Source organism: Pelagimonas sp. (assembly GCF_058892305.1).
In genome coordinates, this window is the sequence record NZ_JBZXVN010000006.1 from 1 (window position 1) to 55,473 (window position 55,473).

Genomic DNA, 55,473 nt, shown 5'->3' on the forward strand with positions numbered 1-55,473 from the left:
AGGCAGCGGCGGCCATTCGCCGTGTTGGTCGCGTTCCCAAACCGCCGGCGGGTGCCAAACGCGCCTTTTCATTTACGCTTATATGGTAAGGTGAAACAAACATCTTGCGACGCCCGATTTAACCGACTATTTCTATCAGATACATGCCAGCCCCGCACCCTTTGTCATTCTCGGGTGCCATGCCAGCCGTCCTTCAAAACAAGGCACGCATATGGCTGACACGACCCCCCAAGAAATTCGCTCTGAAGATATTCGACCCAAAGACCTTCGAGAGGCGCAGAATACATCAAACAAACGCCCCCGAGATTTGGCGGACCAGCTTGGCATTTCCGAAGCGCAGCTTGTCGCCGCGCATGTCGGCTTTGGTGCCACGCGGATCGAAGCCCATCCAAATCTGCTCATCCCCGAAGTCGAAGCCTTGGGCAACGTCATGGCCCTCACCCGCAACGACAGTTGCGTGATCGAAAAGGTCGGGCGCTATGTTGATTACCGTCCAGGTGATCACGCCTCGATGATCTTTTCCAAGACCATCGACTTGCGGTTTTTCCCAAGCCATTGGAAACATGCCTTCGCACTTGAGCAACAGACGGATAAGGGCCCTAAGCGGTCCATCCAAATCTTTGACGCCGCGGGCGACGCGGTTCACAAAATCCATCTGAGGCCAGAGTCAAACCACGATGCATGGCCGGGATTTGTTGGGGGGCTGAACCTAAAAGACCCGAGCCAAACAATCGCCGTTTCGCCTCGAAAACCCGTTGAACCCGCCAAGTCAAACCTTGAAAAGCGCGATGTGCTTTTGGCGGAATGGGAGCGCTTGACCGACACCCATCAATTCCTACGGCTTTGTGCCAAGCTTCGCATGAACCGTCTTGGGGCCTATCGCATCGCGGATGCGCCCTTTGTTCGCCAATTGGCCCCGCAGGCCGTCACCACGATGTTGGAAGATGTGCAGGCGGCAGGCATCGAATTCATGTTCTTTGTTGGCAATCAGGGCTGCATCGAAATCCACAGCGGGCCGATTGGCCGACTGGAACAAATGGGCCCATGGCAAAACATCCTAGATCCCGGATTTGACATGCATCTGCGCGAAGATCATGTCGCCGAAGTTTGGGCGGTGACCAAACCAACACGACGCGGCCCTGCCATTTCGGTCGAGGCTTTTGACAATCGCGGCGCGTTAATTTTCCAAGCTTTTGGCGTTGGTTTTGAAGGTCGTGATAGCCGCGCGGAATGGAACAAGATCGTTGCTGACCTCCCCGCACTTGAAGGTGTCTCGGCATGACCGGCAAAAGCGCCTTGGCCGGGGGTGTCGGCGTTTTCGTCGCGCTTTTTGGGGCGGCCATTGCTTGGAGCACAAGCGCTCAGGAACATCAAAAAACCGAGAACCCGCACGCCACCATCCTGTCGGTTGGCGGTACGGTGACTGAAATCGTCTATGCATTGGATCAGGGGCATCGGCTTTTGGCGCGTGACACGACATCGACCTTTCCAGATGCGGCAACCGACTTGCCGGATGTTGGTTATATGCGGGCCTTATCACCCGAAGGCGTTTTGTCGACCGGCGCGACCCTTATCCTTGCGGAAGAGGGCGCGGGACCACAAGAGACCCTAGATGTGATCCGCGCCGCAGATGTAGAATTTGTGTCTGTACCACTGGGGTTTGATACCAAGGCCATCGTCCAAAAAATCACCCTTGTCGGCGATGCCCTTGGAGTGCCTGACAAGGCCAAGGCGTTGTCGGACACCGTGACACAAACCTTGGAAAGCGCCGTCGCAAATTCCCAAGCCCAAACACCAAAACGGGTGATGTTCCTTCTCAATGCAGGTGAGGGCAAATTGATGGTTGCCGGGTCAAACACCGCCGCCGATGCGATCATAAAATTGGCAGGAGGGGTCAACGCAATCAACGGGTTAACGGGCTACAAACCGTTCACCGACGAAGCGGCCGCCGCCGCCGCGCCTGATGTGATCTTGATGATGGCGCGGGGGCACGCAATGACGGCTCAGGACCTGTTTTCGCTCCCGGCACTGGCCATTACTCCCGCGGCGCAGGAGCAGGCATTGGTCACAATGGATGGGCTGAAACTGCTCGGGTTCGGGCCACGTACGGCGCAGGCTATCACCGAGTTGAACCAAGCGCTTTATCAAGATTGACAAGATGAGCGCCGAGATCACCCAAACGCCCCCCCACGCGCCAACCAAAGCCCCCTTCCCCAACCGCGTGAACACCCTGCGCTTGGGGTTGGTTTTGTCTGTGATGGTCGTGTCGGTGCTCAGTTTAGGCACGGGCGCAACGGATATGTCTTTGGTCGATGTCACGTTGAAATGGCTCACCAACCAAGAGCTTAGCCGTGTTGAGCGCGTGGTCTTGTTCGATATACGGCTGCCACGCCTTTTGACGGGGCTCTGTGTTGGTGCGGCATTGGCGACATCGGGGGCCGTCTTGCAAGGGTTGTTTCGCAATCCATTGGCCGAACCGGGCATCGTTGGCGTCAGCGCCGGCGCGAGCCTTGGGGCCATTCTGGCGATTGTCCTTGGATCGCTCCTTCCGGTTTTTCTTCAGGATATTGCGGGCAAGCACCTCATTCCCATCGCCGCTTTTGTCTTTGGCTGGGCAACGACGATCTTGCTTTACAAGGTGAGCACGCGCCATGGGCGCACATCGGTTGCGACCATGCTTTTGGCCGGGATCGCATTGGCCGCTATGGCCGGGGCCGCGACGGGTATTCTGGTTTATATGGCCGATGATAATCAGTTGCGAGACCTGACATTTTGGGGGTTGGGCTCCTTGGCGGGGGCCAGCTGGACCAAACTCTGGGTGGCGGGACCGATCATGGGGCTTGCGGTTTTTGGTGCCGGATTTCTGGGCCGGGGATTAAACGCTCTGGCATTAGGCGAAGCCACCGCCCACCACATTGGGATTGATGTCCAGCGGCTCAAAAACCGCGCAGTTTTAACGGTTGCTGCCGCCACTGGCGCCGCGGTTGCCGTCGCGGGCGGCATTGGGTTTATCGGGATTGTGGTCCCCCATCTCTTGCGATTATTCAGCGGCCCCGATCACCGCCCTCTCTTGCCAAATGCGGCCCTTTTGGGTGCCTCCTTGCTTGTTCTGGCCGATATGATCAGCCGAACCATCATCGCACCGGGCGAACTCCCTATTGGGATCGTAACCGCGATCATTGGGGCTCCGGTCTTTTTGTGGATCCTGCTGCGACAGCGGGGCATTGTGGATTTATGACATGCTGACTGCGACCAACCTCACGGTGTCACTTGGGAAAAAGACCGTTCTGAACCGGCTTAACTTTGCCGCCAAACCGGGGCATCTCACATCAATTGTCGGGCCAAACGGCTCAGGCAAGACCACGCTTTTGCGAAGCCTGACCGGGGATTTGCCCTATTTGGGCACGGTCACCATGAACGGAGTCAACATTCAATCGCTGCGCCCTTGGCAACTTGCGGCGATGCGCGGTGTTCTTCCCCAAGCCAGCGCGCTCGCCTTTCCCTTTAAGGTCCTCGAAGTTGTCGAGATCGGGTTGCATCAAAGCACCTCAGGGCAATGTGATACGATCGCCATGGCGGCCTTGGCTAAGGTTGGGCTATCGTCTTATGCCTCCCAACCTTACCAGAATTTGTCCGGGGGGGAGCAACAACGGGTGCAATTGGCGCGGGTTTTGGCGCAGGTTTGGCAACCCATGGCCAAAGACGGCCCGCGATGGCTTTTCCTAGATGAACCAGTGTCCGCTCTGGATATTGCCCATCAGCTTCAGGTCATGTCATTGGCACGCGACTTTGCGCGCAAAGGCGGCGGCGTTATTGCCGTCATGCATGATCTGAACTTAACCGCGATGTTTTCCGATGAAATCACCTTGATGACCGGTGGTTTTATCCGCGCCTCCGGCCCGGTCGCTGATGTTTTGACAGATCAAAACCTAAGCTCGGCGTATAAATGCGCGCTGTCTGTGGGGCGTGTTCCATCCGGTACGACCCCATTTGTGTTGCCCCAAACCGCCATCGCCTAGAGACAAGAACAAGCGGGAAAACCAGCCCGAGACACCGGGCTGGTTCTGTTTTTAAAACACCCTAAAAGTTGTAGGTCGCGCTCACACGCAGGGAGCGGCCCGGCTCGGTCAGCGGTTCGAAATCCTCATAGTGGGTGTAATCCAGCCCATAGGTTCCGCGTGCCGAATAGTCCGCATCAAACAGGTTGTTGACTTCGGCCCGGATCACCAAGCCATTCGCCTGACGTGGTGTCCAATCCGCATAGACGTTGGCAACCGTGTAGGCGTCAATCGTCGCAGCGTCGCCATCAGCGGCCCATGGATCAAAGGTATCGCTAAGCTCAAAGGCGTGTTCGACATCCCCACCGATGGTTACACCAATGTCGCCAAAGGTATGAGCAGCCTGCAAAGTCAGCGTTCGACCAACCGGAATTATCAGATAATTGCCGGGGTAGGAACTCACCGCATCCCCTTCGCTTTCGCCCCGAATATCCGCATAGGCGAGGTTGGCAAAACCGTCCCCCCAATTATAGCCAAGCGACAGCTCGTACCCTTGTGATGTCACATTAGTGGTTATGGCATGACCACCACGCCAAGAGGCGGCCCGCGCGTTTTCAAGTTCGGTTTTGAAAACCTTGGCCCCATAGGTCCAAGCCCCAATTGTCCCGTTCACGCCAAGAAACACGTTTTGCGCGGTGGCCGGATCAATCTCTTCGCCGTCGTAGTCCCAGCCCGGATTCTGGATATAGGGTTCAGCAAGAACAATGCCGCCCCAAACGTGGGAGTAACCGGCACTTACGGTCACATCATCAGACAGGGCATATTCGCCAGAAACGTTCCACGATAGCCCGCTGTTGTCCGACGTATGTCCGCCAACGCCTTCAAATTGTTGAAAGTCGTAGCGCGCACCAAAGGACAGACGCGTACGGTCAGTCGGTGTTAGACGCGCTTGGGCAAAGATACCGGTGTTGCGCGCTTTTTCATCGGTAGCAAACCCAGCCCGATCATCAAATTCGGACACATCATTGTAGAAATCGATCCCGGCAGTCACCGTACCAGACGACAGGCTAAAGGTGTTCTTGAACACGGCGCTAAAACTATCGGCCCGGCCAAATTGCTTGGACTCATCATAGGACGTGTCCAAATCGGTCACGCTATAGCCCAACATCAATTCCGGATCCCACATGTCCGTGGGGGTGTCGTGGCTAATGCTCACCACGGTGTTTTGCCGGGTCAGATCATAGGTGCGCGTCGCAGGGAAACGCCCGCCGCCATCATCCTGCATATTCGCCCGAAATGGACGGACAGCAGCATCTTGAACTTTTTCATGCGAGACTTCAAAGCGATAGCCGCTCTGGGTGGTATAGCCAAACTTGAGCAACCCGGACTGAAGCATTGTGCTTGATCCGAGAATATCATCGCCCGCCCCGTTGATTTGGTCGTCTCCATCGGCATATTTCAGATAGCCCAGCGCCTCAAACCCGCCTGAGCGGCCAAAAAGGGTCAGGCTCGTCCCAAAGGAGGCACCATTGGAGGTATATTCCAAACGAACACGCCCGCCGAAATTGTCGCCTTCGGTCAATAGATCACGGGCGTCCAAGGTTTCGTAGGCCACGGACCCGGCCAAGGCGTTGGCACCCACATCAGCAGGCGCGACACCCGGATCGACGCGCACAGCTTTGAGCAATCCGGGGTCGATGTAGTTGGTGGCATTGTGGTGGAAAATTTTGTTGTTCTGGCGCGCACCATCCATTGTGACGTTGAGGCTCGGCTCTTCGATCCCATTCACATAGAGCTTTTGGGACACCGCCTGTGATCCGCCAACCGTCACGGTCGGTTCAGATCGAAACACGTCCGCAAGATCCGCCGGGCTACGGCGGCTTAGCTCTTCGGAATCGACGTCTTTGTTATCGAATTCACCACCTTCAAGGTGAATGGTGCCGAGATAGATGGCATTGGTTTCAAAGGGGATAACTTGGGCAAAGGCAGCATTTGCACTGCTCAGGGCGACAATCCCGCACAGGGTCTTGTACATGAACGAGCTCTTTTCAGTTAGGTATCAGGAAAAGGTCGCTGAGCCCTAGAGCGGTCGCTGCCGATGGTCTGCTTAAACACACTCCGATAAACTTGATAATAACCATCGGAATAATTGTTTGCCCTGTGCCCAATCGCGCCATTTGCGCAACAAAACGGTCGCTTACCTTGGTCAAATATGGGGGTTCAATACCTATACATCTGACCTCGCTGCCGACATGCCTCTGCCATAGAGGCGTCGAACGGGTCTCGCTTGTGTGTCATGTACCGGCCACGAAAAATCAAAGTTTCGCAACCGGCCGTCTTTTCCAACCTGTGGCCGGGTTAACCGACATATTCCATGCCCAAACCCAGCCACAAGGCCGCTTGCGTCAAAAATTGAACGACGCGGTCAAAGAAATTGCGCGCCCCGGTTCATTCAAGGCAACCACCCGCGAGGAATCGATCCCGTCCGAACTTCTGGAGACAAAGGTCTCATCAAAAGCGTTGCGCAGATCCAAACGAACCTCAAGGTTTTCAACTTTTCGCGGTGAGTAGGTCGCATACAGGTTCACAACCTCGTAGCCCGCTAGCGAAACATCGGTGTCATCGTTGTCCAACGCAATCTCTGCATTGGCACCAATCCCGAACTCGTCCGAGACATCATACCCGGCCTCTAAGGCAAAGACATGCCCCATCGGGCGGCCCAAATAATATGCCGTGGTTCCCACGACCTCATTGTCGAGTTCGACATCGGCGTAGGTATAGTTGAGCTTGGCAAAGCCTCTGTCGGCTGTGTAGCCTATTGACCCATCAAATCCGCGCGACACCAAATCTGCGGCCCCGCCACGTTGCCCGTTGGACGGCAAGACAGAAGATATATCATTGACAGCCGTGTAAAATAGCGCCCCTTGCGCCGTCCAAACGCCATTGTCAAAACGCACCCCGATGCGGGCATTGTTTGCGCGCGACGCATGGAGATCATCGTAGCTCCAGGGAGTGCCAAAGTTGACCAAAGCGGCCTCGCCCAGCTCATACCCGCCCCAGCTGCTTGCCAGACCGGCGTTCAAAGACCAGACATCAGTCAGAAGATAGTCGATCGCTCCGTTGACGCTTAGGCCGCCATCCTCAAATTCGGACCCGTCGGCCCCCTTGAAAGATTGCCAATCATAGCGCGCGCCATAGGACACCGACAGGCGCTCTGTCAGATCTTGACGCGCTTGAAAGAACATCCCGATATTGCGCAGCTCTTCCTTGCCTGAGGACGCAAACGCCCCTGGGCCACGGCCTTTGCCTTCTGCGGTATCATGGAAAAAATCAAGTCCGGCGGTGAGAGAGCCGTTCCCAAGGAGCCATTCGTTTCTAACGGTCCCGCTAAAACTTGAGTTTACCCCCCAGACACCTGACGCATCAATCTCCTGCTCGTTGTAGCTGACCTGAACAGTTGGCGAAAAGACGTCGGACGGGTTTTCATCTGTGTAGGTGAAGGTATAAGACAAACGGCGCGACAACGCTGGCGTGGCAAGATTGGCGACACCCACAACTTCGGCGAAATCAGGCCGTGTAAACAAGATGCCACCGGGCCCCGCTTGGGCGGACCGTAGGCCGGTGTCTTCGGTTTCAGACGCCGTAAATGCCAGACGCTTGCCCTCATTCGTAGTAAAAGCGAGTTTGACCATATAGTCGCTCAGATCCGCTTCGGTGCCGGCAACTGTCTTCCCACCACCATCAACATAATCGTCACTTTGGTGCTGTGTCCCACTGAGCAGCCACTCAAATCCGCCTTGGCGACCAAAAACAGCAAGTGATCGACGCCAGCCTTCGGAGTTGCTGTCGTATCCAAGAGACAGGCGCCCCCCGAAATTGTCCCCCTCAGCCAAGAGCTCGCGTGCGTCTTTTGTCGTATAGGCAATCGCGCCAGCCAAAGCGCTTGGCCCTGCATCTGCCGGTGCAATACCTTCGCTCACCGCGACGGATTTTAGCATGAACGGATCAAGAAGGACGTTCCCGGTATGGTGAAAGGCCGATTTGTTCTGACGGGCTCCGTCAATTGTAACGCTTAGAAGGCTTTCTTCGATACCGTTTACAAATACCTTTTGTGCGATCGCAGCCCCGCCGCCGGCAGAGACCGAGGATTCACCAACAAAGACGTCTTTCATCGTCGCAGGATTGCGCTCTTCAAGCTCTTCTTCGGTAATGTGGGCATTTCCCAACAGGTCCTGTGCCGCATCGGATTCGATACGGATCACACCAAGGTCCATTGGGGATGTCTCTTGAGCAATTGCCTGCCCGCAGGCAAAAGACGTAGATAGGAGCAAAAGCCCCTTGAGTGAACGATTCATCGTGCTGTCCCATTTTAGCTTTTGCTGGACAGCGCCGACCAGGCGTCAATCTGGCTGTTTTGAATGAGCGTTTTGTAGAATGACAGACCAAAAAGTACAAGGCCTAGGCGCTATATTCCCACGTCACTTTTTGATCATTCTCTTGGAAAACCACCCGCGCGAAGCCTAGGTTAAGAACTTGAAGATAATATGTATTTCGTCAAAAATTGAGGCCCATGCAGCCCGAACTCACAAAGAGATCCCTTACAAACACCCCTTTGAAAACGGGCCTTTGGGAGCCCTTCGTTCAGCCAAATCAATTCCATCTGATTTAACCAAACTTATGCGTTTCTTAGACTTGAACCAAAACCCGATCCTCATGCCGAAGGACCTCGGCATCTGTGTTGAAAATTTCAGCCAGCAGGTCTTGAGACACGATGTCACTTGGGGCACCACAAGGACCCAGACGCCCTTGTGACAGAGTGACCATGTGATCCGCGTAGGCACAGGCATAGTTGATATCATGCAGAACCGTAACAATGGTCCGACCATGATCGCGGGTCAAACCTTGTAGCAACGCCATAAGAGAGCGGCTGGCAGCAATATCAAGATTGTTAAGGGGTTCATCTAACAACACATAGTCCGTATCCTGGGCAAAGGTCATCGCCACCTGCGCGCGCTGGCGTTGCCCGCCAGACAGGCTATCAAGCGCACGATCGGCAAGCGCGACAAGGTCAAAGGCCTCCAATGCGTTCTGAATTTGGGCAAGATCCTGTGCCCCGGGCCGCCCCTTATGATGCGGATAGCGGCCAAATCCGACCAGCTCGCGCACTGTTAGCCGGGGTGCGGCCTCAGAAGACTGTGGTAAAATCGCCAGTTTACGCGCCAAGACATCGCTTTTTGTGGTTGTCACATCGAGTCCATCCACGCTGATCGCCCCGCTCTGTAACGGCAAAAGGCGCGCGATCCCCCCCAACAATGTCGACTTCCCCGCCCCGTTGGCCCCAACCAAGGCCGTGATCCCGCCCTTAGGAATGTCCAACGTCACGTTGTGCAAAATCGGCGTGGGACCGTAGCGGAAAGAGACCTCGGAGATGGAAATCATTTGTTCATTCCTTTTAGCAGCAAGACAAGGAAAACAACGCCGCCCAAGACATCGACAACAACAGACAGCGGAGTTGAGAGCTGTAGCACCCGTTCCATAATCGTTTGCCCGCCCACCAAGGTGATCGCCGAGATTAAGGCAGCAGAGGGCAAAAGTACGCGATGATAGGGGCTTGGGGTGATCAGATGCGCAATCGAAACCACCAACAACCCAAGGAAGGCCACCGGGCCAACCAAAGCCGTCGACACCGAGACAAGAACCGCAATGAGAACAAGCGCTTCGATCTGGCCGCGTCGCGGGTTTTCACCCAGATTTGTCGCCGCGTCATGGCCGAGTGCCAGAACATCCAGACGAAACCGCATCCGCCAACAGGCCAAAAGCGCGATCCCCAATAGGACCGTCGCAATCCCAAGTAGGTCGGTGTCGATTTGAGTGAAACGGGCAAAGCTTGAGACCTGGATGACCGCGAATTCATTGGGATCAATCATTCGCTGCATGAAGCCGGTCAGAGAGCGAAACAATGTTCCGCAGATAATTCCGGTCAGGATCATCCGCATCAAATCATGGCGCGCCTGAAACAACAACGTCCCAAAGAGGATCAAAGACGCGGCCACCAAAGCCGCGACATTCACCAAAAACACCGCAACAGGCGGCAGTTGCACATAGCCCTGCCCGCCAAGCGAAAATACCGCGCCGGTCAAAAGCAAGACAAACAGCGCATCAAACCCCATGATTGACGGCGTCAAAATCCGGTTCTGGGTGATTGTCTGAAATAGAACGGTTGCGGTGCTAACCGACACCGAAACAACCAATAGCGCACCCAGCTTTGCACCGCGAAACGGTAGAACGAACCCCCAATTGCCCCGCGCGCCCAAGGTCATAAACGCCGCGCAACACAGGACCAAGACGCCGATCAAAATCCACATCCGCCTAGCGTGCATGACGCGGCCCCGCATACAGCAGCCAAAGGAAAACGACCGCCCCGATCACGCCAAAGACTGTGCCCACCGGGATTTCGAACGGGTAGCGCAACAGCCGCCCCAATATGTCAGAAACAAGCACCAGCCCCGCCCCCATCAAGGCCACAATGGGTAGGGTCGCGCGCAGGTTATCGCCAAAACGGCGCGAAATGACATTGGGGACAACAAGCCCGACAAAAGGGATCATGCCAACGGTCACAACCGTCAACGCTGTGACGATTGAAACCGCCACCAAGCCCAAAAGCACAACCTGTATGTAGTTCAGACCAAGGTTGACCGACGCCGTGCGCCCGAGCCCAACAATGGCCAGTTGGTCAGCAATCAGATAGGTCAATGCGCCAACCGCCGCCGCAATCCAGAGCAGCTCATAGCGCCCTCGCAAGACACCGGAAAATTCACCCGACATCCAGACGTCGATGTATTGCAGCAGGTCATATTGATAGGCAAAAAACGTCACTGCCGCCCCAAGCAAACCGCCATAGACCATCCCCACCAAAGGGGTGAGCAGCGGCTGGGTTGGCGGCAACCGCCGCACGATGGCCAAGAACCCAAGACTTGCAATGAGTGCCGTGGCCGAGGCCAGTGTCATGCGCAACAAAAGTGGGGCCGCGGGCATCACAACGGTCGCAATCAAGATGCCAAGAGCAGCCCCCTGCCCGGTTCCCGCCGTCATCGGTTCGACAAAGCGATTGCGCAGGATTTGTTGCATGATCGTGCCCGAAATCGCCAGAACGGCGCCGGTTATGATCACGGCAATGGTTCGGGGAAAGCGGCTTTGCACCACCAGACGCAGCGCATCGGGGTCACGCAACACATCGAGGGGTGACATGTCAATCACCCCAACAAATAACGACAGCATGGCGAGCGCCAAGAGGCCCAAAAGCCCAACTGTTCCCGCCATGCCTCTGGTCATAAATCAGCTTCCGGAAAACGCCGCAGAAATCTGATCTAGGGTCTTGGTCATAGACTGGATGCCGCCACCCGCGATATAAAGCGGGCCGCTATCGAGAAAGATCACTGATCCGTTTTTCCAGGCCTTTGTCTGATGGACCAACTCGTTGTCCAAGGTCGCCGCAGCACGTTCACCTTCGCGGCCAATAGCGGCCAGACGATCCACAACGATCAAGATGTCTGGGTTGGCATCACGGATGAACTCAAAACTAATCGCCTCGCCATGGGTGGTTTTTTCCACCTCGGGCACCGCCTCGGAGAGATTCAACGCCGTGTGTAACCATCCAAAGCGGCCACCAGAACCATAGGCCGACACTTTGGGCCCGTTGGTCATAACGATCATAGCAGAGCCTTGATCGGCCACCAACGCTTTGGTGGCTTCCAATTTGGCGTCAAAGGCCTCGCTGAGCGCTTTGGCCTCTGCCTCTTTGCCGAAGATCTTGCCATAGGCATCTAGGCGGGCCAGGCCCTGGCCAATGGTGTCTTCCCAGATCGTCATGTCGACGGTTGGGGCGATCTTGGCCAGGTCTGGGGCCACTTTGGCGGACCGACCACCGGCAATAATAAGGTCCGGAGCCATTGCTGCCACGGCCTCAAAATCGGGCTCAAACAAAGAGCCAACAGAGGCCGCACCGGCCTTGGCCTCATCCAGATACGTTACATAAATCGGCCCCACGACGCCATCGGGGGACACGTCGAGCGCAGCAAGTGTATCGAGCGCAGCCACATCAAAAACGGCAATTTTTTCCGGCGCTAGCGGCACATCGACGATGCCGGTATAGGTCTCGACCGAGACGGTTTCAGCCTGGGCCAAAGTGGCCATCACAGACAGGGACAAGGCGAGCGACTTGAGCATATTTAACTCCTGCTTTGTCGCATGGCTGACCTGAGGGCTGGCTTTGCGTTATAAATTTCAGGGCTTGATTAAGCGCTTGAAAAAGGCGAGTCCAGTATTAACTGACTTTTTCTATCAGATAAGGACCTCCACATGTTTGAGCTAACTGGAACATTCGCCACACCAAACGGTTCCAAATACCTGCAACAGCTTTGCAAACACTTCGCGCACAAGATCGAGGTGAGCCATAGTGACACCGAAGGCACCTGTAACTTTCCAATGGGTCAGGCCCTTCTTAGCGCAGATGACGCGGGCCTGACCGTCCGCTTTGCTTTAAAGGACCAAGACGCCGTGACCCCTGCGCGCAATGTCATCGACAGCCATCTTGAGCGTTTTGCTTTTCGTGAAGATTTCAAACACATGGATTGGAGCCTGTAACCGGCACCGTCCAATATGCCTTGCTGCCTGGGCAAGAGTTCTGATTTGCCCCTTATCGGGCAGGACCCTTAGCACCCGCCCAGCAGCTGGGCAGCAACCGGCAAGTTATTGAGCTGGCAATGACATCCGCTCACACCAAACGGTGGCACACAGGGGAACGACTTTGCTATGGCATTTTCCCAAATGTATCGGCATGGGCATCGCTGTCCAGCAGCTGATCAATAAAGACCGACACAAACTGACCTCGGTTCCCCATACCCGATTTCACATAAATGCGTGAGAGTTGGGCGCGAACAGTGCCATCCGCTGTGTTGCGCAAAGTGGCAATCTCGCCGCAATCAAATCCCTTCAAGGTCAACAAAGCGACCTCCGATTCAGATTTGGTCAATTGCCAAGTCTCGAACCGCTCCAAGACCAATTCAGAAAATGCTTTTCTGGTTTGATCCAAAGTCGTTTCAGCCCGCACCCAGCGCGTCACCGACCGGACCATCTCAAAGGCACCGAACACCACCCCAACAACCAAGGCGAGAACTGCAGTCGCTTCATAGGTTGTATGAGGATCCATTCCGATGGCCTGGTAGTCCGCGACGACATCATCCACAAAGAATAGGGCGCTGGCCGCTTGTAGAATGATAAGAACAGCAAGAATCCAGACACGTAGCCCGATGCCCCGCCCTTTCGATCCAGCAAGCTCTCTCCAAAAACGCCTAGGCATTCCGCCCCCACCAAGCTATTGATTTTTAATGAAACAAGTGCGGACCCATAGTGAAATAAGCAGATGCTTATGCACGCTTCATTGACAGCGAATTTACAGCAACCCTAAGGAATTTCCACACCCAAAGGAATTAAAGGACGTGGAATGGCTGATATCTTGGGCACTTCTGGCAATGACACCCTTGTCGGCACATCAGAGAATGACACCCTGACGTCTTTGGGCGGCGTTGATGTTCTCACCGGAGCGGACGGCGCGGATGAGTACGTTTTGTGGCAAGGCAGCGGCGGTTCAACAGTTTCTATTTGGGATCAGGGGGGCGACGGTGCTGTCGATACCATTTCAGGAGGACGAGGGCTCTATTCTTCAGCGTCCTTCGGGTACCAATCTTGGGCAACCGTCGCGCGCATTGGCGACAATCTCGAAATCACCTTGCCCAGCAAACCGTACCGATTTCGCAAACCAGGTTATGGCCCCTTGAGCATAGAAATCGTCGACCATTATGACGGCTCTCCGGTCGAAATCTTGCAATTTGGAACAACTGAGTATCGTTTGGCTGACAGTTTTTTAGGCTCCCTCGACAATGATATTCTGGCGGGGACCTCTCTTGCCGACAGTATCATGGCGCTGGCTGGGGACGACTTCATCGGGGCAAGCGATGGCAACGACACCGTATTTGCCGGAGACGGCAATGACACGATTTTCACTGGAGACGGCAATAACCTTGTCGATGCCGGTGAAGGTTACAACATGATTTTCGGCGGGGCGGACAATGACAGCATTTCCGCCGGAAACGGTGGCAACCGGATCGATGCAGGCGCAGGCGACAACCACATCACAACCGGCCAAGGCAGCGATACCATCACTGCGGCAGATGGCAATGACCGGATCACAAGCAGCGCCGGCGTCGATCTGATCAACGCTGGAAATGGCAACAACACGGTTGTAAGTGGCGACGGAGACGACACAATTTCAACTGGCACCGGCAACGACCTTTTGGTCGGAGGAAACGGGGGTGACACGTATCTTGTCGCATCGGATGGATCAGGCAGCGACACCATTCGCGACAATGGTGATGCAGCAGTGATCACGACGGGCTGGCTGACCCACAATATGGATGAAGTCACGTTTTCCGAGTATTCAACACTCTATGAGGCTATCCGAAGCCTCAACATCCAACGCTCGGACACCGATCTTGTTTTGACGTATCGAAACAGCTCCACCCCGTTATTGCAGGGGCATGTTCGGGTCGAAAATCATTTTTCAGGCGATCAATATGCCCTTGAACGCGTTGACTTCGGCATTGGTGCGACCGGGATTTTCCATATCTCGATGCTAGAAGGCGATGGTTTTACCTATTCTGTGCATAACGGACCGGATGCCGGTGGAAATGATATTGTCTTGGGAACGCTCGGCAATGATTTGATCTACGGCGGGTTGGGGAATGATCTTATGCTGGGAGGCGGCGGATCTGATCGGTTCATTTTCGAAGATGAAGAGGACGGAGGCACAACAACGGATGTCATCCTCGATTTCAATCCAGAAGACGACATTTTGGATTTTCGCGAAATCAAATCATTGCAATCGCATAATATTTCGATCTCGACAAGCATTCAGGGCCACGCTTTGATTTCCTCGTCTTACGGAGCCATCGAGTTAATTGGCATTGAGGCATCGGACATCGACACCGGAAGTATGGTCTTCAACGGTGCGTCTGACCCAACCGCTCTTGCTGCGGTTGGGCGTTCAGAAACAGGGTCCGAACTGGATGACATTTTCATCGGATCATCGCAATCTGACCGGATTGCAGGGGCCGGTGGCGCGGACACAATTGAAGGGCAAATCGGAAATGACACTCTCCAGGGCGGCGTTGACAGCGACCGCTTGGAAGGCGGTGATGGCGCTGATTTGATGGCCGGTAACGCAGGCAATGATTTCATGCTGGGCGGAGACGGCAGCGACCGCATGTTTGGCGGAGGCGGACGCGACGTTTTGTCAGGCGGCGCGGGTTTTGACCGCTTGGACGGCAGCAACGGCAACGACACGCTTTATGGAAACGCCGGAAATGACACAATAAATGGCGGCACTGGCGACGACTTGATATCCGGAGGCAACCAAAACGACCTTTTGTTGGGCCGGGAGGGTTTTGATCTCCTGCGCGGTGGCAACGGCAATGATCGGATCTATTCAGGCGCGTCGAATGACCTTGTGGCGGGCAATCGCGGCTCTGATACGCTTGAAGGCGGCAGCGGAAATGACGCGATTTTTGGTGGGTCCGGCGCAGACAGAATTATTGGTGGAGCGGGACAAGACACATTGTCCGGCGGAACCGGAAACGATATGTTTGTATTTAGAAATTCATCGGACAGCCCGGCGATGGGGGCAATGGACCGGATTGTGGATTTCACAGCGGGCCAAGACATTCTGGATTTGTCTGCTCTCTCACCCGGATTGACCTATGTGACCGCCCCAACGGGTGCTTTGGGCGAAGTGTGGTTTGATGAAGGACTGGGATTGATGATGGTTAACCTAGGTGGAGAGTCTGGCGCTGACTTCGCGGTGATGTTGGATGGTGTTGAGGTGCTCTCGGCCAGTGATTTCTTGTTCTAAGAATGGATTTGCCAAGATCTGAGGGCGCTCAGTCCGGTCATCGGGGGGGGCCGCGATGTACAGGCTGAGCTGATAGGTTTCAAATCGAGACAAGCGTCGATTAAGCCGATGCAAGCGGCAACCCCCTATATGTCGCAGTCGGTTTAATGATGATTAGAAGTCAGGTTGCGAGGCGTCGATGCTTGCGCCTGATCTCTGCGGTTTCCAGAGTGCAAATTCGCGACACCCGATTAAGTGCACTGACAAAGGTCAAGCGCAGGTCGATCTTAGGAGCCCTCGCAAAGCGGCGCAACAAGCACTCGGGCGCGAATCCAAGGAAAAATGAGGTCGAGGGAACTCTGAGGGAACTCCGAGGGAACCGACACAAAACCATGCCACAGGAAGTCGCTAAAAAACCAATAATGTCATGGGATTGATGGTACCACCTCCCCGGCTCGAACGGGGGACCTCCTGATCCACAATCAGGCGCTCTAACCTACTGAGCTAAGGCGGCACTGGCGGTGGATTTACCCCCAGCCTTATTTGAATGCAAGAGCGAATCCACCAGAAATTTAATATCACACTTTCAGGGGAAAAACGATCTGCCAAGCTTGCTCGACCAGATCGACCCCAAAGCTGTGCACCGGCTTGGAACTCAGGAGCTGCCATCCGTTTTTCGCATATAGGGCACAGGCCGCTTTGTGGCTTGCGTGGGTCCAAAGTTGCATCTGTTCAAAGCCCGCACTTTGGGCGAAATCCATGCAAGCGTTCAACAGGCGTTGCCCAACCCCATGCCCTCGTGCCTCTTGAACCAAATAGAAAAGCCGCAATTTGGCGATCTTATCCGTCACGCGAACACAAAAGACCGACCCAAGTCGCCTTTTCCCTGACCACGCTACAAATGCCCGTTCGCAGGTTTCATCATGTCCTGCTTCAAAATCCGCCAGAATTTGCGCGACCAAGACACCAAAGGAATCGTCAAACCCTTCTGATGCGGCATAGGCCCGGGCATGTTGGTCAACCAACCATTCTGCGTCACCGGGTCCGAGGTGTTTCAATTCTATATCCATATCTCAAACTTACCGCTGTACGCTTGCAACTCAAGCCTCTTGGCTTTACCCCCTGAACCCCGCAGTATGGGCCAAACAGCATTGGATAAGACCATGGGTATCAACACCGAACGCGAGATTGAAGCCAACCTTCAAATTGGCCCGACGGATCAGGGCATGATCCGCTTGTTCATTTTCGCCGGTGACATGGAAATCCCCATGGATTTTGACCCCGAAGAAGCCGACGAAATCATCGAAGAGCTAAAATCGGCAATCGCGACGGCACGCAAAGTCAAAACCTAAATGGTTGCCCGCCACCTGCGTTACCTCTTTGGTTTCATTGTCGCTTTTGCTACGTTTTTTGGTCATTCGGCGTTGTTTGGCAATCTCAAGGCAGATCACCTATAGCTGTTCACAAAACCACTTTAGGCCGGAGGACGCTTTTTAGCTACAGCGCCTCGACCCAGTCGTTTGCGGCCCTAAGACTCTTGGATCACTATCGGTCCATTTCCGAGGCCGTCCTCGTTTGCGCGCTCACCGTCCTTTTTTTGGTCCGTTTCAGCAAAGCCATGACACCGGCGCAAATCGCCAATCTCTTCTGCTGGGTCTTTGCTGGCTTTGCGCTTGCGCCAAAATCCGAAGGCAGTTTGATACCGCTGATACTGTCTAGCGTGGCTGGCTTACTTATCGCGGCGCTTATGATCGCTTGGCGTGAAAAAACCCAAAGCGCCGGTACACCGGTTTAGGCTATAGTTTGGCGGCGATCCCTCCGTGCTCTGGTCGGCACGCCGCGTTGCTACAAAAACCGGCCCTAGTCTCCTGCCCCCAAAAGCCCTGAAAGCCTAGGGTCACGCAGGGATTGCAACCGTCGCGCTGCGTGAAAGGCGAATTTCCGGACAAGCTTATTGCGCCGCGCCCCGGCCAATTTGTCTTCGGGGGACATACGCAAAATTTCCGCATCATAGCCATCGGCGATGATCAGGCCGGTGTCCTCTGGTAACAAATCGACATCAAAATCCTGATCCACAGCCCAAAAATAGCGGTCACACCATTCCAAATAGCCCTGCCATTTGCCGTCGCTCATAAAATCGGCGCGGCTGGATTTGCACTCGACAATCCATAGCTCCCCCTTAGGCCCAAGGGCCATGACATCAACGCGCAAACCACGATCAGGAACAAATTCCTCAATCGTTGCATAGCCAAGGCTGGCCAAATGCCGCGCCACGCCGCGTGCCAAAACCTGACCGGGTTGCATGTTTTCGAATTCTGACAGTCCGCGCGTATCCATGGCAAACAATATGAACATTTCATGAACAAAGACAAGCCAACACCCCAAACCGTATAGCAGATGAGCGGGTAAGAAAGTTTGCCCCTTGACAGGATACCATTTGGCACCCTATCAATAGGATACCAAATGGAATCATATTGAAAGCCAACATGCCCCGCCTTTTGCCCATCCTCATGACTGTCTTCGGTTTGGCCCAAGCGCCGGTCGCGGTACTAGCCGACATCACCCTCATCCCTTCCGAGTCATTTGACTGGGCACAGACACCCCAAGGGGTTGGGTTTGCCCCATTGCGCGGTGATCGGATGCGTGAACCTTATTTTGCAATGGTGCGCCTTCCGGCAGGAGTGCAAAGCCCCGCACATACCAAATCGGCTGCGATGATTGGCTTGATGGTGTCGGGTGAAATGACCCACGTCACCGCCGACCAAGACCCCGTCAGCGCCACGCGCATTGGTCCGGGTGGCTACTATGAAATCCCTGCGAACCTTGCGCATATTTCGTCCTGCGTGCCGGAAGAACCCTGTGTGACTCTGCTCTATCAAGACGGGGCCTTTGACTTTATTCCGGTGACGCCATGAGCGCGCAACTCACCCCCGCGCCCGACCTGCAACCGGTCTTTCGCGCCCTTGCCGATCCGACACGCCGGGACATTTTGCGCCGTTTGTCAGCCCGCGAAATGACCTTGGCTGAGATCACCGCCCATTGTGACATGACCCGCGCCGCTGTGAAAAAACACTTGGTTGTATTGCAAGATGGCAACCTGATCCAAATGCGCCGATCCGGGCGGGAAACCCTATCGTCTTTGAACCCAGACGCGCTCAAACCCGTCGTTAACTGGTTGAATTACTTCGAAACCTTCTGGGACGGCCATCTATCCGCCCTGCATGAGACCCTTTCTGATTTGGAGACCAAAGAATGACACTAACACTTCGCAAAACTGTCTTCCTCCCCGCCTCGCCAACCATCGTTTGGGATCATCTTACCAAGTCCGAGTTGATGGGAAAATGGTTCCATCCCGCCGCTGACGATCTGCGCGAGGGACACCCCTATACGCTTCTCTCTGCGGCCGATGGCGAACGCATGTGCTGGGGCACCGTTGAAAAGGCCACGCCGCACGAACACATGCGCTGGAGCTTTACCGTTGGTCCAATGCAAGGCATGATGTCGACCGTTGATTGGCGTCTGGCCCCGGCCCCCGGCGGCACTGAGCTAACGCTCGAACACTCTGGCCTACCCGACGACGGTGAGGGCTATGGCCTTGTCCTTGCGCTCGACAAGGGCTGGCACGGGTTTCTTGGCCATCTTCACGCCATGGGCGACGATTACACCGCGACCATTCGGACCCCCGCCACACTGGAGGCAGCCCGCAAAGCCATTTTCGACGAGATGGACATTTGGTGGTCAACACGGGTTGAAAAAACGCCAACCGGTGCGACCGTTCGGTTTGGAAATTCGCATGTCAGCTTTGACTTTGGTACCCGTGATGGCACCTATGTCTGGACCTGCACAGAGGCCCATATGATCATTGAAGACGTGGCTGATACCACTGAGTGGCAAGGGACGTCCTTGATTTGGCAAATCCTGCCGGATGGCGACGGGTCCCGCATCACGCTATCACATCTGGGCCTGACGCCCCAGCTTGCCTGCAATGATGTTTGCACCCGAGGCTGGCAGCATTTCTTTGAAAGCTCGCTTTTGGCACATCTTTCTGGGCAAACTGCGTCCCCCGAGGACAAGCAGCCCTTGTCGGCGTGATCCCCCTACCCTATGTCAGGGCTTGGCGGGTTCTATACTACGCGTGAACGGGTCCATTCCGGTGGCCTTAAGCAAATCCGAGGGAGCTGGCTCTGTCGTTGCCGTGGCTTCGTTACCTGGCACCCACCTGTATATACAGGTCCTCGGGAATGCACGACCCACACGGTAGACTTGGTTCCCGCCGCTTTTCCACATAGACAGGCGGCGGCAAGTTGACCTCGCCAAGCACGGTTTTACCTCACTTTTAACCGACCTACCCAACAAAAAACCGGCCCCTTTTGGAACCGGTTTACATGGTTTTCGCTGTCGGAAAACTATTTGCGACCGAGCATCTCCGGACGCTTTTCTTCGGCAACCTTTACGTGCGCGCGTTCGCCGGTCACCCGAGGTTCGCGTTTCCCACCAGACGGGTCTCGCCCCTCCATGCGCATGATAACAATCGCAAATTGCACCCCGGCGAAAACGATGCCGTTAAAAACCCAGAGCATGACAACTGCGACCCAGCCAATATCAGACGCGCCGATCAACGAACCAAGATTGGCAACGTTCATCCAAAGCAACATCCCAACAAACAACGCCGCAAGGCCAAAGCCCGTTATGACCTGTTGTATATAGAGTCTGATCAAACCTGGCATCTAAACGCCCTCCAAGACATTCTGCAAATAGAATACATATTCCCAGCCCAAAAGCAAGCCAAAGCGGTTTGTCGACCTTTGGCCGCCTTGGCCTCGCGATTACGCGCGGCCTTCGCCCTCATTGATCAACCCTTGGACCCAATGCGCCGTGAGATAGGTTGCCGGAATGCCAAGTGGGATTGAGATGAGAAGCGCCGTCAATGATGACATGATCGGCAAGCCCACCGCCTGCCCGAGCAAGAATAGCATAAACAGGTTGATCGCCACGGCAGCGGCAACAAACGGGTACAGGATCAGTTTCAATTTTAGTGTTGTTTGGCGAAGCTGCATCACGCTGCCTCCTCTTGTTCTATGCGCAAAGCCTGCGCAATCACTTGGGCCGTTTCGGACCAATCTATAAAGGATGGCAACACCGGCCCGTCAAAACCGGCGGCGGCAAGTGCGTTTGGCACATCCTCGATCATATGGCCGGCGACTAGCGCAAAAAACGGCAGGCAAATCGCCTGTCCCAATCCTTTGGCCATCGGTTCCAAGAACGGTTCTTCTTCGACAAATCCGGTGCGAATATCGCGAAACTTTAGACGTTCCTGGAGAGCCGCCGCGAAATCATTGGCCGCGTCTGCGCTTCGTTTGGACACCGCGGACCCATGGGCCGCCACCAAAAGTGCGGTTTCATCCGCTTGCCACGCTTTGTCTCGAAGACAGGTCACAAGCCGGGCCTCGACCACATCCAACAACGCCGGGTCCACACCAAATGGGCGCATTGGCGAGAGGCCGTAGTCGGCCAAACGTTTGGGCAAAACACGACCGGTGAAATAGCCCTGTGCCATGAAATAGGGATAGACCAAAGGGCCATCCATGGCGTCTAACACCTCTTCAAACCGCCCCGGAGCCGCCAAAGTGGCACTCCGAATATCCCACCCCGGTAGGAACCCGGCAACCTTTTGCGCCAGATCGGCCAAGGCCTGTTCCTGTGTCTCGGCATCAGAGGGGCTGCCATGGGTTACGATCAGGGCGGTCTTGGTCATTGCGAGGCTCTTTTTCACTGCGTCGCCAAAGGATATAGCCCCCGCGTGTCGCGCATCAACGCCAATTGTCACCTGCGAAACGGCCACAGGCGACACAGGAAGCGATGAGGCCATCGCCGATGTCACAAGAACTGGTGTTTGGGATCGTGACGTTTGCCGCGGAATGGGGTCACGACAACGCCATCGCCAACGTGTTCGTCAATACCGACCTCTTGGTTTGACATATAACACGCCGGATCTTCGGCCCATGGATCACCGGTAACTTGCAGGGCACGTATGCGGGTGTTGCCACCGCAGACGTCCTTGAAAGCACATTCGCCACAGCGCCCTTTGAGCGGACGCGGGCGTTGGCGCAAGGTTGCCAACATCGGATCATCGCCAGTCCACAACTGGGTGAAGGGTGTCGATTTGACGTTACCGATTGTGTAATCGGACCAATAGGTATCGGGGTGAACCCGGCCTAGCGGATCAATGTTCGCCACTCCCAAACCGGAGGAGTTTCCGCCCCAAGCCTCAAGATGCGATTGCACCTGAGCGGCTTGTTCGGCGCTGAAATTCTCTTGGACCCATTTCAGGAAATACACCGCATCCGCGTCGTTATTCCCGGTCACAAGCTCAAGCGGCTTGCCGTTTTGGATCGCATCCCAACCGCGTTGGATCAATGTATCCATCGCCTTGCGGGTGCGTTTGTGTTCGGTATCGTCACCACGGTGCTTGTCACCTCGACCGGCATAGACAAGATGGGAAAGGTAAAACTTATCAACCCCTTCCGCGTCACAGAGATCAAGCATATCGTCCAACATATGGGCGCTGTCTTCGGTGATGGTGAACCGCAGGCCTACTTTGATACCGCGTTTTTTGCATTCGCGAATGCCATGAAGCGCTTCGTCATAAGCGCCTTCTTGGCCGCGGAACCAATCGTTGAAATCTTTGACGCCGTCGATGGAAATCCCGACATAGTCAAAGTTCAGATCGGCCACCTTGGCCACCGCGTCGCCGGTCAGTTTGGTGCCATTGGTCGAGAGCGCCAGATAGCGGAAATCCAATTCCCGCGCACGCTTGGCCAGATCAAAGAAATCAAACCGCGACAAGGGTTCCCCCCCCGACAAGATCAGCGCCGGGATTTTGAAATCATTGAGGTCATCCAAAACCCCCATCGCCTGATCGTGGCTTAACTCTCCGGGGAACTGCACATCGGCCGATGTTGTATAACAGTGGCGGCATTTCAGGTTGCAGCGCCGGGTCATATTCCAGATCACCACCGGTTTCACCCCGCCCGATCCACGGCGCACACGTACCGGTGTCGGGGTCTTAAGCTGTTGCATATATTGGGAAAGGCGGAACATAGCTCAGCGTCCTTTGGTCAGGCGCATCCCGGTCTTTTTCAAGATGCGCGTAGAATAGAGAATATCGTTGGATCGGCAGGCATCGCCCAAAATGGCAATCACCTCGGCGCGATGTGCCTCAACCTCGTCTCGGGTCGACCCATGTAGCATCGCAAAAAGGTTATAGGGCCATTCCGGCAGGGCACGCGGGCGCAAATAGCAATGGCTGACAAAGTCGAGCGCGCCAACCTGTGCCCCCAACTCTTCGGACACGGCATCATCAACGTCCCAAACCGACATGCCATTGGCCACCATGCCCAGCGCATAATGATTGGGCGCAACGGCAATCCGGCGGATAACGCCACTGTCGATCATTGTTTGGATACGCGACACTACCTCAGCTTCTTCGAGGCCAAGCCAGCCCGCCACCTCGGCATAGGGCTGTGCCGTCAAAGGGAGCCCACCTTGGGTAGCGGTGAGGATTTTGCGGTCAATCGTTTCAATTGTCATGCCGAGACCTTGAAGCCAATAAAGAATTCTTTGAGTTTCGGAAAGCGCTTCACCTCGATATCGGTTTCCGCCTCAATCCGGTCCGCCACCTCGTCAATACCGCTCGGTTGGTCACAGGCCAAAACGAACCACATATTCAGGTGATGGGCACGTTCATAATTATGCGCCACCTCCTTGTGGGCATTGACCAAAGTCATGACCTCTTCGAATCGTTCCTCCGGCACCGCCATGGCACATAGGCAAAACGCCCCGCCCATCGCAGCGGCGTCGATAAACGGCCCGAACCTGGTGATCGCTCCGATTTCACGCAGATGGGCCAGACGTTTCAGAACATCGTCTTCGTCGGTGCCCAGCGCCTCGCCGACCTCGGCAAAGGGGCGATTGGACAGTGGAAAACCGTCTTGCAATTGGTTGATCAATTGCCGGTCAATGTCATCCAGCGCGTCGGGGGCTAAGGGTTTGCGGCGCATCAGGCAGCCCTTTCTCGTCGATCTTGCAACACCGCACCGGTCTGTTTGAAACAACGGACGGAGAAGAGCGGTTGATGCTCGATGCCCGCCAGCTCAGGCAAGGCAGATGCAGATTTCAGAATGGCCTGTGCTTCGCCTCGCGACCGTGCGTGGATCATTGAATAAAGGCTGTAATCCCAGACACCTGGAACCGTAACACGTTCATAGCACAGGGTCACACCGGGATGTTTGGCAAGGGCCTCGCCGGCGGCGATCATGCGGTCTTGGGGGACTTTCCAAACCACCATGGCGTTAGACGACCACCCAACGGAACGGTGCCGAACAATGACACCAATGCGGGTTAGCAATCCGGCACGGTAGAGGATGTCCAACCGGGTGATGACGGCGTCTTCTGTACGATTCAGTTTTTGGGCAAGTGCCGCAAAGGGCTGCGCCACCAGCGGCAGGCCTTGCGACATGGCGTGCAATAACGGGCGATCGCTTTCTTGGAATACAGACATATCTGCGTCACCTCGACGTGGCGTGGTTTCGCGGGCACCAGAAAGGCGGAAACCAAGGTCGATATTGAACGGACGACGCAAGCGTAGGTCCAAGACCGCAAGCCCGGTATCGGCGCGAATGGCGTCTAGGCTATCTTTAAGCACGGTGACATTCGGAGCTGTGGCAACAAACCATAGGTTCCAAGCATTCTCACGCAAATATGAGTGATTGACCCCGGCCTCATTACCGACCCGTGCCGCGACTTCGGTCAGCCGCTCTTCGGGAATGGACATGGCCGCCAAGGTCGACGCGCCGGCGGTGTTAGGCCGAACAGTGCCGCCAACACGCGCGATGCGACCCGCCGATTGCAAAGCCTCAAGGCGGCTAAGAATGTCGGATTCGCTGAGTCCCATCGCCTTTCCGATGTCGACAAAAGGTTGGGAGATCAGCGGGAAATCACGCTGAAACTCATCCAGCAATCGTTGGTCAATTGGATCAAGACGAGAGATCATGACGACGCTCTCCTTTTGGGAAACAAGATTGAAAGGGAGCGGGGTTGTCGCCAAAAGGTTGGTGAGATCGGCATCTTTTTTGACAAATGAACCCCATGAAATCAGCCATAAGCCACCACCTTTGCGTTGAGCTTTGCGTCATGTTTCACCTCTTTGGCCAGCTGGTGGGCCGCCATGGGGTTTAGGGTCACCACATGACCGATGACAAAAAGCAAAGGCGCGTCTAGATCGCTGGCGGCTACGGTTTCGGCAATATGGCCTAGGTCCGAGAACAGCTGCTTCTGACGCGGGGTGGTTGCGGCTGAAACCGCCATGACTGGCAGGGACGATGCCATGCCATGGCGGATCAGCTTGGACGTGATGTCTGCGATATTCATCGCGCCCATATAAACGACCAAGGTCGTGTCTTCGTTGGACAGGCTCGCCCAATCCAAATTCAAGGGGGCATCCTTGGCGCGATGCCCGGTGACATAGCGCACTCCGGTTGCCAGCCCACGATGGGTTAGCGGAACAGCGGTCGCCGCAGCCGCCCCCTGCGCCGAGGTGATCCCCGGCATATATTCAAAAGCAACACCGGCTTTGCGCAACGCGGCGGCCTCTTCGCTACCGCGTCCAAAAATCAAAGGGTCTCCGCCCTTAAGTCGCGCAACACGCATGCCGCGCCGCGCCAAATCTATCAGCAGGGTATTGGTTTCCTCTTGTGTCAGCTTGTGATCGCCGGGGGCCTTGCCCACGTCGATCCGCAAAACATCCTCGGGCACCCAACCCATGATCTCAGGCGACACCAACCGATCAAAAACCACGACATCGGCGCTTTGCATGGCCCGCAGCGCACCGCGTGTCAGCAATTCGGGATCCCCCGGCCCTGCCCCAATTAGCAAGACCTGTCCGGTTTTGGCTCCTGTTGTGTCTTTTATCATGGCTCACTCTCTTGCGGAGATGGCTGGCAATTGGTTGCGCCCGTCGAGGGATTCTTTCCCCGTCCAAGTTGTGTTCAAACCTGCCCAGATCGTGATCGCCCCTCCTTGACTTTGGTCAAAGCACTTTTGCCACTCCTCCCTGAGGGTGACATCAGACGCTTTTTGCCGCCCCTAGGCGCGCCCATCGGTACGAGTCTTATGCACGCATTCCTTTTCCCCTCTCCGCTTCCTCCTTTTGATCAAGGAAACGACCTATGACCCAGTCTCATTGGAAACGCCTGTTCTCTGCGGGCTATAGGGTCTTCTTTTTACTCGCAGGGCTTTGCGCCATCTGGGTCATTCTTGTCTGGGAAATTTGGCAGGCCAGTTTTGGTGAAATAACTCTCCCCACGGCCCAGCCCCCGCACCTTTGGCACGCTCATGAAATGATCTTTGGCTATGGTGCTGCCGCGATTGCCGGGTTCCTTCTCACTGCCGCCCCGAGTTGGACCAAATCCGGGCCTGAGCCGACCAGCTTTTTTGCCGTCACATCCGGCCTTTGGCTCGCCGGTCGTCTCGCTATCTGGTGGTCAGGGAGCTTGCCTTTGACCTTGGTTGCCATCATTGATTTGCTGTTTTTGCCTATCCTTGCGGGCCGCATTCTTCAAACCCTGCTCAAACGCCCCAAGCCACAACAGCTGATCTTGTTGGTTGCCATTCTGGTCTTTTGGTCGGGCAACGTTTTGGTGCATCTGGAATGGGCTGGCCTAACACAAGATACCGCCGATCAGGGGATGCGCGGAGGTTTGGCGGCGCTTTGCGCGTTGATTGTGATCTTGGGCGGCCGTGTCACCCCGGCTTTTACCCGCAATGCCATGTTGCGCGTGGGGCGCGAGGACAACCTACCATCGAACCCAACACCTCTGGCTGTTGCCTCAATCGCGCCCGCTCTTTTGGTTCCGCTCGCTTTGCTCACCGGCGCGCCCATTTGGGTCATGGGCTTTGTTGCGCTTGTCGCTGGCTGCGCCGCTCTTTTGCGTGTCGCGCTCTGGCGCGGAGTTTGGACCCTGCGCCAACCGATTTTGTGGACCTTGCATCTTTCCTACGCACTCAATGCCCTTGGCTTTGTGATGCTCGGCCTGGCGGCGTTTGACATTGGGAGCGAGATTGCTGCGCTGCATGTCCTTGGTATTGGCGGCGTCGGCGGCATGACATTGTCGGTGATGTCGCGTGCAGCATTGGGGCATTCGGGTCGCGACTTGATTGCACCCAAGCCCGTTGCCGTCGCCTATATTCTGGTGCCTCTTGCCGCCCTTATCCGTGTGGCGGCCACGATTTGGCCCGACCTTTATATGGCTGGCATCCTGATCTCAGGCGCTTTGTGGATTGTGGCCTTTGCGCTTTACACAATCGCGCTTTGGCCGATTTTCTGGGGTGAACGGATCAAAAAACAACCCGTTTCCGCCTAGATAAGGCACTTCTTGGTCGGTCTTCGGGGCGTCTCAGTCCAAAAAAAACGGCCCCCGCAAGGAGGGCCGTTTTATCATTCTTAGGACCGCGGTTTAACCGAAGACGGCCTTGTCTTGACGCCAAACTGCAACCACAGAAGACCGTGGCTTGCCTGCCCCATCTGGCCAAGATCCGCCGGGGTGCTGAACACCGACAAAGGCAACGGTTTTGTCAGCCGACCAGCAAAGACCAGTGACTTCGGCACCATTTGGAACGGTCATAAAGCGTATGATTTCACCGCTTTCCGGGTCGCCAACCAGCATCTGGTTGTTGCCCATTCCGGCAAAGTCACCTTCGTTCTTGTAGTTGCCGTCGGTCTGGATCCACAAAAGACCATCGGACGAGAACGCCATACCATCGGGCGAGTTGAACATGTTGCCTTCGTTAACGTTGTCCGAGCCACCATATTCGTTGTCATACACGGTTGGATTGCCCGCCATGACATAGAGGTCCCAGCCAAACTTATCAGAAGCATGGTTTTCATCGGCGGGGGTCCAGCGCACGATTTGACCGTATTTGTTGGTCTCGCGCGGGTTCACTGCGTTGACCGACGTGTCATCGCCACCGGCATTCGGCTTAACACCGCGGTTTTTGTTGTTGGTCAGGGCGCAATAGGCTTCGACCTTGAGCGGGTTTGACGCAACCCATTCCGGGCGATCCATCGTTGTACCGCCGACCTTGGACGCCGCCATGCGGGTGAAGCACAAGATTTCCGCGGCATCCATTCCGGTGGTTTCAGGCGTCAAAGCCAACCATTCACCGCTCTGATCATCGTTGAACTTGGCGACATACAAAACGCCATCATCCAGCAACCCGTCGGTGGGTGCACCCTTTTCCCATGTGGCATTGGACACATATTTATAAAGGTATTCGCCACGTTCATCATCGCCCATATAGACAACAACGCGGCCATCTTTGGCATGAACCATTTCAGCGTTTTCATGTTTGAAACGGCCCAGCGCGGTGCGCTTTACCGGAACCGATGTTGGGGCCGCTGGGTTGATTTCCGTAATGAACCCATGACGATGCGGCTCATTTGGCTCTTTGCTGATGTCATAGCGTTCATCAAACTTTTCATAGGCATAACGGCCGTCGCCGCCGATACCATAGCGCTTGTAGCCTTCGCCTTCCGGCATCTCACCGGTTGCGCCGAAATAACCGTTAAAGTTCTCTTCGCAAGTGAGATATGTGTCCCACAGCGTCTTGCCTGAGCCACAGTTGTTCATGGTGCCTTTGACCATCATGCCCGACGGATCGGCTTTGGTCTGAACCAAGGTGTGACCGGCCAAGGGGCCTGCGATTTTCATTTCGGTTTCGTGGGTGATGCGACGGTTGTACTCGCTGTCCAGCACCACTTCGAAGCCGTTGCCGGTGTCGGCCACTTCCATCACGGTCACACCCTGAAGGTTCTTAAGCAGAACAACTTCTTCGGTTGTGCGAGGGGTGCCTTCGGATTCGACGGGTAGGTTGATCTTGGGGTTCACATATTCGGAGTTCACCGCGATCAGCTGTTTGCCGTTCACTTCGAACAACTCCATGCCATCGGTGTTTTCACCAAACACCTTGTCCGACATGTCAACCGACACGCCGGTTTCGGCGCTATAGGCATCTTTGGCATCAGACCAAAGCGCATCACCCCAACGGACCAGAACTTTGTGCTCAAAACCCTCTGGAACATGGATGTCATAGTCGGTCGCAATGCCAACCGGCTTGAAACCAAACTTGGCATGACCATCGGCACGCGCCGCCGTGGTAGAGGAAAACAAACCTGTGCCAAACACAGCCGCGCCCGAGCCAAATGCCAAAGCGCCACCAAGGAAACCACGGCGCGAAACTGCGCGATCAACGACTGCGTCAAATTGGTTTGCATCAGGGCGCGGGTCGCGCTGTTCGTCAAAATCGTCCCATGACAGGTCTACCAAATTCTTATCGCTCATCTCTACAGTTCCTTGCTCACTATCATTTGCTAGGTCTGCGTCGGCATCCATACCGGCCACAGATTTGATCAGCGCGGGTGTGCCAAGCAAATGTATAGCTGACATGACGGTTTCCTAACGAATTTACGACAACGCCACCCGCCCTCGCCCCTTTACCTGCGCTTCGTGCCTGTCATATACCCAACATCAATATCCACGCGGAGAGACGCCATGCAGCTTTTTGTCGGCTTGGGAAACCCGGGCACCAAATACGCGAAAAACCGACATAATATCGGCTTTATGGCCTTGGACCAGATCGCTTCGGACCACGGGTTTTCACCATGGAAATCCAAGTTTCAAGGCCAAATTTGTGAAGGGCGTCTTGGCGGGGACAAGATTCTACTGCTCAAGCCCGAAACCTTTATGAACCTCTCTGGCCAATCAGTTGGCGAGGCCATGCGGTTTTACAAAATGGAAGTTGGCGACGTCACGGTCTTCCATGATGAGCTTGACCTTGCGCCGGGCAAATGCCGGGTCAAAATGGGCGGTGGACATGCGGGGCACAATGGATTGCGCTCTATTCACGGGCATATTGGCGAAGCTTATCAAAGGGTTCGACTTGGTATTGGTCACCCCGGTCGCAAGGATTTGGTCTCGGCCTATGTGCTACATGACTTTCCCAAAGCCGACGACGACTGGCTGAACAACTTGCTTTGGGGCATAAGTGATGGCGTGCCATCCTTGGCCGATGGCGACAAGGGACGGTTTCAAAACGCCGTTGCGCTGAAAACCAACCCACCGCGGTCCTCCAATAACAAGCCCGAGAAAGCCAAGACCAGCGACGCGCCACAAGCTGCAGAAAAATCCGCAACAAAACCAGAGCCAGATTCACGATCCGCCCTGCAAAAGCTCGCTGACAAGTTCCGTTAGGAAAACCACCTTTGGGCTTGCCCAAATTCATTTGGGCGCGCACCCTACGCGCCGGAGGTGATTTATGCTGAAAAAGATACTGCGCGGCTTGGTCGTGTTGGCGGTGATCCTAGCGGGTTTGGCGGTTTGGAAACGCGAAGACCTGATCCGTCTCAATTCCGTGAACACCCTGTTCTCCGAAGAGAAAATCGTTCACAATTTCAGTCATATGGGCGACCTTTTCCACAATCGCCCAATTCCCATCACATCCGATCCGATCCCGCTTCCAACCGGCGATCCTATGCCCCTTCCTAGCGATTGGGACACATGGCTCGCACGCCGTTCGATCACCGGTATCCTTGTCGTTCACGACGGTGCCATCCGCCATGAAAGCTATCACAGGGGCACCGATGCTAGCGATCCGCGGATTAGCTGGTCGGTGGCTAAATCCTATCTCTCGGCGCTGTTTGGCGTTGTTTTGGCCAATGGCGACATTGCAAGTCTTGATGATCCTGTGACCAAATATGCGCCCTCCCTGCGGGGGAGCGCCTATGACAATGCCAGCATTCTCAATGTCTTACAGATGTCATCAGGTGTCACCTTCGACGAAGACTACCTCGATTTTTGGAGCGACATCAACAAGATGGGGCGCATCTTGGCTCTTGGGGGATCAATGGATGGCTTTGTTGCCGGGTTAACCGAAACCTTTGTCGAACCCGGAGAACAATGGAAATACGTGTCGATCGACACCCATGTGCTTGGCATGGTTCTGCGCGGTGCGACGGGCCGCAACGTGCCGGATTTATTGGGGGAATACGTTCTTTCGCCGCTCGGAACTTATGGTACGCCGCATTATGTCACCGATGGCGATGGGGTATCCTTTGTCCTTGGGGGCCTCAACCTGACCACCCGTGATTATGCCCGCATGGGCGAGATGTTTCGCAACGATGGCCTATTTCAAGGTCAACAAATCATTCCCAAAGACTGGGTCGAGATCAGCACGAAACCGTCGGCCAAAACCGAGCCAGGCAAGATGCAATATGGCTATCAATGGTGGATGCCCGCCGATGCAAAACCCGGTGAATTTTTGGCCCGTGGGGTCTATGGCCAATATGTCTATGTCGACAAAACCGCCGATGTGGTGATCGCTGTGAACGCTGCGGATCGCGCCTTTCGCGAGGCTGGGGCAAATGACGACAGCATCACTATGTTTCGCCGATTGGCGGCACAGCTCAAGGAGACCGGATCATGATGAAACGCCCTGCGATCAATGTGTTAGACGGTATGCTTGAGGAATGCTCCCGCGACCCGCTCACCGGATTTTTCCGCGATGGTCATTGCAATACCTGCGCCGAAGACGCCGGCAGCCATACGGTGTGTGCGGTGATGACAGCGGAATTCCTCGCCTATTCCGCCTATGTGGGCAACGATCTATCAACGCCGCGACCTGAGTTCAATTTTGCCGGGCTCAAACCCGGTGATCATTGGTGCCTTTGCGCAGCGCGTTTCCTTCAGGCCCATGACGAGGGCTGTGCGCCCAAGGTTAATCTGGCTGCCACACACAAGGATGCCTTGGAGATTGTGCCGCTCAAGGTGTTGCGTGAACACAGCCTTACAAACAACTAAGGGCGGCACCTACGCGCCGCCCCCGGTCTTAGGTTTGGTCTGACAAACGGACAACTCCATTCATCAAACCCTCGGTGCCGTTGTGCACGGTCAACTGGTCGACCTTGCTTGCGATGTTTTCAAGCGCCTCAAGCTCTTTGAGGCGCAGCATCACAGGATTTTCAGCCATCACCCTGGCGGTGTTCAAAAGCGAACGGGTTGCGTTCGTTTCTTCACGACGCCGGATGACGTTGGCCTCGGCTTCTTTTTGCGTCGCAACCACCTTGTTCAAGATGTCGCGCATCTCACCGGGCAGGATCACATCTTTCAATGCGATATCGCCCACTTCGATGCCGATCTCGGCCATTTCGCCACGCACTTTGGCGGCGGCTTCGGCATCGACACTCACCTTGTCGGCCAACATCTGATCCAATGTTAGCGCGCCAAGGGTTTTACGAAACGCAAGCTGCAAGGCCCGGTGCAAAGCTTCGGGAAAGTCCCCAACCGTCGACACCGCTCGCAGAGGGTCCGTGACCCGGAAATCCGCGCTCAGGTTGATGCGCAAAGTCACCCGGTCTTTGGTCAGGATCTCTTGACCTGTCACCTCTTTGGCCTGCCAACGGGTATCCACCATCTTGACCAGATGTTTACGCCCCAACTGCCAGAACCAGTAGGTTCCGGAGGTCAGCACCTTTTGATGCACCCCGTCAATCGACCAAAGACCGACGCGCCCAAGGGCCACTTCGACACAGCTCATATCCCGCATCAATACCCGGCCACGCTCGGTTTGACCCAACCGACGGACCAAGTCTTGAGGCACGTCATGCGTGCCGGACAAGGCAAGGGTCTCGACCTGCCAGTCTCCGGCATCGCGCCACAAAAGCAACCGCTTGTCAGGCGAAAGAAGGTCCCAAATCCGACCATTGCGGCTCAGAACCGCGATCTCATTCGCGCCGGTTTCAACGGTCACCACATGAGGATCAGCCAGATCAGGCCGCGTGCGCATCAAGGCATCGGCGTATTGCGACGTGAAAACGGGAGTTGTCAGGTCAAATACAATCACCTCGGCCTTGCGCGCGCTTAGCCGGTGTTCACCAGGGCCAAGCATGGCGTCAAAGCGACCATTCAACAGGACAAGCGCCCGTTGTGTTTCGGTCAGGGTGAGGCGCTGCTTACCTTGCAGCTTATCAATCAACATTTTCATCATACTCTCCAATACGTCTTCATGCGCGCAAAACGCTTTTTCTCCTTTTGGTGTTTGGGGTTGCGCCGGGATTGGCGGCAGGTGTGACGCCCCGGCACGATTGCCAAAGCGTGAAATGAGTGGGTCCGAAACCACCCCATTGCCAAGGCAAGCGGCGGAGGATGGGGCGAGCGGTGCCGCGGCCCATTGGTGCGCCCTGCCCCATTGAGGCGTGGCGGGCCAACAGGTGGCGGCACGTCTCCCGATCCCCGGCCAATGGCCTGAGCGGAGTTGGGTCGGGCGCAGGTCGTGACCTTTGCCGCGATCCACCCCCGCGAGGATGGTTTCGGAACCCGATGTGTTGGACCGCTTAACGCGGGCCGGCGTGATAGGCCGGTGCTCACTTAAGAGCTTTGAGAAACGGCAGGAGTCGAACCTGCGACACCCAAATTATGAGTTTGGTGCTCTATCCAGACTGAGCTACGTTTGGACATGTTGACGGGAGTCGAACCCATGACCTGCGGAACCTAGCCCCGCTGCTCTACCTGACTGAGCTACAACACACTGTGCAACCCCACTGTCTCAGCCTTGGCATACGGGAATGGCAGAGCCAACCGCACCGGGTGAGCAACAACTCAGCCCGCAAAGGTCTGATCCATCAGGACCACGAGGGGGAAATAATCCGCAAGAGATGAGTCGTTCAACCGGTTGGTTGAATGTCGCACAGGGGCGTTGCGCCTGCGCAACATTATTACTCACTCGCGCAACAAATGAAAAAGGCGCTCCGAACCGAAGCGCCTTTTGCCAATTTCCAAAGCGGTTGCGCTTTGCAAAAATATCAGTCCGCTGTGCGGCCTTCTGTGTCGGACATATCAAAGCCAAGGTGTTTGGCGACGGTAAAGATGTCTTTGTCGCCGCGCCCACACATATTCATGATGATGATATGATCTTTGGGAAGCTCTGGCGCGATCTTGGCGACATGGGCCAAGGCATGGCTTGGTTCAAGCGCCGGGATGATGCCTTCTGTTTCACAAGATAGCTGGAACGCGGCCAAGGCCTCTTTGTCGGTGATGGCGACGTATTCCGCTCGGCCAATATCATTTAACCAAGCATGTTCAGGACCGATACCGGGATAGTCGAGCCCGGCCGAAATTGAGAACCCTTCGAGGATTTGGCCATCGTCATCCTGCAATAGATAGGTGCGGTTGCCGTGCAAAACACCGGGGCGACCACCAGTTAGCGACGCGCAATGCTCCATCTTGTCATTCACCCCCTTGCCACCGGCTTCGACGCCAATGATGTTGACGTCTTTGTCGTCAAGGAAAGGGAAGAACAGGCCCATCGCGTTGGACCCGCCGCCAATGGCGGCGATGATCGTATCGGGCAAACGGCCTTCGGCTTCCATGATCTGCTCTTTGGCTTCTTTGCCAATGATCGATTGGAAATCGCGAACCATGGCCGGATAGGGATGCGGGCCAGCAACGGTGCCAATGCAGTAAAACGTGTCGGCGACGTTGGTCACCCAATCGCGCAGGGCATCGTTCATCGCGTCCTTGAGGGTTCCGCGACCGGAGGTCACCGGGATAACCTCGGCCCCCAAAAGGCGCATGCGGAACACATTGGGAGACTGACGCTCAACGTCATGCGCGCCCATATAAACAACACATTTGAGACCGAACTTGGCACAAACGGTGGCCGTAGCAACGCCGTGTTGACCGGCACCGGTTTCGGCGATGATCCGGGTTTTGCCCATGCGTCGGGCCAGAATGATCTGCCCCAACACGTTGTTGATCTTGTGCGCGCCGGTGTGGTTTAGCTCATCGCGCTTGAGGTAAATCTTGGCCCCACCAAGGCGTTCGCTTAGGCGTTCTGCATGATAGAGGGGCGATGGGCGGCCAACATAGTGCTTCCACAAAAAATCCATCTCGTCCCAGAATGACTGGTCTGTTTTGGCCTTCTCGTATTCCTCTTCCAGCGACAGGATCAGCGGCATCAAAGTCTCGGAGACAAAACGCCCCCCATGGATCCCAAACCGCCCCTTTTCATCAGGGCCAGTCATGAAGCTGTTGATGAGGTCTTCCATCGCGTTTCTCCCGTGCGGTCTTGGCTTTCAATAGGGCAATTGGGGCGCAAAAGGCCAGAGGCAAATCATTTTGCGATGCCTGCCGCCCGTTCCAGAGCCGGATAACGTGCACCCAGTGTCAGAGCGCGCATGACAAAGGACACCATCAAACCCGCCCAAAGCCCGTGATTGCCCCAGATTGGCACCATCACAGCGACGGCGATGAAAAACGCAACGGCGGAGATCACCATCATATTGCGCATGTCCCGTGTGCGGGTTGTCCCAATGAAAATCCCATCCAGCATCCAACTTGGCAAGCCAATGATCGGGGTCATTGCGATCCATATTAGGTAGATGCGCGCCGTGGATTGGACCTCTGGGTCTTTGGAGATCATGTCGATGATAGCCCCACCAAAAAGCCAGAACCCAATGGCAAAACCAAAGTTGCAGATAAATCCCCAAAGTGTGCTCAACCACGCGGCACGGCGCAATCGGGCGACCGCCCCTGCCCCAAACGCCTGACCAACAAGGGCTTCTGCCGCGAAAGCAAAGCCGTCAAGCGCAAAGGCCATGATCTGGATGAACTGCATAAGCACTTGATTGGCCGCCAATTGGACGGTGCCAAAACCGGCGCTAAAGTAGAAAATGAAAGACAGGAAGATCGCTTCGAGCATCAAAGATCGTGCAAGGATATCGGTGTTGACCACAGCCATTTTACGCAACGCGGCCATGTCGAAAACCCGCGGCCAATCGCGAGCCGCCGCGTGACGCAACGCATTACGACAGAGCCAGAGCCCAAACGCCAAGCCGCTCCATTCGGCGATCACGCTAGCACCGGCAACTCCCTGAACACCCCAGCCCATGCCGGTGACAAAGATCAGATCCCCAACCACGTTCAACACCGTGACCAACACCTGCATCGCCAAAACCGCGCGCGACCGTTCACGCGCAATCAGCCAGCCCAAAATGCCGTATATGCCGATTGCCGCCGGGGCGGACCAAATGCGGATATTCATGTAGCTACGCGAGAGTGTTTCGACGTGATCGTCGACCGGGGACATTCCAAAGGCGAGACCAAGTATCGGTTGCAACAAACCAATTATCACCAATCCACCGGCCCCGCCGATCATCAGCGAGCGCACCAACAAGGCCACCACTTCGCCACGATCCCCCGCGCCTTCGGCCTGTGCGGTCATACCGGCGGTGCCCATGCGCAAGAACCCAAAGACCCAGTAGATCGCCGACAAAACCACCGAGCCAATCCCAACGGCGGCGATGGGTTCAGCATGCGGGATTTGACCGACCACCGCCGTATCGACAACACCGATCAAAGGCACCGCAACATTGGCGAGCATGATCGGAATCGCGATCTTTAGAATGCGGCTATGGGTGATTTCATCGCTGCTCATCTCGGCAATCGCTTGTGTCTAGGGACAGTGGGGCGCTGCCCCGCCCGCCTTGGGCGGACTCCCCGGGATATATTGGGAAACAAGAAACCGCGACGGCACTGTGTCGTCGACAGGATCAGGATTTGGGGCGCGGCATCAGAAAGTGCGCTGTGGCTTGGGCCATTGGGCGGTCGCGATTGTCTTGCCAGGCTTCGGCCTGAACCGAGGCATAGCGCCGCCCCGACCGGGTCACCCGCGCCCGTGCATAGGCATCGCGGGGAAGCCCAGAGCGCAAATAGTCAACGGTGAAGTCGATGGTTTTGGGCAGGCGCGGCAGGTCGCCATGGGTCAAGGCATCGGGGTCAAGTGTGCCGTTTTCGATGTCTTCCCAAAGGTATGACCAGCTGAGCGTGATAATCGCCGCCGTTTCCAGAAACGCCGCCGTGACGCCACCGTGCAGGGCTGGCAAAAACGGGTTGCCGATGAGCTTTTCATCAAAGGGCAAAACCGCGGTGAGTTCGTCGCCGTGACGTTCAAACGTAATCCCGAGGTAGCGAATGTAGGGCACCCCTTCGACGAGCGCAGCAAGTGCGGCATCGCGACGTTGTTTGACGATCTGGACGGGTTCTGGGGGTTTGCGCACCATTATTTCGCCTCCACAGTAAAGGCCCCGGCCGCCGTCGCGACGGGATTGTCGAAATCGGCGTCGAAAGCCTTGGCGCGTACAAAAGCGACGTTGCGGGTGATGTGATAGCATTCCGCATGGGCGGTAATTGCCTGACCGGGGGTTGCCGCCCGCATGTAATCAATCCGTAGGTTGATGGTTGCGGTGCCCGCAGGGCTATCAGGGTGGCTCATTACGGCGGCACCGGAACATGTGTCCATCAAGGTCGACACCGCCCCACCATGAATCACACCGGTTTTAGGATCACCTATCAAGGCCTCATCATAGGGCATGGTGATCTCAGCCAGCCCATCACCAATCTGCTTGATATGCATCCCCAACGCCTTGGCATGCGGGATGATTTCAATAAACTGTTTGGCGATTTTCGCCTTGTCTGCGGTCATGGCGTGCTCCTTTGCCTTAGTTATGGGCACCAAGCGCAACAGCCGCAAGCTGTTTGGCTACCGCCAAGGAGCGTTGCGTCAGCAAAGGTTGTCAGAGCGATTTTCGGGGCTTAGGTTGCAGGCAAGGGAGTTTGCCATGGAAGATGCCCGTCTTAGCTTCAAAGACATGTGTGAGCGGTTCGATGTGACACCGCGCACGTTGCGTTACTATGAGTATATCGAGCTTTTGTCGCCTGAGCGGCAAGGCAGATCGCGATTTTATGGGGGCAAGGAAATCGCCCGCATGACGCTGATTCTGCGGGGGCGCAAGTTTGGGTTTCAGCTCGAAGACATTCGGCAATGGCTTTTGATCTACGAAAAGGAGGGCAACGAAGCCCAGATGCGCGCGTGGATCGACATGGCCGACAGGCAAATGCGCGAGTTGGCCGAACAGCGTAAACAGCTAGACGAAGCCATGAATGAATTGCAAACTCTTCGCGACGATGTGGCGTCGGACTTGGGAATCTGACAACTCAACACCTTTTCCATTTTCTCCTTTGCATAGAGCGGCCTAACCCAATGGATAGGCCGTTAACCCTTTGTTGGTATTTGTGATTCATACGTTAACCAAGGCCCTTTAAAACAAAGTTACAAAACCCGGACCTTTACGTTGCCTGATCTTACGTCAACCTGAAAGTGACGCGGCGTATGAGTTACGTCAACGGTTTTTCCCATTGTATGAAGGGAACAGATTTAGCACCTCAAGGGCATGTTAGCCACCGAGGATGATCTGATGAGCGAAGACAGAGTAATGACGATTAGGGAGATGTGCGACGCGTTTGAGGTGACACCACGCACTTTGCGCTTTTACGAACAGAAAGAATTGCTGTTCCCGATCCGCGAAGGCCAAAAGCGCCTCTTTACCAAACGTGACCGTGCCCGGTTGAAACTGATCCTGCGAGGCAAGCGTTTTGGCTTTTCCCTCGAAGAGATCCGTCAGCTGCTTGATCTGTACGATGTTGAGGACCAGCAGCAATCGCAGCTGGAACAGACTTATGAGATCGCCCGGCAACGTCTGGCTGATATGGTTCGTCAACGCGATGAACTTAACGCCGCCATTGAAGAGCTGAAAGAACAGATGGTTTGGGGCGAAAAAATGCTCGCCTCGGCACAAAACAGGAAAAGCGCGGCCGGGTAGCACTCGGCCAGTCACTCTAGGGAGAGAGAGATGCCTTCATACACGGCCCCCACCAAGGACCAGCAGTTTGTTCTGCATGACGTTCTCAACGTCAACGATGCGAAAATTCCCGGCTACGAAGATCTGGACCGCGACACCACAGGTGCCATCCTGGAAGAGTCCGCCAAGATCGCCGAGCAGGTTATGTTTCCCTTGAACGAGGTGGGTGACAAACAGGGGTGTAAACTCGAAAACGGTGTGGTGCGCACGCCCGAAGGGTTTAAAGCCGCGTTTGACGAAGTGCGTCACGGTGGTTGGACCGCTCTGGATTGTGATCCGGAGTATGGCGGCCAGGGTCTCCCCTATCTTATCGCCACGGCTGTTGGCGAACAATTCTCCGCCGCCAATATGGCGTTCAACATGTATGCGGGTCTAACGCACGGCGCATATTCGGCGATCCACGCCCATGGTAGCGATGAGCAGAAAGCCACCTACCTGCCGAAAATGGTCACTTGTGACTGGACCGGCACCATGAACCTCACCGAGCCACATTGCGGCACCGATCTGGGCCTGATGCGCACCAAAGCCGTGCCACAGGACGACGGCAGCTACAAAGTCAGCGGTCAGAAAATCTTTATTTCCGCTGGTGATCACGACCTTGCCGACAACACTATTCACCTTGTTCTGGCGAAAACCCCCGGTGCCCCCGAAGGTATCAAGGGCGTATCACTGTTCATTGTGCCCAAGTTCATCGTCAAAGAAGACGGCTCTCTTGGGGATCGCAATAGTGTGTCGGTCGGCAAAATCGAAAAGAAAATGGGCATCAACGGCAATGCCACCTGTGTTCTGGACTATGATGAGGCCACCGGCTTCCTCCTTGGTGATCTGAACAAAGGCATGCGCGCCATGTTCACAATGATGAACGAAGCGCGTTTAGGTGTTGGCCTTCAGGGGTTTGCCCAAGCCGAAGTGGCCTATCAAAACGCCGTTGAATACGCCAAAGACCGCCTTCAGGGGCGCGACGTAACCGGTGCGAAGAACCCAGAAGGTCCGGCCGATCCGCTGATCGTTCACCCTGACATCCGTCGCAACCTGATGGATCAGAAAAGCTTTATCGAAGGTGGTCGGGCGTTCATCTATTGGGGGGCTCAGATGCTTGATATGGGGCATCGCAACGGTGACAAAGAAACCGAAGGGCTTGTGTCTTTGCTGACGCCTGTCATCAAAGGGTATCTCTCAGACAAAGGCTTTGACTATGCCGTGACCGCCCAGCAAGTCTATGGCGGCCATGGCTATATCGAAGAATTTGGCATGTCCCAGTTCGCCCGCGATGCGCGTATCGCAATGATTTACGAAGGTGCCAATGGCGTTCAGGCGCTTGATTTGGTTGGCCGTAAACTTGCCACAGATGGCGGCAAACATGTCATGGCGTTCTTTGATCTGGTCAAAACCTTCTGCAAAGAAAACGGTGACGACGAGGCCATGGCCGATTTCGTCGGGCCACTCAAAGACGCCTCCAAAGACCTTCAGGCCGCTGGCATGTACTTCATGCAAAACGGCATGAAGAACCCCAACAATGCGCTCGCTGGGTCCTATGATTTTATGCACATGTTTGGTCTTGTCTGCCTTGGTCTGATGTGGGGCCGTATGGCCAAGGCCGCGACGTCAAAACTCGCCGAAGGCACTGACGACGCAGCGTTCTACGAGACGAAACTGGCAACCGCGCGCTACTATATGGCACGTCAGCTCCCCATGACCGGAACGCATTTGCGCCGGATCGAAAGCGGTGCTGACACTGTGATGGCGCTGGACGCCGACCAGTTCTGATATCTGTGATGGCGGGGCCGCCCCGCCACGCATCACTACCGGATTTGGGAGGAACCGGCATGCGCATCGCGTTGAACTATGTGTTGAACAACGGCAAAGGCCGTGCCGTTCATTCACAGCTGTTGCGCCTACCGTCCCTCCCCTTTTCCATGCATGTTAACGGCCCAAACGCCCCCCGTTTTGTATCGAAAAGTATCTGACATGCCCAAACGCTTTCGCCTCACCCGTCGTTTTAATGCCGCTATGACCGAAGATGGATACCGCAATCTGAAACGGTTCGCGCAAGAGGCCGGGCTAGATGAAGGCGAAGCGTTGTCGTTCCTATTCGAAAACTTTGACAGCGTCACCGATACCGAGGTGCTGTCTCTCAAACTCCGCCAATTCAATTCCGAGCTTGAAGCTCGTAAAAAGTAAGAAAGAGATCCACCTATGAGTTGGATGACAGACGAACACCAAATGTTGGCAGAGATGACGCAAAAGTTCATCGAAACCGAGTGGTCTCCTCTTTTTGGCAAATGGCGCAAACAGGGTCAGATGGACCGCGAGATTTGGCAACAGGCCGGTGAGTTGGGTCTTCTTGGCCCCTCGATCCCCGAAGAATACGGTGGCGCCGGCGGTGATTTCGGCCACGAAGCCGTCATTTTGATGGAAGCCAACCGGGCGAATTTGGCCAGTTGGGGCGTGGGCATCCATTCCGGCATCGTCGCCCACTATGTTCTGGCCTATGGCACCGAAGATCAAAAGCAGCGATGGCTTCCGAAATTGGTCACGGGCGAGATGGTCGGCGCACTAGCGATGACCGAACCCTCAACAGGCTCGGATGTGCAGGCGATCAAAACCAAAGCCGTCAAAGACGGAAATGCCTATAAATTGTCGGGGCAAAAGACGTTTATCACCAATGGTCAGCACGCCAATCTCATCATTGTCGCCGCAAAGACTGATCCAGCCCAAGGGTCCAAGGGTGTGTCCTTGATGGTGGTTGAAACCGACGGGTCACACGGGTTTCAACGTGGCCGGAATTTAGAGAAAATCGGCTGTCACGCGGCGGATACATCCGAGCTGTTCTTTGACAATGTAGAAATCGCACCAGAAAACCTCTTGGGTGGTGAAGAAAACCAAGGGTTCTATCAACTGATGCAACAGCTCCCTCAAGAGCGGATGGTTATTGCCTGCATGTCCATGGGGGCCATGGAGGGGGCGGTTGAACGCACCATCGCCTATTGCAAAGAGCGCGAGGCCTTTGGCGGGCCGCTCACCCAGTTTCAAAACACCCGCTTTAAACTTGCGGAATGCGTGACCAAAACCAAGGTTTGCCGCGCCTTTCTTGACGAGTGTATGGCCGAATTGATCGCCGGAACCTTGACTGTCGATAAGGCGGCGATGGCCAAATACTGGCTCACGGATGCTCAAGGAGAGGTGTTAGACGAATGCCTGCAATTGCATGGCGGCTATGGTTACATGCAAGAATATGCCGTTGGAGAAATGTGGGCCGATGCCCGTGTGCAACGGATCTATGGCGGTACGAATGAGATCATGAAGGAACTGATTGCGAGGGCCCTGTGAGACTTGAAGCAATAGGCTTTGCGGACAGGATTGGACTGGGGGTTTCACACCCCCAGACCCCTGTGGAGTTTGTTTGGCAAGATGAAACAAAACCGCATATCGAACCCGGCAGCTGGGCAGCAATCGGTCCACTCTGCCGCCGCGCCCGACCGCCAAGTGGACCGCAGGCGGGGCATCAGAGTTTCACCTCGCACGTTGCTCAGCTCTCCAGCCTACAACGCAGGAACGTTGTAGCAACATTAGGCTTAACAAACCCTGAATTTGGCTACTCTTCATCTTGCCAAAAAGACTCTGCAGGGGTGCGGGGATGCAAAATCACCGCCTCTGTCGGCGAAACAAGCGACAACGTAGGAAACGTGTCATGACCATGAAACTCTATTGTTTTGGTGAAAGCGGGAACGCTTACAAAGCCGCTCTTGCGCTTCAACTCTCAGGGTTGGATTGGGAACCGGTCAAAGTTGATTTCTTCAATGGTGAGACCCGCACGCCGGATTACCGCGAAAATGTCAATGAAATGGGCGAGGCCCCAGCCCTTGTCGATGGAGAAACGCGGGTGACCCAATCCGGGGTTATCCAGATGTATGTCACCGAGAAAAGTGGTAAGTTTGGTGGCGAGACCCCCGAAGAGGCGCGCGAAGTCATGCGTTGGATGTTCTGGGACAATCACAAGCTGTCCTCCCAAGCTGGAATGACGCGTTTCCTGATGAACTTCCTCCCCGAGGACAAGCGCCCTGCCCCCGTGATCGGGTTTATGCAAGGCCGCCTAAACGCCGCGTACAAAGTGCTCAATGATCACCTGCAAGAGCGGGATTGGATCGTTGGAAACGGTGTGACCAACGCCGATCTAAGCTGTTGCGGCTACCTGTTTTACCCAGAACCGTTCGGGTTTATCCGCGCGGACTGGCCCGAAATTGATCGTTGGCTTTCGAAAATCGAAGGGCTCGACGGTTGGAAACACCCCTATGATTTGATGCCCGGCTCCCCCGCGGACCGAGCTTGACCAAGGAAGACAAGAATGACCGAAGCCTATATCTATGACGCCGCCCGCACCCCGCGTGGCAAGGGCCGCAAGGATGGCAGCCTCCACGAGGTAACGAGCCTGCGCCTGTCTGCGCAAATGCTGAACGCCATGAAAGAGCGCAACAATCTGGAAGGCCATGCCGTAGAAGATGTGATCTGGGGCAACGTCACCCAGGTTATGGAACAAGGCGGATGCTTGGCACGCTCTGCGGTTTTGGCCTCTGACCTTGACCAATCGATTCCGGGCCTGGCGATCAACCGGTTCTGCGCCTCGGGCATGGAAGCCGTGAACCTCGCCGCCAATCAGGTCAAAGGTGGCGCAGGGGATGCCTATATCGCCGGTGGTGTCGAAATGATGGGCCGCGTCGCGATGGGGGCTGATGGCGCAGCGATTGCGGTGGACCCGAGCCTCGCCATGGACAGCTATTTTGTCCCGCAGGGCATTTCGGCCGATATTATCGCAACCGAGTATGGCTTTAGCCGCGAAGACGCCGACGCACTGGCGGTTGAATCGCAAAAACGTGCCGCCGCGGCCTGGGCAGACAATCGCTTTGCCAACTCTGTTGTGCCCGTCATCGACCAGAACGGCCTGACCATTCTGGACCGCGATGAATACATGCGCCCCGGCACCGGTGTTGACGATCTGGCGAAACTTAAGGCGTCATTCAAGGACATGGGCGAAGTTATGCCCGGTTTCGACAAGATCGCCTTGATGAAATACCCTCATCTTGAGCGCATCAACCACATCCACCATGCGGGCAACAGTTCGGGCATTGTTGATGGCTCCGCCGCCGTTTTGATCGGCAACAAAGAGTTCGGAGAAAAGCACGGCTTGAAGCCACGGGCCCGCATCCGCGCCACCGCCAAGATCGGGACCGACCCGACAATCATGTTGACCGGCCCGGTTCCTGTGACCCAAAAGATTTTGGCCGATCATGGCATGACCATCAACGACATCGATCTGTTCGAAGTCAACGAAGCCTTTGCGTCGGTTGTTCTGCGCTTCATGCAGGCCTTTGACGTGGATGATAGCAAGGTCAACGTAAATGGTGGGTCGATCGCCATGGGTCACCCTCTTGGGGCCACCGGAGCGATCATCATCGGAACCCTATTGGATGAGCTGGAGCGCAGCGGCAAAGGCGTTGGCCTTGCCACTTTGTGCATCGCCTCCGGCATGGGCGCAGCCACCATCATCGAACGCGTGTAAGGGTTACCATGCAGCATACATCCGCCATAAAACTGTATCAAAGCCGCCTCGATCCGCTGACACGAGCGATTGCGGAGGGCGATGTTGCAGGCTTTGTGGCGGGGCTGCACCTTCCTCACGTCTTGCGGACCGTAGATACTCAGATCCGCTTCGAAACCGAGGCGGACCTTTTCAAAGGTATTACACATTACATTCACGCGCTTCGTGCGCGGGGTGTCACCCGTTTGGACAGAGTTTGCGAAAGCGCCGTTTACAAAAGCGATACGGAAATTGAGGGATATAACTCGAACCATGCCTTTGCTGGCAAGGAGCCGGCAATCCTACCGTTTCTGGCCCGAATGCGGTTGGAATTTCGTGATGGCGAATGGCGTATCAGCGAAACCGATATGGCGGTCTTAAGGGACCAATGGGCTGTTCTTCCTCACATCCCTGGACAGGTTCAGCCGTTGCCTGATGCGCCAGACAACGAACACGACTTTCATCTTGCCTGCTTTCAGGTCTTGTTGAACTGGATGTCACAGGCCGCGCTTTGCAAGGATTTCAACGCTTGGTCAAGGGCTTGCGCCTTGCCCTTAACCGTGACCGGAAAGTCCGGTGAAATGTCCTTCGTCACCGAAGAGGAGCTCCGGCGAGAGTTCGAATATTACATGGCCTCTTTTGACGTCCACAACGTGACCGAAGTGATCCGAAAACCGCTAGACGTTCGTATGGAGGGGGAGACCCGTATGGTCGGCTTGTGCCGAACCTATGTTCTTAGCCACGCAAATCTGGTGGTGAAACCCTATGACTCCACCATCACTTTTGAACGTTTAAGGGATGGATTCTGGCAGTTGGTACGGATGGACAATATCATTGGCCATCGCGACTGGACCACCGGCGGAGCCACAACATGACCCAGATTGCGGCCATAGACATCTATCAAGACAACCTTGATAAAGTCAGCCAAGCCGTTTGGTCGCGGGATTGGGCAGGGTTGGTTGACCAGTTCGGGTTTCCGATCGTGATCCGTACGCTAGACACTGGGTCGCATATCACTTTGCCGTCGCAACTGACCCAAACAGCCAAGGCACTCCGAGACAGCCTCGAATTGGCAGGTGCCCAAGCCTATCACCGGGTATGTCTATCAGCGCAATTCGACAACACGGAACAGACCATAATTTCAGGCCGGCACCGCACCATCGCCTTGCGCGGTGGAAGCTATGTTATGCCTCCTTTCGAGAGCGATATGCGACTGGAACTCAGAGCTGGGCATTGGTTGGCCAGCAGCCTGTTTGCGCGCGTTAACAATCGCAATTTAACCGTCATTAGTCCTGACCTAGCCAAACTTTCACCCGAAGAATTGAACAGCGACAGGTTTAAAAATGCCAAAGATTGACATCGCCTCCGTTCCCACACGCACGGGTTCCTCTTATCCCGGCAAGCTTGCCGAGCAAATGGCAGGCCGTAGCCAACAAGGTCTCGGCGACGCCGGTGGGTTGACCCAATTCGGGGCGAATTTGGTGCGTTTAGCCCCCAAAGCCGCCTCGTCATTGCGCCATTGGCATGAGAAGCAGGATGAGTTCCTGATTGTGACCGAAGGGACGCTCACTTTGATCGACGACAATGGCGAAACGCCCTTGCAGGTCGGCGATTGCTGCGCCTTTCCCGCCGGTGATGCGAATGGCCATCACATCGTCAATTTTTCGGATCAAGACGGGGCTTTCCTTGTTGTTGGTACGCGAACCCCAACCGAAACGGGCTGGTACTCCGACATCGACATGATGGTCACCGCCGAAAACGGGGAGATGAGTTTTACCCGCAAAGACGGCAGCGCAATGGAGGACACATGACCTTTGATGATGCGCAATTTGACGCCTTTCTGGCCGACATCACCGATCCCTTTCTCACCCGCGACATCACGCGTTGGAATGCCCGGATTCGGTTGCCGTTTTCACTGATCACCCAAACCGGACCTGTTACGTTGCACACCCGCGACGAGGTTTCGAAAAACTTTGGCTATTACCTCGTGGCGATGGACGCCATGCAAGCCGATCTGATTGTGCGCGAAAAGGCGGGGTTTGAGCCCTGCCAAGACGGGACCGTCATCGCCACATATCACAGCCATTTCCTGAGGCACGGGACCCGCCTTCGCGCGCCCTACACCGCCTCAGCCCTCCTCCACCCCGACGACGGCCTATGGCGCATGTCGTCGATCTTGAACGCGCTGGGACACCATCATTGGACCGGCAAACACCCAAATCCATCGGGAGAAGAAAAACAGTGACCGATTTCACTATGGAAAAAGGCGCCGATGGCGTCGCCGTCATCACATGGGACGTCAAAGACAAGTCTATGAACGTTCTAAGCCTGGAGGCGCTCGAAGCACTGAATGCGCAGGTCGATGATGCGCTCGCGGATGACGCCGTTAAAGGTATCGTCATTACATCCGGCAAAGATAGCTTTGCGGGCGGCATGGACCTTAACGTTATTGCCAAGATGAAAGAAATGGCTGGTGACAACCCAGCTCAGGGCTTGTTTGACGGCATCATGCACATGCATGAGGTGCTGCGCAAAATCGAACGCGCCGGGATGGACCCAAAAACCAACAAAGGTGGCAAACCGATTGCCGCCGCCCTGCCCGGCACCGCGCTTGGCATTGGTTTGGAAATCCCGCTGTCGACGCACCGCATTTTTGCCGCCGACAATCCCAAGGCCAAAATCGGCCTGCCCGAGGTGATGGTCGGTATCTTCCCTGGTGCCGGTGGCACAACCCGTCTGGCGCGCAAGTTGGGTGCGATGGGGGCTTCTCCCTTCCTGCTCGAAGGCAAGCTGTCTGAGCCCAAGAAAGCCAAGGCCGCGGGACTGATTGACGAAGTTGTCGAAGATCCTTTGGCCGCCGCCAAAGAATGGGTTCTGAACGCCAAAGACGCCGACATTCTGAAACCATGGGATGCCAAGGGCTACAAAATGCCCGGTGGTGCCCCTTATCACCCCGCTGGTTTCATGACCTTTGTCGGTGCGTCGGCCATGGTCAACGGCAAGACCCAAGGTGTTTATCCGGCTGCCAAGGCGATGCTCTCGGCCGTTTACGAAGGTGCCATGGTGCCGTTTGACACGGCCCTGAAGATCGAAGCGCGTTGGTTCGTCAACGTGTTGATGAACCCTAGCTCGGGCAACATGATCCGCTCGCTGTTCATCAACAAAGAGGCATTGGACAAAGGCGCGGTTCGCCCAGCCAATGTTCCGGATCAATCCGTCAAAAAAGTCGGAGTTTTGGGCGCGGGCATGATGGGCGCTGGCATTTCTTTGGTCTCTGCTCAGGCCGGTATGGAAGTTGTCTTGATCGACACGTCGCAAGAAGCGGCGGATCGCGGCAAGGCCTATTCCGAAAGCTACGCTGACAAAGGCATCAAACGCGGCAAATCCACCCCCGAAAAGAAAGAGGCTCTGTTGGCGCGCATCACCGCGACCACCGACCTTGAGGCGCTCAAAGGTTGCGATCTAATCATCGAGGCCGTTTTTGAAGACATGAGTGTCAAAGCAGAGATGACGAAAAAGGTTGAGGCCATCATCGACGAAGACTGCATCTTTGCCACCAATACCTCGACATTGCCGATCTCGGATCTGGCCAAAGCATCGGTCCGCTCTGACCAATTTATCGGCATTCACTTCTTCTCCCCTGTCGAGAAAATGATGCTGGTCGAGATCATCAAAGGCAAGGAAACAGGTGATCGCGCTGTGGCCAAGTCACTCGACTACGTGCGCCAAATCCGCAAGACACCTATCGTTGTGAACGATGCGCGCTTCTTCTACGCCAACCGCTGCATCATTCCATATATCAACGAAGGCATCCGGATGGTCACCGAGGGCGTGGCCCCCGCTTTGATCGAAAACGCGGCCAAAATGGTCGGTATGCCACTTGGCCCGTTGCAGCTAACCGACGAGACCTCAATAGATCTCGGTGTGAAAATCGCCAAGGCCACCAAAGCCGCTATGGGCGATGATTATGATGATGCCTGCGATGAGATCCTGTTTTGGATGGCGGACGAAGGGCGTTTGGGGCGCAAAGCCAACGCCGGTTTCTACGCCTATGACGAAAAAGGTAAACGTCAGGGGCTTTGGGCCGATCTCGCAGACAAATACGCCCCTGCCGAAGATCAGCCCGACTTGATCGAGGTTCAGCATCGTCTCTTGTTTGCGCAGGTTCTAGAAGCCGTGCGCGCGCTAGAAGAGAATGTTCTGATGGATATTCGCGAGGGTGATGTTGGTGCGATCTTGGGCTGGGGGTTTGCCCCTTGGTCCGGAGGCCCGCTGAGCTGGCTTGATATGATCGGGTCAGAATATGCCGCCGAACGCTGTGATCAGCTTCAAGCAGCCTATGGCGCGCGGTTCGCTTGCCCCGAGTTGCTGCGCGAAATGGCACAAAAAGGTCAAAGCTTCTACGGACGTTTTGGCGACACATCCCAAGCCGCCTAATAAAAAACCAGCTTTTTTGAAAGCAAACAATGCAAGAGGCCGGTCAGCAATGACTGGCCTCTCCTTGTTTTATTTGACTTTTTCAACCCAAAAGCCGACTTCGTTCGAATTGAAAACAACCGGCCGGACTCAAACCCTTTGTTAAGACAGGATGCTTATTCCTGAGTGTCATCAGATGTGCCGCTCCATCGGCGCACATGATGCCGAAAGGGAAGCAGTATCAATATGTCAGATATACATTTCCATGCCTTGGGAACCGCCCGAGCCCGCTCTGGGGAAGACCCTTTGGTCCCCTTCCTCCTCTGCGCCCGGAAAAATCCGGTGACAGTGTCCGCTCGAGATGTGCGGCGTTTGGACTCTCACCGGCTGCAACTTTTGTTGGTTGCAGAGCGTCAATGGCTCACCGACGGGGCTAACTTCAAGGTTACAGACATGTCCCCCTCCTTCAGAGAAGGTCTCCAAAGGCTGGGTTTGGACTCCGACTATTTCGACAAGGAGAATCCGCAATGACCACAAAAGTGCTGGCGATAGACGACTCGCGCACCATCCGAAACTTGCTGCGGGTCTCGCTGGAAAGTGCCGGGTTTGAGTTCCACTCGGCCTGCGATGGTCAGGAAGGTGTTGAGGTCTTTCCAGACGTCGATCCAGACGTCGTTATTACTGATATCAACATGCCCAAAATGGACGGCTTTGGAGTTATCAACAGCCTACGAAGTGGCCCCAATCGGACAAACGTTCCAATTTTGGTGCTCACAACAGAGAGCTCTGACGACTTGAAAGCTAGGGCACGTGGGGCGGGCGCAACTGGCTGGATTGTAAAACCCTTCGATGACACCTCCTTGGTGTCAGTACTGCAGCGGCTGACGGGACACGTAAGCTAATGTCAATGAACTCAATTCGCGATACCTTCTTTGAAGAATGCGAGGAGCTTTTAGAAGCACTCGTAGAGGGGCTTTCCCAGATGGAGGAAACCAGCGATGACATGGAAGTCATCAATGCGGTTTTCCGTTCTGTACATTCGATCAAGGGCGGCGCAGGAGCCTTCGCCCTCGACAGACTCGTTAACTTTGCGCATACGTTCGAAACGGTCATGGACAAAGTCCGTGACCGAGAACTTGCTATCGACGAAAAGTTGATGGCACTGTTCCACCGATCGGGCGATCAACTCTCTGACCTTGTTGCATCCGCACGTGACGGTACTGATCTCGATCCGACTGCCGAAAGTGCCATTATTAAAGAGCTGGAAGGGTATCTCGGGGCCGAAACAGCCACCGAGGAATTTAGCTTCTCAGCGGTAACACTAGATTTCGACGGACCAGCTGCTATCGAACTACCGGATATTCCGTTGGAAGAGATCGCAACGACCGAAGAGCAAGCCGATGTCGATTCCGTCTTCAAAATACATTTCAAACCCGAACGTACATTGTACGAAAATGGCCATGAACCATTACTTCTGTTTGATGCATTGGCGGAGTTGGGTTCTCTCACCGTCGAGGCAGACTTAAATCGGCTCCCCAGTTTTGATGCCTTCGATCCAAATGATGCCGTCATCTCATGGGAAATGGAACTGGTCACAAATAAGGATGAGCAGGCTCTCCTAGAAGTATTTGAATTCGTCGAAGGGCTTTGCGATCTAAAAATCTCTAAAGAAAAGGCTCTGGTATCGCTCCCAAAGCCTGAAGCGCTGCCCAGCAAATTGGAGGAAGTGCCTCCAAAAGTGATCTCTAGTGCTTCTACCGAAGAAGCTCCAATAGAGAAGGCACCGGCAATCGAATCGCCCAAACCGAAGGCGACCGAAGAGCAAAAAGCTCCGCCAGCCCCGGCACCCGCACCAAGTGGAGCAGCGCAAAAGGAATCTCGGGGTCCTAAACCGACTCTGCGGGTGGACTTGGATCGGGTCGACCGCCTGATCAATACAGTTGGTGAATTGATTATTAATCAGGCGATGATTTCCCAACGGATTGAAGAGCTAGATTTACCCACTGTCGCTCATTTGACCAACGAACTGGAGGCCTACAAACTTCTTGCACGCGATATCCAAGAAGGTGTCATGGCAATTCGGGCCCAACCAGTTAAACCGCTCTTTCAACGTATGTCACGTATTGTACGAGAAGCATCAGACGCCACTCACAAGAAGGCCAAGCTTGTCACGGTTGGGGACTCCACCGAAGTCGACAAGACAGTGATTGAGCGGTTAGCTGATCCTCTTACACATATGATCAGGAACGCCGTAGATCACGGGCTTGAAAACTCTGAAATCCGTGAAGCTGCTGGAAAAGATCCAATTGGGACAATCCGATTGTCCGCGGCGCATAGATCAGGAAGCGTATTCATAGAAATCTCAGACGACGGCGCTGGTCTAAACCGCGAACGTATTCTGGCTAAAGCCATAGAAAAGAACCTAGTGGCTTCAGATGTAGAACTCTCCGAACCAGAGATCGACAATTTACTGTTCCTTCCAGGTTTCTCAACTGCCGGCCAGGTTTCGAACCTGTCAGGACGCGGAGTGGGGATGGACGTTGTGAAAAACGCCGTTCAGGCGCTCGGTGGTCGCGTCTCCATTTCATCCACACCTGGTAGAGGAACAACCTTTACTATTGTTCTTCCTTTGACTTTGGCTGTCATGGATGGGTTTGTGATATCGGTGGGAGATCAAACAATGGTCATTCCAATTTCTTCAATTTTGGAAACAATTCGCCCTAACGCAAAAGACATTCACATCGTTGGTACAGACAGCCAAGTGGTGAGCGTCAGAGGAGCATATGTCCCAATTGTAGATGTAGCCCAAAGCCTAGGGCAGAAAGAACAAAAGGACAAAAAGTCAAACGGTATACTCCTGTTAGTCGCCACCGAGTCTCAAGACCTAACCGCTCTGCGCGTATCCTCAATACACGATCAGCGCCAAGTTGTTATAAAAAGCCTCGAGAGCAATTATACAGCTATTCCCGGCGTATCAGCCGCAACAATTTTGGGAGACGGGAAAATTGCACTAATTCTCGACCCGGAAGAGCTAATAAAACTAGATCACTCCAACCCATTGGACCCATTTGCCCAAAACACTAGAATGGAGCGTCACCATGCCTGAGGCCGCTGAAGCACTTGCCGATTCCCAGTTCGAGTTCATTACCTTCTCCGCAGGTGGTCAAAACTACTGTTTAGAAATCACTCAAATTAGAGAAATTCGACGATGGACTCCGGTCACCGCTCTCCCCCACACCCCTGATGACGTTCTAGGTGTAATGAACCTCCGTGGAGCTGTTATTCCAATTTTTGATCTTTCCGCACGGTTTGGGTTGGGAGCTACTCCTGGAAATGAACGCAATGTTGTCATCGTTGCCGCAGTAAATGGAACCACAATTGGCCTGTTAGTGGAGTCGGTCTCTGAAATATTGTCTGTTGAAAAAAGTGAAATTCAAGAAACACCTGACATTAAATCTGAAGCAACCAAACACAGTATACGTGGAATGATTTCCGTTAACGACACAATGGTGCGTGTGGTAAACTTGGATGCAGTGCTGGAAACATCAACGGGAACATCCCAATGAACAACTCCGCAGCCAATGAAGCGTTGATCGAAGTTCCCTTTAGCGATGAAGACTTTTCTCATTTGGCCAAATTGGCCAGAAAAAAATTCGGTCTAAATTTGGCAGATAGTAAAAAGCCATTGGTATACTCTCGCCTTTCAAAACGGTTAAGAGCCAGAAAAGTTTCGAACTTTCCCGACTACATGTCTCTACTCTCAAGGTCTACAGAGAAAAACGAGATGTTTGAGCTGATTTCTGCGTTGACGACAAACGTGACCAGCTTTTTCCGTGAAACTCATCACTTTGAACTCCTTCAAGAATCGCTAACCAATGAACTTATTCAAAAAGCAAAATCAGGGAACAAAGTTAGAATCTGGTCCGCAGGTTGTTCCGCAGGTCCGGAACCTTACTCAATCGCAATGACGATATTGGACACATTCCCCGATGCGAGCGACTATGATATAAAAATATTGGCAACTGACATAGACCCAAAAATCGTTGCCAAGGCACGACACGGGCAATATCACGCTGACGAGGTATCTGGTATACCACCAAATTTTTCTGAGAAATGGATAAGAACGAGCAAGAATGGTGAAAACAGAGTAGTGTCGAACCAAGTAAAGAACCTAATAACCTTCAATGAACTAAACTTAGTTGCGAACTGGCCTTTCCATGGACCTTTTGACATTATTTTTTGCAGAAACGTTGCAATTTACTTTGACCAACAAACGCAGCAAAATCTGTGGAATAGGTTTTGCAGTTTATTAACATCCAGCGGAATACTATTCATTGGACACTCTGAAAGAGTAACAGGTCCAGCGATTAGTCACCTGGAGGGCATTGGGATAACTAGTTACCGCAAGGGTAGCCAACGTGTCGAAAGTACACAAAACAGGAGTGAATGATGGGCTTGAAGGAATCTCTTAGAGTAATGGTTGTTGATGATATGGCCACAAGTCGCGGCCTAATCACTCAGGCTTTGGATGATATAGGTGTAAAAAACTATGTTACTGAGAACGACGGAAAGAAAGCCCTGGACCGACTTTCTTCTACTCCGGTTCACTTAGTACTGTCTGATTACAACATGCCAGGTCTAGATGGGCTTGGGTTATTAAAGGCCGTCCGGTCCCACCCGCCGACTCAGAAAATTGGGTTTATTTTGGTCACGGGCCGCCCGACGCCCGAAATTGTCAATGAAGCAAAGAAACTCGGGTTAAACAATATGATCAAGAAACCATTTACAGCCACGTCAATGAAGCAATGTATTGAAAGTGTTGTAGGTCGACTATGAACACTAATCCCAGTTGTGAATTATCTCTCAATATAGCGACGGTACGCGTTGCAACAGAGCTTTTTGGTCTACGCGAGAGGCTTGAAAGAGTGGAACATGGTTTAGAGGTCGTTTTCTTGGACGCTGAAAACATTCCAAACAGCCAAACTATCGAAATGTTGCAAGAATTGGATGTATTGCAACAATCCGTTGGTGCGTTAGCGAACTATTTAAACCAAATTTCTGGTTCAGATGATTCAGAAGGTAGTATTTCTATAGCCGATGCTGTAGACATGGTGCCGTTACGTGAAATGGCTGATCGGCTAAATGGCCGACCCAGACAATCAAAAAAAACCGGAATTGCAGAACTGTTTTAGGTACACTTCCACCAAACATTACTGCATCCAGATAAGTCAAATCTGGAACAGTTACTATACCAATGCAGGTTCGAGGGGCGATCTGTGACAACAAAAACGATAATCGTCGCAGCCAAAAACGCGTCGCAAAGATCCCACATCTCAGAAATTGTTGAAAGGATAGACGGCTTTAAAGTAATCGGGCGAACGGGGGACTTGATGAATACATACAATCAAGTGGAATCATACATTCCAACCGCGGTACTTATTTCAGACTCTCTTTCAGATTTACCAGAGTTTGAAGTAATGCGAGCTCTTTTTTCAACACTGGACGTTCGATGGTTGGTCTTAACAGCCCCCAATAAAACCCATCGGGAAGGGAAATCTATTACTCCGGGGTCAGACCTTTTTTCCGTCGCTGGAAATGCGACGTCAACGGTCATAGAAGGGCAATTGCGCAGCTTAACAAGATCACGGCCATGCAGGAGTCAAACCACCACCCGTGAACAGGTAGAACTTGAACTTTCCCGGGGGCACAAAGGGCTACGGCGGCCCGAAACGACAGCCTCTCGGAAAAGTATCCGAAAAGAAAACCCAGGGGTCCTCCCACCAATATCACGTCAGGTGGACCCAATCATTTTGATTGGGGCCAGCACAGGTGGTGTAGACGCACTTCTTAAAATTCTTTCATTTTTTCCATCAAACTGCCCCCCGACAATGATTGTTCAGCATACCGGCTTTGGGTTCGGTGCCAGTTTGGCTGAACTTTTGAACCGACAAAGTGCTCCCAATGTTAGCCTGCTTCAAGGGCCAACTCTATTGAAGCGCGGCAGTGTTTTAATTGGGGCTGGAAACAAAGCGCACATGGTGCTCGAAAAAGGCTCGGCGCTGATGGCGAATCTACAACCAGGAGAGCAAGTCACCGGGCACTTACCTTCGGTAGATGTTTTATTCAAATCCTTTACAGAATTGGCCTCACGAATTTCTGCAGCGGTTTTGACTGGGATGGGTAAAGATGGAGCGCGAGGATTGTTGGAGTTACAACAAAGCGGGGCTACGACATACGCGCAAGATGAAGCGAGTTCCGTCGTGTATGGAATGCCACGCGCCGCCGTAGAAATTGGAGCAGCTCAGTATACTTTACCGATAAATCAAATAGGGCCAGCTCTTTTGAAAGGTAATATTCGGCAGGACACCAAAATTGGAAGGGTGATCACATGAATTTTCAACGCGAAAAGCTAGTGAACGTCATTCAGGGGGATTTCACAATATCCGAAGATTCCGAAGCAGTTTTAACAACTGTTCTAGGATCCTGTATAGCGGTGTGCCTGTCTGACACGGCCCGTGGCATAGGTGGGATGAATCACTTTCTTTTACCCAACCGAGAAGGCGTTGACGGGGAAAACGTACGATATGGAGCATATGCGATGGAGCTTCTTATTAACGGATTGCTGAAACAGGGAGCAGACAGAGACAAGCTGCAAGCAAAATTCTTTGGTGGCGGTAATATGATTGGAACTCTGCGCAATATCGGAAAAGACAACGCTGAGTTTGCGCGCCAA

Annotated in this window: 59 protein-coding genes and 3 tRNA genes (1 of these 62 only partly in view); 36 read left to right on the top strand and 26 right to left on the bottom strand. The window is 54.5% G+C overall.

The annotated features are described in order from the left end of the window. The first annotated feature begins 211 nt into the window (after nt 1-211). Genes AC5EFR_RS02480 through AC5EFR_RS02495 form a run of 4 tightly spaced genes read left to right on the top strand, consistent with a single transcriptional unit; the run spans nt 212 to nt 4,019 of the window. Entirely contained in the window at nt 212-1,282 is a 1,071-nt protein-coding gene (locus AC5EFR_RS02480) for a hemin-degrading factor (protein WP_493574384.1), read from the top strand. Further along, on the top strand, nt 1,279-2,154 hold the full coding sequence (locus AC5EFR_RS02485) for a heme/hemin ABC transporter substrate-binding protein (protein ID WP_493574385.1): 876 nt from the start codon (nt 1,279-1,281) through the stop codon (nt 2,152-2,154). Before AC5EFR_RS02480 ends, AC5EFR_RS02485 begins: the two co-directional genes overlap by 4 nt. Before the next feature lie 4 nt (nt 2,155-2,158). Beyond that, entirely contained in the window at nt 2,159-3,238 is a 1,080-nt protein-coding gene (locus tag AC5EFR_RS02490; protein ID WP_493574386.1) for a FecCD family ABC transporter permease, read from the top strand. 1 nt (nt 3,239) lies between these two features. After that, nucleotides 3,240-4,019, top strand: a complete 780-nt coding sequence (locus tag AC5EFR_RS02495; protein WP_493574387.1) for a heme ABC transporter ATP-binding protein — start codon at nt 3,240-3,242, stop codon at nt 4,017-4,019. 61 nt (nt 4,020-4,080) lie between these two features. Here AC5EFR_RS02495 and AC5EFR_RS02500 read toward each other — a convergent pair whose 3' ends face one another. The 6 genes from AC5EFR_RS02500 to AC5EFR_RS02525 form a co-directional block, all read right to left on the bottom strand. After that, complete coding sequence (locus tag AC5EFR_RS02500; RefSeq protein ID WP_493574388.1) at nt 4,081-6,033, bottom strand: TonB-dependent receptor domain-containing protein; 1,953 nt, start codon at nt 6,031-6,033, stop codon at nt 4,081-4,083. Between the two features lie 370 nt (nt 6,034-6,403). After that, on the bottom strand, nt 6,404-8,353 hold the full coding sequence (locus AC5EFR_RS02505; protein ID WP_493574389.1) for a TonB-dependent receptor domain-containing protein: 1,950 nt from the start codon (nt 8,351-8,353) through the stop codon (nt 6,404-6,406). Between the two features lie 331 nt (nt 8,354-8,684). Next, nucleotides 8,685-9,437 carry an iron ABC transporter ATP-binding protein gene (locus AC5EFR_RS02510; protein WP_493574390.1) on the bottom strand — a complete coding sequence of 251 codons (753 nt, stop codon included), beginning with the start codon at nt 9,435-9,437 and terminating at the stop codon, nt 8,685-8,687. After that, nucleotides 9,434-10,378, bottom strand: a complete 945-nt coding sequence (locus tag AC5EFR_RS02515; protein WP_493574391.1) for an iron chelate uptake ABC transporter family permease subunit — start codon at nt 10,376-10,378, stop codon at nt 9,434-9,436. The genes AC5EFR_RS02510 and AC5EFR_RS02515 overlap by 4 nt, the downstream gene beginning before the upstream one ends. Beyond that, nucleotides 10,368-11,318 carry an ABC transporter permease gene (locus tag AC5EFR_RS02520; protein WP_493574392.1) on the bottom strand — a complete coding sequence of 317 codons (951 nt, stop codon included), beginning with the start codon at nt 11,316-11,318 and terminating at the stop codon, nt 10,368-10,370. The genes AC5EFR_RS02515 and AC5EFR_RS02520 overlap by 11 nt, the downstream gene beginning before the upstream one ends. 15 nt (nt 11,319-11,333) lie before the next feature. Next, entirely contained in the window at nt 11,334-12,224 is an 891-nt protein-coding gene (locus AC5EFR_RS02525) for a siderophore ABC transporter substrate-binding protein (RefSeq protein ID WP_493574393.1), read from the bottom strand. Nucleotides 12,225-12,356: 132 nt separating this feature from the next. Between AC5EFR_RS02525 and AC5EFR_RS02530 the strand changes: the two genes are divergently transcribed. Continuing rightward, the gene (locus AC5EFR_RS02530; protein WP_493574394.1) at nt 12,357-12,641 is read left to right on the top strand and encodes a DUF2218 domain-containing protein; all 285 of its coding nucleotides are present in this window, start codon (nt 12,357-12,359) and stop codon (nt 12,639-12,641) included. A gap of 166 nt (nt 12,642-12,807) precedes the next feature. Here the strand turns inward: AC5EFR_RS02530 and AC5EFR_RS02535 are convergent, their stop codons facing one another. Further along, nucleotides 12,808-13,356 (bottom strand): helix-turn-helix transcriptional regulator, encoded by a 549-nt coding sequence (locus tag AC5EFR_RS02535; RefSeq protein WP_493574395.1) that lies wholly within the window; start codon nt 13,354-13,356, stop codon nt 12,808-12,810. A 144-nt stretch (nt 13,357-13,500) separates the two neighbouring features. Between AC5EFR_RS02535 and AC5EFR_RS02540 the strand changes: the two genes are divergently transcribed. Next, nucleotides 13,501-15,963, top strand: a complete 2,463-nt coding sequence (locus AC5EFR_RS02540) for a calcium-binding protein (RefSeq protein ID WP_493574396.1) — start codon at nt 13,501-13,503, stop codon at nt 15,961-15,963. Nucleotides 15,964-16,379: 416 nt separating this feature from the next. Here AC5EFR_RS02540 and AC5EFR_RS02545 read toward each other — a convergent pair. Together AC5EFR_RS02545 and AC5EFR_RS02550 are read right to left on the bottom strand one after the other, a co-directional pair. Next, a tRNA-His gene (locus AC5EFR_RS02545) sits at nt 16,380-16,456 on the bottom strand. A gap of 64 nt (nt 16,457-16,520) precedes the next feature. Next, nucleotides 16,521-17,012 (bottom strand): GNAT family N-acetyltransferase, encoded by a 492-nt coding sequence (locus AC5EFR_RS02550; RefSeq protein ID WP_493574397.1) that lies wholly within the window; start codon nt 17,010-17,012, stop codon nt 16,521-16,523. A 93-nt stretch (nt 17,013-17,105) separates the two neighbouring features. Here AC5EFR_RS02550 and AC5EFR_RS02555 point away from each other — a divergent pair, with 93 nt between their 5' ends. After that, nucleotides 17,106-17,294, top strand: a complete 189-nt coding sequence (locus AC5EFR_RS02555) for a DUF6324 family protein (RefSeq protein ID WP_493574494.1) — start codon at nt 17,106-17,108, stop codon at nt 17,292-17,294. A 266-nt stretch (nt 17,295-17,560) separates the two neighbouring features. Beyond that, on the top strand, nt 17,561-17,737 hold the full coding sequence (locus tag AC5EFR_RS02560; protein ID WP_493574398.1) for a hypothetical protein: 177 nt from the start codon (nt 17,561-17,563) through the stop codon (nt 17,735-17,737). Nucleotides 17,738-17,802: 65 nt separating this feature from the next. On the opposite strand, the gene AC5EFR_RS02565 is transcribed toward AC5EFR_RS02560, so the two are convergent. After that, the gene (locus AC5EFR_RS02565) at nt 17,803-18,279 is read right to left on the bottom strand and encodes an MmcB family DNA repair protein (RefSeq protein ID WP_493574399.1); all 477 of its coding nucleotides are present in this window, start codon (nt 18,277-18,279) and stop codon (nt 17,803-17,805) included. Nucleotides 18,280-18,452: 173 nt separating this feature from the next. Between AC5EFR_RS02565 and AC5EFR_RS02570 the strand changes: the two genes are divergently transcribed. The 3 genes from AC5EFR_RS02570 to AC5EFR_RS02580 are packed head-to-tail and all read left to right on the top strand — an operon-like array spanning nt 18,453 to nt 20,034. Beyond that, entirely contained in the window at nt 18,453-18,857 is a 405-nt protein-coding gene (locus AC5EFR_RS02570; RefSeq protein WP_493574400.1) for a cupin domain-containing protein, read from the top strand. Further along, a complete protein-coding gene (locus AC5EFR_RS02575; RefSeq protein WP_493574401.1) occupies nt 18,854-19,198 on the top strand; it encodes an ArsR/SmtB family transcription factor in 345 nt (114 codons plus the stop codon). Before AC5EFR_RS02570 ends, AC5EFR_RS02575 begins: the two co-directional genes overlap by 4 nt. Beyond that, nucleotides 19,195-20,034, top strand: a complete 840-nt coding sequence (locus tag AC5EFR_RS02580; protein WP_493574402.1) for an SRPBCC family protein — start codon at nt 19,195-19,197, stop codon at nt 20,032-20,034. The genes AC5EFR_RS02575 and AC5EFR_RS02580 overlap by 4 nt, the downstream gene beginning before the upstream one ends. Nucleotides 20,035-20,348: 314 nt before the next feature. Here the strand turns inward: AC5EFR_RS02580 and AC5EFR_RS02585 are convergent, their stop codons facing one another. The 8 genes from AC5EFR_RS02585 to cobA all read right to left on the bottom strand — a co-directional run bounded on the left by AC5EFR_RS02585 (nt 20,349) and on the right by cobA (nt 25,914). Further along, nucleotides 20,349-20,669: a hypothetical protein gene (locus AC5EFR_RS02585; RefSeq protein ID WP_493574403.1), complete on the bottom strand. Its 321-nt coding sequence runs from the start codon at nt 20,667-20,669 to the stop codon at nt 20,349-20,351. A gap of 99 nt (nt 20,670-20,768) precedes the next feature. Next, the gene (locus tag AC5EFR_RS02590; RefSeq protein WP_493574404.1) at nt 20,769-20,999 is read right to left on the bottom strand and encodes a hypothetical protein; all 231 of its coding nucleotides are present in this window, start codon (nt 20,997-20,999) and stop codon (nt 20,769-20,771) included. Continuing rightward, entirely contained in the window at nt 20,999-21,697 is a 699-nt protein-coding gene (locus AC5EFR_RS02595; RefSeq protein ID WP_493574405.1) for a CbiX/SirB N-terminal domain-containing protein, read from the bottom strand. Before AC5EFR_RS02595 ends, AC5EFR_RS02590 begins: the two co-directional genes overlap by 1 nt. Before the next feature lie 122 nt (nt 21,698-21,819). After that, entirely contained in the window at nt 21,820-23,043 is a 1,224-nt protein-coding gene (gene nirJ / locus AC5EFR_RS02600) for a heme d1 biosynthesis radical SAM protein NirJ (protein WP_493574406.1), read from the bottom strand. Nucleotides 23,044-23,046: 3 nt separating this feature from the next. Then, complete coding sequence (ahbB, locus tag AC5EFR_RS02605) at nt 23,047-23,532, bottom strand: siroheme decarboxylase subunit beta (RefSeq protein WP_493574407.1); 486 nt, start codon at nt 23,530-23,532, stop codon at nt 23,047-23,049. After that, nucleotides 23,529-24,002 (bottom strand): Lrp/AsnC family transcriptional regulator, encoded by a 474-nt coding sequence (locus tag AC5EFR_RS02610; protein WP_493574408.1) that lies wholly within the window; start codon nt 24,000-24,002, stop codon nt 23,529-23,531. The genes ahbB (AC5EFR_RS02605) and AC5EFR_RS02610 overlap by 4 nt, the downstream gene beginning before the upstream one ends. Beyond that, nucleotides 24,002-24,994 carry a siroheme decarboxylase subunit beta gene (gene ahbB, locus AC5EFR_RS02615; RefSeq protein ID WP_493574409.1) on the bottom strand — a complete coding sequence of 331 codons (993 nt, stop codon included), beginning with the start codon at nt 24,992-24,994 and terminating at the stop codon, nt 24,002-24,004. The genes AC5EFR_RS02610 and ahbB (AC5EFR_RS02615) overlap by 1 nt, the downstream gene beginning before the upstream one ends. A gap of 101 nt (nt 24,995-25,095) precedes the next feature. Beyond that, nucleotides 25,096-25,914, bottom strand: coding sequence for a uroporphyrinogen-III C-methyltransferase (gene cobA / locus AC5EFR_RS02620; RefSeq protein ID WP_493574410.1), 819 nt, complete (start codon nt 25,912-25,914; stop codon nt 25,096-25,098). A gap of 254 nt (nt 25,915-26,168) precedes the next feature. On the opposite strand from cobA, the gene AC5EFR_RS02625 reads away from it, so the two are divergent. Next, on the top strand, nt 26,169-27,362 hold the full coding sequence (locus AC5EFR_RS02625) for an NnrS family protein (protein WP_493574411.1): 1,194 nt from the start codon (nt 26,169-26,171) through the stop codon (nt 27,360-27,362). A 93-nt stretch (nt 27,363-27,455) separates the two neighbouring features. Here AC5EFR_RS02625 and AC5EFR_RS02630 read toward each other — a convergent pair whose 3' ends face one another. Then, entirely contained in the window at nt 27,456-29,339 is a 1,884-nt protein-coding gene (locus AC5EFR_RS02630) for a PhoX family protein (RefSeq protein ID WP_493574495.1), read from the bottom strand. A 210-nt stretch (nt 29,340-29,549) separates the two neighbouring features. On the opposite strand from AC5EFR_RS02630, the gene pth reads away from it, so the two are divergent. From pth to AC5EFR_RS02645, 3 genes are all read left to right on the top strand, one after another. Then, a complete protein-coding gene (gene pth, locus AC5EFR_RS02635; RefSeq protein ID WP_493574412.1) occupies nt 29,550-30,248 on the top strand; it encodes an aminoacyl-tRNA hydrolase in 699 nt (232 codons plus the stop codon). Between the two features lie 64 nt (nt 30,249-30,312). Then, entirely contained in the window at nt 30,313-31,479 is a 1,167-nt protein-coding gene (locus AC5EFR_RS02640; protein ID WP_493574413.1) for a serine hydrolase domain-containing protein, read from the top strand. Further along, a complete protein-coding gene (locus tag AC5EFR_RS02645; protein WP_493574414.1) occupies nt 31,476-31,853 on the top strand; it encodes a DUF2237 family protein in 378 nt (125 codons plus the stop codon). Before AC5EFR_RS02640 ends, AC5EFR_RS02645 begins: the two co-directional genes overlap by 4 nt. 28 nt (nt 31,854-31,881) lie before the next feature. Here the strand turns inward: AC5EFR_RS02645 and AC5EFR_RS02650 are convergent, their stop codons facing one another. The 7 genes from AC5EFR_RS02650 to AC5EFR_RS02680 form a co-directional block, all read right to left on the bottom strand. Then, on the bottom strand, nt 31,882-33,036 hold the full coding sequence (locus AC5EFR_RS02650) for a slipin family protein (RefSeq protein ID WP_493574415.1): 1,155 nt from the start codon (nt 33,034-33,036) through the stop codon (nt 31,882-31,884). Nucleotides 33,037-33,430: 394 nt separating this feature from the next. Further along, nucleotides 33,431-33,503 (bottom strand) — tRNA-Ile (locus AC5EFR_RS02655). Next, a tRNA-Leu gene (locus AC5EFR_RS02660) sits at nt 33,503-33,579 on the bottom strand. Before AC5EFR_RS02660 ends, AC5EFR_RS02655 begins: the two co-directional genes overlap by 1 nt. A 274-nt stretch (nt 33,580-33,853) precedes the next feature. Further along, nucleotides 33,854-35,098, bottom strand: a complete 1,245-nt coding sequence (gene trpB, locus AC5EFR_RS02665) for a tryptophan synthase subunit beta (protein WP_493574416.1) — start codon at nt 35,096-35,098, stop codon at nt 33,854-33,856. 65 nt (nt 35,099-35,163) lie between these two features. Then, on the bottom strand, nt 35,164-36,486 hold the full coding sequence (locus tag AC5EFR_RS02670; protein WP_493574417.1) for an MATE family efflux transporter: 1,323 nt from the start codon (nt 36,484-36,486) through the stop codon (nt 35,164-35,166). 115 nt (nt 36,487-36,601) lie between these two features. Next, nucleotides 36,602-37,111 (bottom strand): PaaI family thioesterase, encoded by a 510-nt coding sequence (locus AC5EFR_RS02675; RefSeq protein ID WP_493574418.1) that lies wholly within the window; start codon nt 37,109-37,111, stop codon nt 36,602-36,604. Then, nucleotides 37,111-37,533 carry a PaaI family thioesterase gene (locus AC5EFR_RS02680; protein ID WP_493574419.1) on the bottom strand — a complete coding sequence of 141 codons (423 nt, stop codon included), beginning with the start codon at nt 37,531-37,533 and terminating at the stop codon, nt 37,111-37,113. The genes AC5EFR_RS02675 and AC5EFR_RS02680 overlap by 1 nt, the downstream gene beginning before the upstream one ends. Nucleotides 37,534-37,669: 136 nt before the next feature. Here AC5EFR_RS02680 and AC5EFR_RS02685 point away from each other — a divergent pair, with 136 nt between their 5' ends. From AC5EFR_RS02685 to AC5EFR_RS02785, 21 genes are all read left to right on the top strand, one after another. Next, nucleotides 37,670-38,041: a MerR family transcriptional regulator gene (locus tag AC5EFR_RS02685; protein WP_493574420.1), complete on the top strand. Its 372-nt coding sequence runs from the start codon at nt 37,670-37,672 to the stop codon at nt 38,039-38,041. 264 nt (nt 38,042-38,305) lie between these two features. Continuing rightward, nucleotides 38,306-38,710, top strand: a complete 405-nt coding sequence (locus tag AC5EFR_RS02690) for a MerR family transcriptional regulator (protein WP_493574421.1) — start codon at nt 38,306-38,308, stop codon at nt 38,708-38,710. Nucleotides 38,711-38,740: 30 nt separating this feature from the next. Continuing rightward, nucleotides 38,741-40,516, top strand: a complete 1,776-nt coding sequence (locus AC5EFR_RS02695) for an acyl-CoA dehydrogenase C-terminal domain-containing protein (RefSeq protein WP_493574422.1) — start codon at nt 38,741-38,743, stop codon at nt 40,514-40,516. 201 nt (nt 40,517-40,717) lie between these two features. After that, nucleotides 40,718-40,930, top strand: coding sequence for a hypothetical protein (locus tag AC5EFR_RS02700; protein WP_299930025.1), 213 nt, complete (start codon nt 40,718-40,720; stop codon nt 40,928-40,930). Nucleotides 40,931-40,945: 15 nt separating this feature from the next. Next, the gene (locus AC5EFR_RS02705) at nt 40,946-42,079 is read left to right on the top strand and encodes an acyl-CoA dehydrogenase family protein (protein ID WP_493574423.1); all 1,134 of its coding nucleotides are present in this window, start codon (nt 40,946-40,948) and stop codon (nt 42,077-42,079) included. Nucleotides 42,080-42,440: 361 nt separating this feature from the next. After that, on the top strand, nt 42,441-43,079 hold the full coding sequence (locus tag AC5EFR_RS02710) for a glutathione S-transferase family protein (RefSeq protein WP_493574424.1): 639 nt from the start codon (nt 42,441-42,443) through the stop codon (nt 43,077-43,079). A 15-nt stretch (nt 43,080-43,094) separates the two neighbouring features. Continuing rightward, a complete protein-coding gene (locus AC5EFR_RS02715; protein ID WP_299930018.1) occupies nt 43,095-44,306 on the top strand; it encodes an acetyl-CoA C-acetyltransferase in 1,212 nt (403 codons plus the stop codon). A gap of 8 nt (nt 44,307-44,314) precedes the next feature. Continuing rightward, complete coding sequence (locus AC5EFR_RS02720) at nt 44,315-45,199, top strand: hypothetical protein (RefSeq protein WP_493574425.1); 885 nt, start codon at nt 44,315-44,317, stop codon at nt 45,197-45,199. Next, nucleotides 45,196-45,681: a hypothetical protein gene (locus AC5EFR_RS02725; RefSeq protein WP_493574426.1), complete on the top strand. Its 486-nt coding sequence runs from the start codon at nt 45,196-45,198 to the stop codon at nt 45,679-45,681. The genes AC5EFR_RS02720 and AC5EFR_RS02725 overlap by 4 nt, the downstream gene beginning before the upstream one ends. After that, complete coding sequence (locus tag AC5EFR_RS02730; RefSeq protein WP_493574427.1) at nt 45,668-46,135, top strand: cupin domain-containing protein; 468 nt, start codon at nt 45,668-45,670, stop codon at nt 46,133-46,135. Before AC5EFR_RS02725 ends, AC5EFR_RS02730 begins: the two co-directional genes overlap by 14 nt. Then, nucleotides 46,132-46,569, top strand: coding sequence for a hypothetical protein (locus tag AC5EFR_RS02735; RefSeq protein WP_493574428.1), 438 nt, complete (start codon nt 46,132-46,134; stop codon nt 46,567-46,569). The genes AC5EFR_RS02730 and AC5EFR_RS02735 overlap by 4 nt, the downstream gene beginning before the upstream one ends. Beyond that, a complete protein-coding gene (locus AC5EFR_RS02740; protein WP_493574429.1) occupies nt 46,566-48,761 on the top strand; it encodes a 3-hydroxyacyl-CoA dehydrogenase NAD-binding domain-containing protein in 2,196 nt (731 codons plus the stop codon). The genes AC5EFR_RS02735 and AC5EFR_RS02740 overlap by 4 nt, the downstream gene beginning before the upstream one ends. Nucleotides 48,762-48,986: 225 nt before the next feature. Continuing rightward, a complete protein-coding gene (locus AC5EFR_RS02745; RefSeq protein ID WP_493574430.1) occupies nt 48,987-49,271 on the top strand; it encodes an STAS domain-containing protein in 285 nt (94 codons plus the stop codon). Continuing rightward, a complete protein-coding gene (locus tag AC5EFR_RS02750) occupies nt 49,268-49,642 on the top strand; it encodes a response regulator (RefSeq protein WP_493574431.1) in 375 nt (124 codons plus the stop codon). Before AC5EFR_RS02745 ends, AC5EFR_RS02750 begins: the two co-directional genes overlap by 4 nt. Beyond that, the gene (locus AC5EFR_RS02755; protein WP_493574432.1) at nt 49,642-51,846 is read left to right on the top strand and encodes a chemotaxis protein CheA; all 2,205 of its coding nucleotides are present in this window, start codon (nt 49,642-49,644) and stop codon (nt 51,844-51,846) included. The genes AC5EFR_RS02750 and AC5EFR_RS02755 overlap by 1 nt, the downstream gene beginning before the upstream one ends. Continuing rightward, nucleotides 51,839-52,306, top strand: coding sequence for a chemotaxis protein CheW (locus AC5EFR_RS02760; RefSeq protein WP_493574433.1), 468 nt, complete (start codon nt 51,839-51,841; stop codon nt 52,304-52,306). Before AC5EFR_RS02755 ends, AC5EFR_RS02760 begins: the two co-directional genes overlap by 8 nt. Further along, on the top strand, nt 52,303-53,190 hold the full coding sequence (locus AC5EFR_RS02765; RefSeq protein ID WP_493574434.1) for a CheR family methyltransferase: 888 nt from the start codon (nt 52,303-52,305) through the stop codon (nt 53,188-53,190). The genes AC5EFR_RS02760 and AC5EFR_RS02765 overlap by 4 nt, the downstream gene beginning before the upstream one ends. Then, a complete protein-coding gene (locus AC5EFR_RS02770; protein WP_493574435.1) occupies nt 53,190-53,576 on the top strand; it encodes a response regulator in 387 nt (128 codons plus the stop codon). The genes AC5EFR_RS02765 and AC5EFR_RS02770 overlap by 1 nt, the downstream gene beginning before the upstream one ends. Next, nucleotides 53,573-53,932, top strand: coding sequence for a DUF8776 family protein (locus tag AC5EFR_RS02775; protein ID WP_493574436.1), 360 nt, complete (start codon nt 53,573-53,575; stop codon nt 53,930-53,932). The genes AC5EFR_RS02770 and AC5EFR_RS02775 overlap by 4 nt, the downstream gene beginning before the upstream one ends. Nucleotides 53,933-54,016: 84 nt before the next feature. Then, a complete protein-coding gene (locus tag AC5EFR_RS02780; protein WP_493574437.1) occupies nt 54,017-55,132 on the top strand; it encodes a CheB methylesterase domain-containing protein in 1,116 nt (371 codons plus the stop codon). Next, nucleotides 55,129-55,473, top strand: partial view of a chemotaxis protein CheD gene (locus AC5EFR_RS02785; RefSeq protein WP_493574438.1) — the 5' portion only. It continues 189 nt past the right edge of the window; 345 of the gene's 534 nt are visible here — the first part of the coding sequence; it begins with the start codon at nt 55,129-55,131; its stop codon lies beyond the right edge, outside the window. Before AC5EFR_RS02780 ends, AC5EFR_RS02785 begins: the two co-directional genes overlap by 4 nt.

Coding starts and splice junctions, on each gene's coding strand:
- AC5EFR_RS02480 (WP_493574384.1), top strand. CDS start 212: ATGGCTGACACGACCCCCCAAGAAATTCGCTCTGAAGATATTCGACCC.
- AC5EFR_RS02485 (WP_493574385.1), top strand. CDS start 1,279: ATGACCGGCAAAAGCGCCTTGGCCGGGGGTGTCGGCGTTTTCGTCGCG.
- AC5EFR_RS02490 (WP_493574386.1), top strand. CDS start 2,159: ATGAGCGCCGAGATCACCCAAACGCCCCCCCACGCGCCAACCAAAGCC.
- AC5EFR_RS02495 (WP_493574387.1), top strand. CDS start 3,240: ATGCTGACTGCGACCAACCTCACGGTGTCACTTGGGAAAAAGACCGTT.
- AC5EFR_RS02500 (WP_493574388.1), bottom strand. CDS start 6,033: ATGTACAAGACCCTGTGCGGGATTGTCGCCCTGAGCAGTGCAAATGCT.
- AC5EFR_RS02505 (WP_493574389.1), bottom strand. CDS start 8,353: ATGAATCGTTCACTCAAGGGGCTTTTGCTCCTATCTACGTCTTTTGCC.
- AC5EFR_RS02510 (WP_493574390.1), bottom strand. CDS start 9,437: ATGATTTCCATCTCCGAGGTCTCTTTCCGCTACGGTCCCACGCCGATT.
- AC5EFR_RS02515 (WP_493574391.1), bottom strand. CDS start 10,378: ATGCACGCTAGGCGGATGTGGATTTTGATCGGCGTCTTGGTCCTGTGT.
- AC5EFR_RS02520 (WP_493574392.1), bottom strand. CDS start 11,318: ATGGCGGGAACAGTTGGGCTTTTGGGCCTCTTGGCGCTCGCCATGCTG.
- AC5EFR_RS02525 (WP_493574393.1), bottom strand. CDS start 12,224: ATGCTCAAGTCGCTCGCCTTGTCCCTGTCTGTGATGGCCACTTTGGCC.
- AC5EFR_RS02530 (WP_493574394.1), top strand. CDS start 12,357: ATGTTTGAGCTAACTGGAACATTCGCCACACCAAACGGTTCCAAATAC.
- AC5EFR_RS02535 (WP_493574395.1), bottom strand. CDS start 13,356: ATGCCTAGGCGTTTTTGGAGAGAGCTTGCTGGATCGAAAGGGCGGGGC.
- AC5EFR_RS02540 (WP_493574396.1), top strand. CDS start 13,501: ATGGCTGATATCTTGGGCACTTCTGGCAATGACACCCTTGTCGGCACA.
- AC5EFR_RS02550 (WP_493574397.1), bottom strand. CDS start 17,012: ATGGATATAGAATTGAAACACCTCGGACCCGGTGACGCAGAATGGTTG.
- AC5EFR_RS02555 (WP_493574494.1), top strand. CDS start 17,106: ATGGGTATCAACACCGAACGCGAGATTGAAGCCAACCTTCAAATTGGC.
- AC5EFR_RS02560 (WP_493574398.1), top strand. CDS start 17,561: ATGACACCGGCGCAAATCGCCAATCTCTTCTGCTGGGTCTTTGCTGGC.
- AC5EFR_RS02565 (WP_493574399.1), bottom strand. CDS start 18,279: ATGGATACGCGCGGACTGTCAGAATTCGAAAACATGCAACCCGGTCAG.
- AC5EFR_RS02570 (WP_493574400.1), top strand. CDS start 18,453: ATGACTGTCTTCGGTTTGGCCCAAGCGCCGGTCGCGGTACTAGCCGAC.
- AC5EFR_RS02575 (WP_493574401.1), top strand. CDS start 18,854: ATGAGCGCGCAACTCACCCCCGCGCCCGACCTGCAACCGGTCTTTCGC.
- AC5EFR_RS02580 (WP_493574402.1), top strand. CDS start 19,195: ATGACACTAACACTTCGCAAAACTGTCTTCCTCCCCGCCTCGCCAACC.
- AC5EFR_RS02585 (WP_493574403.1), bottom strand. CDS start 20,669: ATGCCAGGTTTGATCAGACTCTATATACAACAGGTCATAACGGGCTTT.
- AC5EFR_RS02590 (WP_493574404.1), bottom strand. CDS start 20,999: ATGCAGCTTCGCCAAACAACACTAAAATTGAAACTGATCCTGTACCCG.
- AC5EFR_RS02595 (WP_493574405.1), bottom strand. CDS start 21,697: ATGACCAAGACCGCCCTGATCGTAACCCATGGCAGCCCCTCTGATGCC.
- nirJ (WP_493574406.1), bottom strand. CDS start 23,043: ATGTTCCGCCTTTCCCAATATATGCAACAGCTTAAGACCCCGACACCG.
- ahbB (WP_493574407.1), bottom strand. CDS start 23,532: ATGACAATTGAAACGATTGACCGCAAAATCCTCACCGCTACCCAAGGT.
- AC5EFR_RS02610 (WP_493574408.1), bottom strand. CDS start 24,002: ATGCGCCGCAAACCCTTAGCCCCCGACGCGCTGGATGACATTGACCGG.
- ahbB (WP_493574409.1), bottom strand. CDS start 24,994: ATGATCTCTCGTCTTGATCCAATTGACCAACGATTGCTGGATGAGTTT.
- cobA (WP_493574410.1), bottom strand. CDS start 25,914: ATGATAAAAGACACAACAGGAGCCAAAACCGGACAGGTCTTGCTAATT.
- AC5EFR_RS02625 (WP_493574411.1), top strand. CDS start 26,169: ATGACCCAGTCTCATTGGAAACGCCTGTTCTCTGCGGGCTATAGGGTC.
- AC5EFR_RS02630 (WP_493574495.1), bottom strand. CDS start 29,339: ATGAGCGATAAGAATTTGGTAGACCTGTCATGGGACGATTTTGACGAA.
- pth (WP_493574412.1), top strand. CDS start 29,550: ATGCAGCTTTTTGTCGGCTTGGGAAACCCGGGCACCAAATACGCGAAA.
- AC5EFR_RS02640 (WP_493574413.1), top strand. CDS start 30,313: ATGCTGAAAAAGATACTGCGCGGCTTGGTCGTGTTGGCGGTGATCCTA.
- AC5EFR_RS02645 (WP_493574414.1), top strand. CDS start 31,476: ATGATGAAACGCCCTGCGATCAATGTGTTAGACGGTATGCTTGAGGAA.
- AC5EFR_RS02650 (WP_493574415.1), bottom strand. CDS start 33,036: ATGAAAATGTTGATTGATAAGCTGCAAGGTAAGCAGCGCCTCACCCTG.
- trpB (WP_493574416.1), bottom strand. CDS start 35,098: ATGGAAGACCTCATCAACAGCTTCATGACTGGCCCTGATGAAAAGGGG.
- AC5EFR_RS02670 (WP_493574417.1), bottom strand. CDS start 36,486: ATGAGCAGCGATGAAATCACCCATAGCCGCATTCTAAAGATCGCGATT.
- AC5EFR_RS02675 (WP_493574418.1), bottom strand. CDS start 37,111: ATGGTGCGCAAACCCCCAGAACCCGTCCAGATCGTCAAACAACGTCGC.
- AC5EFR_RS02680 (WP_493574419.1), bottom strand. CDS start 37,533: ATGACCGCAGACAAGGCGAAAATCGCCAAACAGTTTATTGAAATCATC.
- AC5EFR_RS02685 (WP_493574420.1), top strand. CDS start 37,670: ATGGAAGATGCCCGTCTTAGCTTCAAAGACATGTGTGAGCGGTTCGAT.
- AC5EFR_RS02690 (WP_493574421.1), top strand. CDS start 38,306: ATGAGCGAAGACAGAGTAATGACGATTAGGGAGATGTGCGACGCGTTT.
- AC5EFR_RS02695 (WP_493574422.1), top strand. CDS start 38,741: ATGCCTTCATACACGGCCCCCACCAAGGACCAGCAGTTTGTTCTGCAT.
- AC5EFR_RS02700 (WP_299930025.1), top strand. CDS start 40,718: ATGCCCAAACGCTTTCGCCTCACCCGTCGTTTTAATGCCGCTATGACC.
- AC5EFR_RS02705 (WP_493574423.1), top strand. CDS start 40,946: ATGAGTTGGATGACAGACGAACACCAAATGTTGGCAGAGATGACGCAA.
- AC5EFR_RS02710 (WP_493574424.1), top strand. CDS start 42,441: ATGACCATGAAACTCTATTGTTTTGGTGAAAGCGGGAACGCTTACAAA.
- AC5EFR_RS02715 (WP_299930018.1), top strand. CDS start 43,095: ATGACCGAAGCCTATATCTATGACGCCGCCCGCACCCCGCGTGGCAAG.
- AC5EFR_RS02720 (WP_493574425.1), top strand. CDS start 44,315: ATGCAGCATACATCCGCCATAAAACTGTATCAAAGCCGCCTCGATCCG.
- AC5EFR_RS02725 (WP_493574426.1), top strand. CDS start 45,196: ATGACCCAGATTGCGGCCATAGACATCTATCAAGACAACCTTGATAAA.
- AC5EFR_RS02730 (WP_493574427.1), top strand. CDS start 45,668: ATGCCAAAGATTGACATCGCCTCCGTTCCCACACGCACGGGTTCCTCT.
- AC5EFR_RS02735 (WP_493574428.1), top strand. CDS start 46,132: ATGACCTTTGATGATGCGCAATTTGACGCCTTTCTGGCCGACATCACC.
- AC5EFR_RS02745 (WP_493574430.1), top strand. CDS start 48,987: ATGTCAGATATACATTTCCATGCCTTGGGAACCGCCCGAGCCCGCTCT.
- AC5EFR_RS02750 (WP_493574431.1), top strand. CDS start 49,268: ATGACCACAAAAGTGCTGGCGATAGACGACTCGCGCACCATCCGAAAC.
- AC5EFR_RS02755 (WP_493574432.1), top strand. CDS start 49,642: ATGTCAATGAACTCAATTCGCGATACCTTCTTTGAAGAATGCGAGGAG.
- AC5EFR_RS02760 (WP_493574433.1), top strand. CDS start 51,839: ATGCCTGAGGCCGCTGAAGCACTTGCCGATTCCCAGTTCGAGTTCATT.
- AC5EFR_RS02765 (WP_493574434.1), top strand. CDS start 52,303: ATGAACAACTCCGCAGCCAATGAAGCGTTGATCGAAGTTCCCTTTAGC.
- AC5EFR_RS02770 (WP_493574435.1), top strand. CDS start 53,190: ATGGGCTTGAAGGAATCTCTTAGAGTAATGGTTGTTGATGATATGGCC.
- AC5EFR_RS02775 (WP_493574436.1), top strand. CDS start 53,573: ATGAACACTAATCCCAGTTGTGAATTATCTCTCAATATAGCGACGGTA.